Annotated in this window: 45 protein-coding genes and 1 pseudogene; 25 read left to right on the top strand and 21 right to left on the bottom strand. The window is 54.3% G+C overall.

From position 1 onward, the window contains the following. Nucleotides 1-250: 250 nt before the first annotated feature. A complete protein-coding gene (locus D9K61_RS01330) occupies nucleotides 251-1,183 on the bottom strand; it encodes an IS5 family transposase (protein WP_120631474.1) in 933 nt (310 codons plus the stop codon). Nucleotides 1,184-1,380: 197 nt separating this feature from the next. Here D9K61_RS01330 and D9K61_RS01335 point away from each other — a divergent pair, with 197 nt between their 5' ends. Both D9K61_RS01335 and D9K61_RS01340 read left to right on the top strand, forming a co-directional pair. Further along, nucleotides 1,381-1,599 carry a DUF3955 domain-containing protein gene (locus D9K61_RS01335; RefSeq protein ID WP_162946689.1) on the top strand — a complete coding sequence of 73 codons (219 nt, stop codon included), beginning with the start codon at nucleotides 1,381-1,383 and terminating at the stop codon, nucleotides 1,597-1,599. Then, nucleotides 1,596-2,828, top strand: a complete 1,233-nt coding sequence (locus tag D9K61_RS01340; RefSeq protein WP_120631476.1) for a S41 family peptidase — start codon at nucleotides 1,596-1,598, stop codon at nucleotides 2,826-2,828. Before D9K61_RS01335 ends, D9K61_RS01340 begins: the two co-directional genes overlap by 4 nt. Before the next feature lie 15 nt (nucleotides 2,829-2,843). Here the strand turns inward: D9K61_RS01340 and D9K61_RS01345 are convergent, their stop codons facing one another. The 7 genes from D9K61_RS01345 to D9K61_RS01380 all read right to left on the bottom strand — a co-directional run bounded on the left by D9K61_RS01345 (nucleotide 2,844) and on the right by D9K61_RS01380 (nucleotide 8,083). Beyond that, a complete protein-coding gene (locus tag D9K61_RS01345) occupies nucleotides 2,844-3,224 on the bottom strand; it encodes a hypothetical protein (RefSeq protein WP_120631477.1) in 381 nt (126 codons plus the stop codon). Between the two features lie 48 nt (nucleotides 3,225-3,272). Then, nucleotides 3,273-3,968 carry a hypothetical protein gene (locus D9K61_RS01350; RefSeq protein WP_120631478.1) on the bottom strand — a complete coding sequence of 232 codons (696 nt, stop codon included), beginning with the start codon at nucleotides 3,966-3,968 and terminating at the stop codon, nucleotides 3,273-3,275. Between the two features lie 52 nt (nucleotides 3,969-4,020). Beyond that, nucleotides 4,021-4,401 carry a hypothetical protein gene (locus D9K61_RS01355; protein WP_120631479.1) on the bottom strand — a complete coding sequence of 127 codons (381 nt, stop codon included), beginning with the start codon at nucleotides 4,399-4,401 and terminating at the stop codon, nucleotides 4,021-4,023. Between the two features lie 120 nt (nucleotides 4,402-4,521). Then, on the bottom strand, nucleotides 4,522-4,929 hold the full coding sequence (locus D9K61_RS01360; protein ID WP_120631480.1) for a hypothetical protein: 408 nt from the start codon (nucleotides 4,927-4,929) through the stop codon (nucleotides 4,522-4,524). 53 nt (nucleotides 4,930-4,982) lie between these two features. Next, the gene (locus D9K61_RS01365; protein WP_162946691.1) at nucleotides 4,983-5,255 is read right to left on the bottom strand and encodes a hypothetical protein; all 273 of its coding nucleotides are present in this window, start codon (nucleotides 5,253-5,255) and stop codon (nucleotides 4,983-4,985) included. 81 nt (nucleotides 5,256-5,336) lie between these two features. Further along, nucleotides 5,337-6,596 (bottom strand): S41 family peptidase, encoded by a 1,260-nt coding sequence (locus D9K61_RS01370; RefSeq protein ID WP_162946692.1) that lies wholly within the window; start codon nucleotides 6,594-6,596, stop codon nucleotides 5,337-5,339. A gap of 593 nt (nucleotides 6,597-7,189) precedes the next feature. Continuing rightward, on the bottom strand, nucleotides 7,190-8,083 hold the full coding sequence (locus tag D9K61_RS01380) for a LysR family transcriptional regulator (protein ID WP_120631484.1): 894 nt from the start codon (nucleotides 8,081-8,083) through the stop codon (nucleotides 7,190-7,192). Nucleotides 8,084-8,413: 330 nt separating this feature from the next. Between D9K61_RS01380 and D9K61_RS01385 the strand changes: the two genes are divergently transcribed. Together D9K61_RS01385 and D9K61_RS01390 are read left to right on the top strand one after the other, a co-directional pair. Further along, nucleotides 8,414-8,854, top strand: coding sequence for a PhnD/SsuA/transferrin family substrate-binding protein (locus D9K61_RS01385; protein WP_162946693.1), 441 nt, complete (start codon nucleotides 8,414-8,416; stop codon nucleotides 8,852-8,854). Between the two features lie 22 nt (nucleotides 8,855-8,876). Beyond that, entirely contained in the window at nucleotides 8,877-9,587 is a 711-nt protein-coding gene (locus D9K61_RS01390; protein ID WP_120631486.1) for an IS6 family transposase, read from the top strand. Between the two features lie 73 nt (nucleotides 9,588-9,660). Here the strand turns inward: D9K61_RS01390 and D9K61_RS01395 are convergent, their stop codons facing one another. Beyond that, complete coding sequence (locus D9K61_RS01395; RefSeq protein ID WP_120631487.1) at nucleotides 9,661-10,647, bottom strand: sterol desaturase family protein; 987 nt, start codon at nucleotides 10,645-10,647, stop codon at nucleotides 9,661-9,663. Between the two features lie 101 nt (nucleotides 10,648-10,748). Between D9K61_RS01395 and D9K61_RS01400 the strand changes: the two genes are divergently transcribed. Then, nucleotides 10,749-11,672, top strand: coding sequence for a LysR family transcriptional regulator (locus tag D9K61_RS01400; RefSeq protein ID WP_120631488.1), 924 nt, complete (start codon nucleotides 10,749-10,751; stop codon nucleotides 11,670-11,672). A gap of 284 nt (nucleotides 11,673-11,956) precedes the next feature. Here the strand turns inward: D9K61_RS01400 and D9K61_RS01405 are convergent, their stop codons facing one another. The 3 genes from D9K61_RS01405 to D9K61_RS01415 form a co-directional block, all read right to left on the bottom strand. After that, a complete protein-coding gene (locus D9K61_RS01405; protein ID WP_120631489.1) occupies nucleotides 11,957-12,211 on the bottom strand; it encodes a WGR domain-containing protein in 255 nt (84 codons plus the stop codon). Next, entirely contained in the window at nucleotides 12,198-12,767 is a 570-nt protein-coding gene (locus D9K61_RS01410) for a recombinase family protein (RefSeq protein ID WP_120631490.1), read from the bottom strand. Before D9K61_RS01410 ends, D9K61_RS01405 begins: the two co-directional genes overlap by 14 nt. A 352-nt stretch (nucleotides 12,768-13,119) precedes the next feature. Next, nucleotides 13,120-14,004 carry a LysR family transcriptional regulator gene (locus D9K61_RS01415; RefSeq protein WP_120631491.1) on the bottom strand — a complete coding sequence of 295 codons (885 nt, stop codon included), beginning with the start codon at nucleotides 14,002-14,004 and terminating at the stop codon, nucleotides 13,120-13,122. A gap of 75 nt (nucleotides 14,005-14,079) precedes the next feature. On the opposite strand from D9K61_RS01415, the gene D9K61_RS01420 reads away from it, so the two are divergent. The 7 genes from D9K61_RS01420 (at nucleotide 14,080) to D9K61_RS01450 (ending at nucleotide 21,760) form a co-directional block, all read left to right on the top strand. Continuing rightward, nucleotides 14,080-14,865, top strand: coding sequence for a class II aldolase and adducin N-terminal domain-containing protein (locus D9K61_RS01420; RefSeq protein ID WP_254055644.1), 786 nt, complete (start codon nucleotides 14,080-14,082; stop codon nucleotides 14,863-14,865). A gap of 4 nt (nucleotides 14,866-14,869) precedes the next feature. Continuing rightward, on the top strand, nucleotides 14,870-15,898 hold the full coding sequence (locus D9K61_RS01425) for a fatty acid desaturase (RefSeq protein ID WP_120631493.1): 1,029 nt from the start codon (nucleotides 14,870-14,872) through the stop codon (nucleotides 15,896-15,898). Nucleotide 15,899: 1 nt separating this feature from the next. Then, nucleotides 15,900-16,748 carry a 3-methyl-2-oxobutanoate hydroxymethyltransferase gene (locus tag D9K61_RS01430; protein WP_120631494.1) on the top strand — a complete coding sequence of 283 codons (849 nt, stop codon included), beginning with the start codon at nucleotides 15,900-15,902 and terminating at the stop codon, nucleotides 16,746-16,748. Then, on the top strand, nucleotides 16,745-18,046 hold the full coding sequence (locus tag D9K61_RS01435; RefSeq protein WP_162946694.1) for a Xaa-Pro peptidase family protein: 1,302 nt from the start codon (nucleotides 16,745-16,747) through the stop codon (nucleotides 18,044-18,046). The genes D9K61_RS01430 and D9K61_RS01435 overlap by 4 nt, the downstream gene beginning before the upstream one ends. 16 nt (nucleotides 18,047-18,062) lie before the next feature. Then, nucleotides 18,063-18,374 (top strand): non-heme iron oxygenase ferredoxin subunit, encoded by a 312-nt coding sequence (locus D9K61_RS01440; protein ID WP_120631496.1) that lies wholly within the window; start codon nucleotides 18,063-18,065, stop codon nucleotides 18,372-18,374. 100 nt (nucleotides 18,375-18,474) lie between these two features. Beyond that, nucleotides 18,475-20,142, top strand: coding sequence for a BCCT family transporter (locus D9K61_RS01445; protein ID WP_120631497.1), 1,668 nt, complete (start codon nucleotides 18,475-18,477; stop codon nucleotides 20,140-20,142). 337 nt (nucleotides 20,143-20,479) lie between these two features. Continuing rightward, nucleotides 20,480-21,760 carry an MFS transporter gene (locus D9K61_RS01450; RefSeq protein ID WP_254055645.1) on the top strand — a complete coding sequence of 427 codons (1,281 nt, stop codon included), beginning with the start codon at nucleotides 20,480-20,482 and terminating at the stop codon, nucleotides 21,758-21,760. Nucleotides 21,761-22,509: 749 nt separating this feature from the next. Here D9K61_RS01450 and D9K61_RS01460 read toward each other — a convergent pair. The 4 genes and pseudogenes from D9K61_RS01460 to D9K61_RS01475 all read right to left on the bottom strand — a co-directional run. Continuing rightward, a pseudogene (locus D9K61_RS01460) lies at nucleotides 22,510-23,091 on the bottom strand (IS6 family transposase); the annotation flags it as partial. A 191-nt stretch (nucleotides 23,092-23,282) separates the two neighbouring features. After that, the gene (locus tag D9K61_RS01465) at nucleotides 23,283-24,893 is read right to left on the bottom strand and encodes a sulfatase-like hydrolase/transferase (RefSeq protein ID WP_256386738.1); all 1,611 of its coding nucleotides are present in this window, start codon (nucleotides 24,891-24,893) and stop codon (nucleotides 23,283-23,285) included. A 62-nt stretch (nucleotides 24,894-24,955) separates the two neighbouring features. Further along, nucleotides 24,956-25,624, bottom strand: a complete 669-nt coding sequence (locus tag D9K61_RS01470) for a hypothetical protein (protein ID WP_120631499.1) — start codon at nucleotides 25,622-25,624, stop codon at nucleotides 24,956-24,958. A gap of 10 nt (nucleotides 25,625-25,634) precedes the next feature. After that, the gene (locus tag D9K61_RS01475) at nucleotides 25,635-26,240 is read right to left on the bottom strand and encodes a hypothetical protein (protein ID WP_120631500.1); all 606 of its coding nucleotides are present in this window, start codon (nucleotides 26,238-26,240) and stop codon (nucleotides 25,635-25,637) included. A gap of 80 nt (nucleotides 26,241-26,320) precedes the next feature. Here D9K61_RS01475 and D9K61_RS01480 point away from each other — a divergent pair, with 80 nt between their 5' ends. Further along, entirely contained in the window at nucleotides 26,321-27,112 is a 792-nt protein-coding gene (locus D9K61_RS01480) for an IclR family transcriptional regulator (RefSeq protein ID WP_120631501.1), read from the top strand. Nucleotides 27,113-27,114: 2 nt separating this feature from the next. Here the strand turns inward: D9K61_RS01480 and D9K61_RS01485 are convergent, their stop codons facing one another. Together D9K61_RS01485 and D9K61_RS01490 are read right to left on the bottom strand one after the other, a co-directional pair. Then, on the bottom strand, nucleotides 27,115-27,999 hold the full coding sequence (locus tag D9K61_RS01485) for a 3-keto-5-aminohexanoate cleavage protein (RefSeq protein WP_120631502.1): 885 nt from the start codon (nucleotides 27,997-27,999) through the stop codon (nucleotides 27,115-27,117). Next, nucleotides 27,996-29,336 (bottom strand): aspartate aminotransferase family protein, encoded by a 1,341-nt coding sequence (locus D9K61_RS01490; RefSeq protein WP_120631503.1) that lies wholly within the window; start codon nucleotides 29,334-29,336, stop codon nucleotides 27,996-27,998. The genes D9K61_RS01485 and D9K61_RS01490 overlap by 4 nt, the downstream gene beginning before the upstream one ends. Nucleotides 29,337-29,434: 98 nt before the next feature. Here D9K61_RS01490 and D9K61_RS01495 point away from each other — a divergent pair, with 98 nt between their 5' ends. The 7 genes from D9K61_RS01495 to D9K61_RS01525 are packed head-to-tail and all read left to right on the top strand — an operon-like array spanning nucleotide 29,435 to nucleotide 35,985. Beyond that, entirely contained in the window at nucleotides 29,435-30,598 is a 1,164-nt protein-coding gene (locus D9K61_RS01495) for a CaiB/BaiF CoA-transferase family protein (protein WP_120631504.1), read from the top strand. Beyond that, nucleotides 30,595-31,485 carry an SMP-30/gluconolactonase/LRE family protein gene (locus tag D9K61_RS01500; protein ID WP_120631505.1) on the top strand — a complete coding sequence of 297 codons (891 nt, stop codon included), beginning with the start codon at nucleotides 30,595-30,597 and terminating at the stop codon, nucleotides 31,483-31,485. The genes D9K61_RS01495 and D9K61_RS01500 overlap by 4 nt, the downstream gene beginning before the upstream one ends. An 8-nt stretch (nucleotides 31,486-31,493) precedes the next feature. Next, the gene (locus D9K61_RS01505) at nucleotides 31,494-32,393 is read left to right on the top strand and encodes a dihydrodipicolinate synthase family protein (protein WP_120631517.1); all 900 of its coding nucleotides are present in this window, start codon (nucleotides 31,494-31,496) and stop codon (nucleotides 32,391-32,393) included. Continuing rightward, a complete protein-coding gene (locus D9K61_RS01510; RefSeq protein ID WP_120631506.1) occupies nucleotides 32,390-32,692 on the top strand; it encodes a (2Fe-2S)-binding protein in 303 nt (100 codons plus the stop codon). The genes D9K61_RS01505 and D9K61_RS01510 overlap by 4 nt, the downstream gene beginning before the upstream one ends. After that, nucleotides 32,685-34,106, top strand: a complete 1,422-nt coding sequence (locus tag D9K61_RS01515; RefSeq protein ID WP_120631507.1) for an NAD(P)/FAD-dependent oxidoreductase — start codon at nucleotides 32,685-32,687, stop codon at nucleotides 34,104-34,106. The genes D9K61_RS01510 and D9K61_RS01515 overlap by 8 nt, the downstream gene beginning before the upstream one ends. Further along, entirely contained in the window at nucleotides 34,103-35,203 is a 1,101-nt protein-coding gene (locus D9K61_RS01520) for an FAD-binding oxidoreductase (RefSeq protein WP_120631508.1), read from the top strand. Before D9K61_RS01515 ends, D9K61_RS01520 begins: the two co-directional genes overlap by 4 nt. Then, the gene (locus tag D9K61_RS01525) at nucleotides 35,200-35,985 is read left to right on the top strand and encodes an SDR family NAD(P)-dependent oxidoreductase (protein WP_120631509.1); all 786 of its coding nucleotides are present in this window, start codon (nucleotides 35,200-35,202) and stop codon (nucleotides 35,983-35,985) included. Before D9K61_RS01520 ends, D9K61_RS01525 begins: the two co-directional genes overlap by 4 nt. Nucleotides 35,986-35,997: 12 nt before the next feature. Here D9K61_RS01525 and D9K61_RS27195 read toward each other — a convergent pair whose 3' ends face one another. Both D9K61_RS27195 and D9K61_RS27200 read right to left on the bottom strand, forming a co-directional pair. After that, a complete protein-coding gene (locus D9K61_RS27195) occupies nucleotides 35,998-36,603 on the bottom strand; it encodes an IS630 family transposase (protein ID WP_216825730.1) in 606 nt (201 codons plus the stop codon). Continuing rightward, nucleotides 36,590-36,952, bottom strand: a complete 363-nt coding sequence (locus D9K61_RS27200; RefSeq protein WP_216825731.1) for a hypothetical protein — start codon at nucleotides 36,950-36,952, stop codon at nucleotides 36,590-36,592. Before D9K61_RS27200 ends, D9K61_RS27195 begins: the two co-directional genes overlap by 14 nt. 515 nt (nucleotides 36,953-37,467) lie before the next feature. On the opposite strand from D9K61_RS27200, the gene D9K61_RS01535 reads away from it, so the two are divergent. From D9K61_RS01535 to D9K61_RS01555, 5 genes are all read left to right on the top strand, one after another. Next, nucleotides 37,468-38,295, top strand: a complete 828-nt coding sequence (locus D9K61_RS01535) for a universal stress protein (RefSeq protein WP_120631510.1) — start codon at nucleotides 37,468-37,470, stop codon at nucleotides 38,293-38,295. Between the two features lie 22 nt (nucleotides 38,296-38,317). Continuing rightward, nucleotides 38,318-39,271: a tripartite tricarboxylate transporter substrate binding protein gene (locus tag D9K61_RS01540; protein WP_120631511.1), complete on the top strand. Its 954-nt coding sequence runs from the start codon at nucleotides 38,318-38,320 to the stop codon at nucleotides 39,269-39,271. Nucleotides 39,272-39,332: 61 nt separating this feature from the next. Next, on the top strand, nucleotides 39,333-39,752 hold the full coding sequence (locus tag D9K61_RS01545) for a tripartite tricarboxylate transporter TctB family protein (protein WP_120631512.1): 420 nt from the start codon (nucleotides 39,333-39,335) through the stop codon (nucleotides 39,750-39,752). An 11-nt stretch (nucleotides 39,753-39,763) separates the two neighbouring features. Beyond that, complete coding sequence (locus tag D9K61_RS01550) at nucleotides 39,764-41,278, top strand: tripartite tricarboxylate transporter permease (protein ID WP_120631513.1); 1,515 nt, start codon at nucleotides 39,764-39,766, stop codon at nucleotides 41,276-41,278. 78 nt (nucleotides 41,279-41,356) lie between these two features. After that, nucleotides 41,357-42,382 (top strand): IS110 family transposase, encoded by a 1,026-nt coding sequence (locus tag D9K61_RS01555; RefSeq protein WP_120631514.1) that lies wholly within the window; start codon nucleotides 41,357-41,359, stop codon nucleotides 42,380-42,382. A gap of 678 nt (nucleotides 42,383-43,060) precedes the next feature. On the opposite strand, the gene D9K61_RS01565 is transcribed toward D9K61_RS01555, so the two are convergent. Continuing rightward, nucleotides 43,061-43,712 (bottom strand): IS5 family transposase (locus D9K61_RS01565; RefSeq protein WP_120631518.1); only part of this gene is annotated, 652 nt, incomplete at its 5' end.

Consider the following 43,712-nt stretch of genomic DNA (forward strand, 5'->3'; position numbering starts at 1 on the left):
AAGAGAAAGGCAAATAATAAGAGGAGAAGAAAAGGATGGTTTGGGAGGGTTTGAGAGGGGAGGAAAAGAAAACGAGGAAAGGGGGGATTTGGAAGGAATGGAGAAAGGAAACAGTTGAGACATTTGATGGGAAGGACGGTAAATGAGGCGGTGATACTGGATCACTGGGATGATGTGCAAAGGCTGACCGCCAGCGGGCTTTGTTGCACAAATCGGGGTGTGGTCGGACTTCCCCTTTCCCCGGACAGACTTATCCTACGGCCTCTGTGATGGGTATGCCAAGCGTGGTGTAGCGATTGAGCACGGCAACGCGGACTTGGATCTCTGCGACCTGGCGGTCGAAGTCCCGCGCCATGAGGCTTTGCCCCAGCAACTTCACGCAATGCATCTTTGTCTCGACCCGGCTCCGGCGGTGATAGCCGCTCCATCGCCGCCAGATAGCCCGACCGAGGTATCGCGAGGCATTGACGACCTCGTTCCGGGCGATGGCCCCGGCGCTCGTGGGTTTCCACGGTTTTGCATTCTTCCGTGGAGGGATGACGGCATGAGCGCCGCGGGCGGCAATCGCGTCATGGCAGTTCCGGGTGTCGTAGGCCCCATCAGCAGTCACTGATCCGACAACCTGATCAGGCGGGATTTGGTCAAGCAATTCTGGCAACATGGGCGCGTCGCCAACATTGCTGGTGGTGACCTCGACCGCCCGCACTTCCAGCGTTTCCTCGTCGATCCCTATGTGTATCTTTCGCCATATCCGGCGATTAGTGCCACCGTGTTTGCGGGCGTTCCACTCGCCTTCGCCCTCTGCCTTGATACCCGTGCTGTCAATCAAGAGGTTTAGCGGGCCGGTGTTACCGCGATAGGGCAGGTTCACGTTCAGTGTCTTCTGGCGGCGGCACAAGGTGCTGAAATCCGGAACGGTCCAATCCAGCCCAACCAGCCGTAGCAAGCTCTCGACGAACCCTGTAGTCTGCCGGAGCGGCATGCCAAACAGCACCTTCAGGGTCAGGCAGGTCTGGATCGCGGCTTCGCTGAATTGTTGCTGCCGCCCACGCTTGCCCGTTGGCGGCGGCGTCCAGACCATCTCCGGATCAAACCAAATCGACAGCGATCCGCGTTGCTTCAGCGCTGTGTTGTACGAAGGCCAGTTCCTGGTCTTGTACTTCGTAAGGGTCCAACTGCTCATGCCTCCCGGCTATCACGCTGGATTCATAGAGTGAATCCCCGGCGTGATTTGTGCAACAAAGCCGTGCACGGGCGTATTTTGATCCTAAGTTATTTCTTTCGCATCCGTCCGCCATAATTCGCCCACTATCGGTTTTGATGTCCATTGCAATCTTGTAGCTACATCAGATCGAACCTAGGTAATGAGAAGTGATTAGCGTGGCAAACGGAACCATAAATATGCGTATTTCACTCAAATCAATAGGTATTTTTCTAATCGTTTTAGCTTTGGTTTTCTGGCTGTGTGAACAGATTTTCTTTGGCGGCCTGACGGAAGATGGCTTTCTGGAAGAAAGCCTGTTTTTGCCGCTCGGGTATCTTATTGCCGCTACAGGTGCGGTCGTGTTGATTGTAAACTGGTATCGGAACCGAGGATGAAGAAGGCCAGGAAGTTTCTGTCTGGCATTGCTGTGACCGCGATGATGGCGCTGTCGGCCGTGGGGTCTGCGGACTCAAATCCTGACAGTCAAAATCAGGCAGTCCTGCGCGAAGTTTGCACCATAGTAGAACAAAACTTCTATGATACACAGATGAACGGAGTGAATTGGCAGGCGGTGTGCGACAGCTATGCGCAAACCCTTGAAGCCAAGAGCACCCCTGATGCGGTTGCGCGTCATATTGACGAAATGCTCTCGGCCTTAAACACGTCACATACGCGTTATCTTGGCCCGGATGATCCCTATCTGCCGATCATTCTGGATGTGTTTCGGGACAATGAAATCCTGTCAGAACTGATTTCCGGGCGTTTCGGTGACACTCGCCCCCAACTGCGCAGCATCGGCGTTCTGACCCGCTGGGATGGCGCAAATCATGTGGTGGATCAGGTTCTGAACAACGGTGCTGCCGCACAAAAGGGCGTTTATGTCGGTGATGTTATTGTGCAGGCGAACGGGCGAGCCTTTCACCCGACGCGCAGCCTTGCCACCCCCGCCGAAAATATCTCTCTGTTGATCCGACGCGGCAGCCGTGAACTACAATTTGCCCTGCCCATCAATCAGGCACCGGCGCTTGATGTCCTGAACGAGGCGACCCGAACCAGTTTCAGAATGATCGAAACCGAGGGTGCAAAAATTGCCTATATGCGGTTCTGGTCTCTGGCTCACGGGGCTCCTGCCCGGTTTCTGGCAGCACAACCCTATGAAAATGCCGATGCGCTCGTTCTGGATTTGCGCGGTGCGGTCGGCGGTGGAGGGCTTGGGTTGATCGATCTGATTGATCCCCCGATTGGGCGCGTCTGCACCGTGATGCTCGAGGGTACTTCCTGCAACGGCAAGAGCTTTGTCGGCAAAACTGTGTTGATCACCGATCATCATACCCGAAGCGCGGCTGAGCTGTTTGTATATGAATTCCTCAGGCGCGATCTGGGCACAACGGTTGGCACACATACGGCGGGCGCCGTCACCGGCGGTCGGTTGTTTCCTTTGTCAAACGGTGGGGCCGTTTACGTTGCTGTTGCTGGCTTGACCGTGGGCGGCACGGTATTGGAAGGCACAGGCATTGCGCCAGAGGCGGCTATTACAAATCCAGCCGCCTATGGCCCGGACATGGATGCACAATTGAAAGCTGCGGTCACGACTGCGCAAGGTCTGGTCACCGCAGCAAAGTGACGATAACACGATCTGTCAGATGCAACCATCCGGCAGGTCCGGTGAAAGGACGGTCGCAGTTCGGGCCAAAATCCGCCTTTCGTAGTCTTCAGCAAAACCATCCGTGGCCTGCGCAACATATCTGCCTTCAATCTGAACAAAGATGGGTTGGTAAGGGGTTCCAACCGTCGCCGCATGCTTCATAGAGGCAGCCTCCAAGGGCGTCAGCACATCCTGATCCCCATCCAGCCACACAACCGCATCGCTATTACAGGCCTGAAACGTCCTGACTTCCGGGCCATAGGTAAACGCACCGCGAAACGATGTATCCTCTTCGGCGGTTTGTTGACATCCCGACAAAACGGCTAGGCTCCCCGCCAGGATCGCGATTGTTTGAAATATGCGTGTGCTTTGCATTCTCTACCTCCTTTTAATATTTCGTACACCGGATCGCCGCCAACCCGGCTAATCATCGCCTGATGCCAACCGTTGTTTCAGCGTTGCGGAATGTTCTTTGTCCAAACTTAATCGTATCTCCCCCCCGGTGATCGCTTCGGCGATGTGAATGATGCGGACCAGTTGACCGATGAGGCGTATATTCATTTGCGTTCCAACAGAGCTTTTTGTGTAGGCTGCCAGTTCCTGCGCTTTTTCCTCTGACAACCTTATCTGCACAGATGGCGTGTCTGTTTCGAAGCCATATGTCAGAATATCCGCCTTTGAGATACCTATGGGGCCGAACATCAACAGGTTTTCCGGGGCTTGCCCGATTGCAAGAATGCCTTGCGTTTTGGGCCTTACGATCAACGATTTATTCGTATAGCCGCCGCTCACGTCCAACAAAAAATCCCCGGATAGTTCGTAGATCCCCCAAGCTGCGGGATCCCAATCATTCTGCGACATATATGATGCCGCGGCCTCTACCGTGGTAAAGGCCTGGCCGCCCGGGTAAAGGCCAAGAAACATCGGCCCGAACTTGACCACGACGCGTCCATCGGAAAGCGCCGAATCATAGCTTTGCAACTCTCCTAAAGAATAGACCGGAGTGCTGACATCTGTTCGAACGGTTGGTGTCGCGTTGCGCTGAAACTCAAAATACACCCCGCCAGCCACCGCCAGTAATAGCAGAGTTGCGATTGCAAGAATTCGCTTTCCTGTCATGGTGTCATGTCCTCAAACTTTCCAACTGGCTACGAAATGTCTTCACCTGACGTCACCATTCATCAGAGTTCCAGACGTGGGGGATCTCATAATATGCACGCAAATACCCGTCACGGGCCAGAAAATCAGGGATGGGATAACCTCGATCGACCGGGACCAGTATGTAAAACGCACCACCGTTTTCCCGGACGCGGACAGGGAATTGCCCCGATCCTTCTGCATAGTGTTCCTGAAGCAGGTTGGCCACTTCCTTTTCAGGAGGTGGATCACCCGCATCATTCAACAAAACGAGGTTCAGTCCAGTCCAGATAACGGCCGTATTCTCATCCAATGACATACTGCCGTCTGAATAGAATTTTCGATCAGGGGTACAGGTTTTGCAAATGCCCCTGTCGTCGCGCCAATGCTGCTCGAACACATCAAAGAAAACCATTTCGCGGCCAGCATCTGAACTTTCATAGTCAAACAAACCTGTCGCAGCTGGCTGGTGATCTTCAGGGACACAGCCAGACAGGAAAATGAGGCTGCAAAAAGTGTTATTAATCTCATAGTCTTACATTTCGTCCATACCAACAAACCAGCCATCTACCACCTGACCCTCGGCAAATTCCTCAAACAGAACGTTGCCAATTGAAACATTGTTTTCGATGATCCAAAGATCGCGCAACCGGACCCGGAAACTGGGGATTTCGCCTCCGGGATCAATGGCAATCACAGGCCTGTTCGGGTGCTGGAAGGTCAACAAATCCGCCGCAAAAATCACGCTGACCGCTTCCGGATCAAACGCCTCGCGCAGCCGGGTCTCATCAGCGCCCAGAAATTTCCGACCATCCGCAAACCGGACATGGGCGCGAAATCCATCCTTATTTACCCGCTGCGTCTCGGATTTCAGGTCATTCCAGCTTTGTTCGGGAACATTGGCAATAAGGATCAACGGGGTTTCATCAGGTGTATCGATCACAGGGTGTGCAGTTGGATTACAAGCCGTAAGGGCAATCAATGTCAGAGCAATACCTAACTGTCGCATACGCTCCTCAGATTGGGATCGAAAATAATCGGCCATCTCTGCCGAACACATAAAAACGCGTTTTCAACGGCCTGCAAGGCGTTGATCCCGAACGCCTCGGTGTAAAGCAGCATTTCGCCGGTTTTGTGTGTAAGCACTTCAACCGGGCAATAGAAATCGCCCGTCGATGCGGGGTCAGGAGCAGGCACACCAAGCCGCACATAGACAGGCGTTTCCTGCGCCCATTCATAACACTCGCCCTCAATCAGGGGTGGCGTCATGGGATAATGTGTATCGTTTTCCATACAGACAACATAAGATCGCTGCCGGAGAAATTTGAGGGAGCTATCTCATATTCCCCATCAATCAGTGGTCTTCGCGATCAACTCCAGAACCTGCGCCAGAACCCCATCATGGAAGTGGTGCAAATCCGGCCCGGACAGGGTGGCTTTGACTTGCGGTACGATCCCACCACGCTGATTTCGCTGATCATCTGCCACATCATGAACAATGCCAACAATGGAAAACTCGAATATGTGATCACTGTCCGGCAGAGCAAACACCGCCGAAACATCGCCGCTGTGATAGGCCGCCCCTCCACCGCTTTCCGATCCAACTATGGTGACATTCGGTTGGTGGGTTTGCAGCGTATAGGCCAGTTCAGTGGCCGCAGATACGGTTGAGCCATCCAAAAGGATCCAAATATGGCCCGCAAAGGTCGGCTGGGCGGGCTGCATATATTCTTCTAAAGGATCATCGGCAAAGCAGATCCCCTGAGGGCACGGCGATCCGCTGGGAAGTTGCTCAAGGAGACCTTTGATGTCTGCAGCGTTGCGCAGAGCCGGTTCCTGCGCAATCTCACGGCTTCTCAGAAACGTGCTGCGGCGCTGCGCATAAGGTGCGCCGGTTAGATGGTTGGCGAGGATCACAACCAACTCGCGATAACCACCGGGATTGGCGCGCAGATCAAGGATTACATTTTCCGCCCGATCACGGCGGGCTGAGGCCACCAGATCTTCGGCAAGAGCATCAAAAAACCCATCCGGCTGCGGGGTGTCAGGGGCAAAATCCACGATCCGGGAATAAAGCACCGGCTGATCCCCGGCCCGGAGGCTGGCATTGCAGCTGTCGCCCTGACAGATCTGATGGATCAGGTTGGCCGACACCTTGTTTTGCTGCATCACGGGCCAAGCCATCTCCAACGGCTCCGCCTGCAGAGTGTGTGATGTCGGGGTTTGGGCACCCACTGGCAGGAACGTCACTTTGTATTGATCCGTGAAATCAAGTTGGGCGCTCAGATACAGCGAAAACTCTGCTTCGATCGTTTCCGAACGGGCAAGGGTCGGGGCATCATCAACCGATGCAAACCCCAGCAAATCCAACAAAACGGCCTCAGAGGACTTGCCGTTGATTGCGGTGATTTCTGCCCCCGCAGGGATGTCGGCATTCCGCTGATCGGCATAAATGCGTCCTTCGCGGATCATGATCGCCAGCGGGAAAACAGCCAATTCCCCAAGCGTAGCTGACACGCAATTCGGCATGGGCAAGGACATATGCGCATCCTGATACCCCCCAATAACGCGCAGCATGTCGAAATAGCTCTGCACCGAGTCGGTTGACATTTTGAAGGTCCCTGGCGCAGCGTTTGCTGCGAAAGGGGTTGCCAAGCGAGGGTGGTATCTGTTCATCGTTGAGCGAACAAATTCAACATCCCGGTCGGTATAGGGCGCACAAGCGGTGGATGGTTCTGCCATCTGCGCAAATGCCGGGAGTTGAGCGCCTAACAGGCAGACACAGATTACCATGAGTATGCGAGGTAAATTCATAAATCAGTCCTTATGCTTGCACTTTAGATGGACCCTTTGCGCAAAGGACGCAATGCGGATCTGATGGAATGGATATCCCGTTCCCCGCGCAGCGTTCGGACTATACCTGTGGGGCGCTCTCGTGACGAACTTGTCCCATGATGCTTCCTTCCATTTCAAAGAACAGATCGAACCATCAAACCATGGGATCAAACACCTAACATGTGATGCGTTCACTTATTCAATTGTCGGACTGGTTCCGATGTATATGGGAACCTCAATTGGCCTGAAATTGCATGCAAGAATGTCGCGGGATGTCTTTCGCATGTCTGTTGTTGTCATGTTGGGGCTTTCAGGTGTCTTCCTTTTGCTACGACCGATCCTATCGTTTTGGTAGTTAGACCAAGCGATCAAATCATGTTCCAGAAATTTGCAGCCGTTTTGGGCAAGGGCCCGTTCGACTTGTATATCCTGATCTCAAGCGGAACGTTCCAACTTCTGTCGCCCGCCCTCGCCAGATCCGGATACTCATCGCCGTCAATCCCTTTTAACCTCAATCCCGAAATCCACGCGATGCCCAATCCCTGACTTGCAAGTGCCAGTAAATTGTCAGCAGCAGGTGACTCTGATTGTTTTTGAACGCGTGGATGCTCTCGCTTTCTGGTTAGTAAGGCTTCTACCATCCTACCCAACGCAGATGCTGGCGAATACTCAAGCAGCGGATTCGGGTCCGTCGACTTTCCCGGCAGCGTATATTTCGGTTGCCTCAAGGAGTCGACCATCGAAACCGGGATAAGCTCATCGCGACCAACGCATTTGCACTCAAATGAACGCTCGTCAAAACCAAGCAACTCAGTTCCGTCAGAATAACATAACATGAAATGGCACGACCCGTTTTCCAACTCTTTAACACAGTGTTCCAGATGATTAGCCTGTAAACTAATTCCTGTGCCACCTAGCTCAGCATGAATCGATCTGAACCAGTCTGGGAAAAACAAAATTGAAATTGTGTGTGTGCTGGAAAATTTGAGAATCTTGTCATCTTGCTTGTTAGACTGTAATTTGTTGCGACCCTGCCTAATCGATCGCATTGCGTCCTCAGCAAAAGGCTGAAACAACCGACCTTGTTCTGTCAACGAGACAGGATGCCTTTGTCGATCGAACAGCTCTGTCCCTGCCCAGCTTTCCAACGCACGAATACGCCGGCTGAGGGCTGGTTGCGCGACATTCCGACGGCGTGCGGTTCGCGAAAAACTTCCTTCCTCGCTCAACACGATGAAGTCTTCCAGCCAGTCTAGTTTCAAAGAATCATTGCCTTCTTGTTATCAAATTCGGGGGAAACCTCTTTGGGAAGTACCCTACTTCACCATAATAAATTGGAATACTTTCGCCAAGAAGTCATTTTCTAAGATGAACGCGTTCACCCGATAAGTTCTTCTTATGTCGCTATTAATAAATGTATTTTTCTGTCATCTTTCGACCAAAGTGCGCAAGCTTATGCGTACCATGCAAATCTATATTCGAAATCGGCATTGGCATCATGTAGCTGTAACACGCTTAAAATAGATGGATGCTATGGTGTGTGGCGCCGCGTCATATGTCAGTTCCGACTACGATCAGCACAGGAGATAGATGTGATTAAAAACCTGATAGCCGCGATTACGTGTACATTGTTGTCAGCAGGTGTACTAGCAGCAGATTCCCTGAAGTTCGGCGTTACCGACATCACCGGACTGGAATCGCTTCAGACTGAATATGGTGAATTCGCAGCGGCGCTGACAGAAGTTACCGGCAAAGAAGTTGAGTTCTTTCCTGTTAACAGCCGCACCGCCGCAGTCGAGGCGATGGCTGGCGGGAACGTTGACTTTATTCTGACCGGCCCTGCTGAGTACATCGTTTTCCGGGCTCGCGCCAAAGCAGTTCCTGTCGTGGCTTGGCAGCGCCTTGATTACTTCACTCAGATCGTGACCACAAATGACTCTGGCATCGGAACCATTGACGATCTCAAGGGTAAACGCATTGCGTTTGGTGATGTTGGATCAACTTCAACGGTATTGCCAAGTTGTTCAGGCTGAGTGATCCAGCTATGTCGCGCTAATGAACATTCCAACGATCATGCCACGCCTGAAGGGTTTTCGCTTTCCTCGCGAGATCATTGCCTACGCGGTTTGGGCTTACCATCGCTTTGCGTTGAGTACAACTGACGTCGAGGATCTGTTGGCTGCGAGGGGCGTGATCGTGAGCCGGGAAGCCGTTCGGCTTTGGGTCAATCGCTTCGGTCAGCACTTTGCAGATTGCATTCGCCGTGATCGTCCACGGCCAAACGACAAGTGGCACATGGACGAAGTCGTGATCATGATCCGTGGCAGGAAACACTGGCTGTGGCGCGCAATCGCCGCAAATGGCGATGTGCTCGACATTCTCGTGCAAACGCGTCGAAGCGCCAAAGCCGCAAAGCGCTTTTTCAAAGGGTTGGTTGGCAAATTTGGCGAACCCAGGGTCGTTATCACCGACAAATTGCGCAGCTACATCAAGCCGATCAACACGCTGGCACCGGACGCGGATCATCGCGCTCACAAGGGTCTCAACAACGCGATCGAAGTCTCCCATCGACCGACTCGCAAAAGAGAGAAGCTATTCGGTAAGTTCAAGTCTCACCGGCAGGCTCAGAGGTTTCTGTCTGCGCATGACCAGATCAACCTGATCTTCCGTCCCCGCCGATATCAACTCACCGCAAACTCATACCGCCACGCGCGTTCCGACGCATTCTACCTCCGGGACGATTACACTGAAGAAATGACGGCTTGATCCAGCCTCTGCCAATGCGTCACAAGCTCAGGTCAATAACTTGGCAATACCTTTGACTGTCATGCCACCCATATCACTTGGCCCCGTTTGTAAATTTCTTGCGGCGTTCGCGGATTTTCGCGTCAGATTCCACAGTGCCATCATGAAATGAACCAAACCACTTGTCCCAAGGCAATTCGAGCGAGCCATAGTTACATTCAAAATAGCGGTGGTGCATCTGGTGGTGAAACGTCCCCAGCTTGAGGCGGTTTTTGTCCTTGACCACCATGCCTTCAAAGCCCGTATGCGTGGTCGCTGCCGTCAGCGCGTAATATTGCAGATGGAACAGAATATGCACCGGATGCGCCGCCACGACAAAGTGGATCAGCACCGATCCGAGAAAGATGAGGTGTTCGACGGGGTGCATCGCCATCCCCGACCAAGGACCAACGTTGATGTTGCGGTGATGAAGCGCGTGGACGTGCTTGTAGAAGAACGGGATGTGCAGGAACCGGTGAATCCAGTAGAAATAAAAGCTTTCCCAGATAGGGATCAGCAGAAATAGCGCAATGAACGAGATCGGGTGCGCAGCCCATGTCAGCATCGGTGCATAGCCATTGGCCATCGCCCAGAACATCAGCACCTCATAGAACGTCCAAACCGTAACGCCGCTGGCGATGGTCCAGAACATGTTGTCACGGATTTGCCCGCCTAGCGTGAACTGCCGCCCGTTTTTCATCAGTGGGCGCGGGTCGTATTTCAACTCCTGGCCCTGTTTGGTGAAGGTATAGAAATAGAGGTGCAGCCCTCCGGCCACGAGCGTCATCAACGCGACGTTGCGGATGAACATTTCAGCGATCCAGCCGAATGCGAGCGTTTGCGTTTCTTCTAGCGGCGGTTGAAACCAGTAAAACGAAATGCAGGCAATCGCGACGATGATCAATCGTACGGTGATGAAGAACCACGAGTTCCAGAACCACGCGACCATCGCTATTGGGCGTGGCGGCCAGCTAAAGAATGGCGACACTTGTAGCGGCACCTTTGGCGTGTGGTTCCAGCCTTTGAGTGGTGCGTCAGACATCAATCACCTCCTAGACAGACAGCCCGATAACTTTGGCATGTTTTGTTTCGACGGAAAAATAGTATTAAAAGACCAACATCATCATAAACTCAGAGATAGAGATGCCGCTGACTCTAAAAGCCATGGAGTATTTCACCACTGCCCTGCGTCATGGCAGCATTGTCAAAGCGGCGGCAGAGCTGAACATTGCAGCCTCTGCTGTATCCAGCGCGATTGATCAGGTCGAGGCGGAATTTGATCTGACCTTGGTGATCCGCCAACGTGCACGGGGGATTCAGGCGAACGCGGCGGGGCGAGATGTGGCGCGCAAGTGCGAACGTTTGCTTGAGGACTATCGGTCACTTCTCATCGAAGGGACAGAACTGAAGCAATCGCAAACCGGGACCCTGAGGGTTGGCTACTATGCTCCCATCGCGCCCGCGTTCCTTCCGCAAGTTTTTGATGTTTTCTTGTCCAACAAGACAGATGTCACGCTTGAGTTGGAAGAATGTAACAACGATCACGCACAGGACGGGCTGCTCAACGGGACATACGATGCCATTTTGTTTGTCGCAGAAGGTGTGCGGCCCTCCATCGAATTTGACACTTTGATCACGGCTCCGCCGTACTGCTTGCTGCCACAGTCCCATCCATTGGCAGACCAGGATGCAGTCACGATGGCTCAGATTACAAAGGAACCTTTGATCGTGCTGAACCGCCCCGTTGCGGCCTCGTATTACGAGGGTCTGTTTCAATCCAGCACACGGCAAGCGCCAGTCGCGGCCTATGCGAATTCGACCGAAATGGTCCGCAGTCTTGTCGCCGCAGGGCGGGGATGCGCCATCCTGAACATGCTGCCTTTAACGTCCGAGACTTATGGCGGTGCGGCCGTCGTCGCGCGCCCGATTTCAGATACTTTGCCACCGCTGACGCTGGCCCTCGGTTACGACAGCGCGCGCCCAAGGCGGATCGTTCAAGACTTCGCGCAAGCCTGCCGCGATCACTTCATTGAATCTGGGCCAACTCGATGTGTTATCTCGAGCTAGTCCTAGATAAGCAGCCATTGGGGCGCATGCAGCGAAATGGTGCTATGTCCGCGACCTGTTAGTTGCCCCCACGATCCTTGCTGCATGTCCTTTGAACGGCGGGTTTTCACGCCGCCTTGCAGAGGCACCGACAATGCGAGCGCGGCAGAATTTGCGCTTCGTGCGCGCGCAGCGAGATTTTGACACTTCCGCTCAGGGCTCTATTTCCTCTTTCGCCGCGATCTGAACGAACGGTTGCTATCGGGAAAACGTGATATGAACGGGCAGAGGCCTCGCCCTTAGGATCACACAGTGAGCTGATAGCCCCGCTTTTGTTTTGCCCGAAAGAGGGCAATCATAGCGTCGGCTGCACTACCAGCGTCCACGAAACAGTCGATCCTATGCTGTCCTTGGGTGCCGATGCGGCCCCATTCGCGTAGCAGTGAAACCCCACCAAAGAGATCGGGCAACAACCGCAGCCGATAGAACCGGTACATATTGGCGTCAAAGTCAACACGCTCAATACGGATGTCCTCTGGGAACAGATCAAGCTGTTGCATCGGATGAGGCCTCCCGCATGACACGGCTGATCGTGGAGCGATGGACATTGAACAGGCGCGCGGCCTCCGCCTCGGTGCGCTTGCCGGATCGCACCAGGTCGCGAATTTCTCGACGCTGATCGTCTGACAGCTTCGGCTTGCGCCCTGGGTGGCGTCCCTTCTTGCGGGCGCGTTCTAACCCGGCGCGGGTGCGTTCGCGGATCATCTCGCGCTCGAACTCGGCGAAGACACCCACCATCTGCATCATCATGCGGCCTGCGGGCGTCGTCGTGTCGATGGTTTCCGTTAGCGACCGGAACCCGGCTCCGACTGCATCGATCTTCTCCATGATGGAAAGCAGGTCTTTCAGTGATCGCGACAGCCGGTCGAGCTTCCAGACAACAACAACGTCGCCATCGCGGAGCTGGTCAAGCATCCGGTGCAGCTCTGGTCGATCCCAACGTCCGCCAGACGCACGTTCCTCGAACATGCGCTCGCATTTAGCATCGCGCAGCGCATCAAGTTGCGCGGCGGTGGCCTGGTCGTCTGTCGATACACGCGCATAGCCAAAGTTCATGTGTAGAGTGTTGCGCTTTCTTGTTGCTCAATCAAGTGAATTCGCAACATATTTTCGCAACAATCGGAGGGTAGGGCAGGGGGCTTGCACATCCGATGCTGGCGTGCCTGTTTTTCTTGGGGTTCTGTGGGGCCGATGGGCTGTCCGGTCTCAGAGGGCAGGGTGCGTGTTGCGCAGCTGACCGTTTTTGACACAAGGGTTCTGGCAGGGGGTTTATGTCTACCTGTGGCCTTAATGGAACGGTCAGCACGTATCTTCGAGAGCCTGTCCAGCGAATTCGTTGGGATGTATAGGGTAAGCGATGACCTTTTGATGCTTAGAACACGCCGGTATTTAGCATAACTCGCTTTTCTTAATGTGACTCTGCCACCTCCTCTCTGATCCATTTGAGAAACGCTTCGCTCGCTGGCGTCGTTGTGTGAGGGGAAGGTGGCAGAAGGAAGTATCCTTCGTTCAACGGTGCCATGCCCGTAAAGGGCCGGACAAGTTGCCCGAGCTTCAAAAGATCGCGCACCAATGTGTCATGTGCCATCGTGATCCCGGCACCGTTCAGTGCCCCAGTAATGGCGATAACGTAAGTAGACACAAGATTGACCTCGCCCGCTCTGCCAAATTCCCGCCCGTTGGCGGCGAACCAAGCATCCCAGGTTCCGGTTGTGCCCGCGCAGTCAAAAAGAGTGGCGGTTGCCAAATCGAATTCACCGTCCTGATAGCCGGGAGCGCAGACAGGATAGAAATTGTCAGCGGGTAGGCGCTCTGCCGTATCGGAGATTTCTTCCGCCCTGCCGAACCGGATTTCCAAAGCAGCATGGGTAGCGTGGCGCTCCGGGTCCCAGATTGGCGTAACGATATTCAAAACCAGCCCCGGGTGGCGTGCGTAGAGCCGATACAAACGCGGCGCGAGCCAGAATACAGAGAAAGCCATGTTGCACTGTACATTCAATATCTGACCTGTTGCGCCGCCGGTGAACGCCTGGGTGCTTGCGGCGATCAGGCCAAAGGCTTCGCGAATGCCAGGTAGGTAGTTTGCGCCATCTTCTGTCAACTCTAGCACGCGGGTCTTTCGTATAAAAAGATCACGCCCAAGAAATGCCTCCAAACTGCGCACATGCTGACTGACCGCCGATTGGGTCATGTTCAATTCGGCCGCTGCACGTGTGAAGTTCAGATGGCGCGCGCTTTCTTCGAATGCTCTCAGCCATGTGAGGGGAGGCAGTTGAGATGGCAGATTGGTCATGTGCGATTAATCCAGTAGTTTTCTTAATAGATATACCCCAGATTCATCGTTTGTCACAAAATCCATAATTCTGGCATGTCCCATGTAGCTAAATGGGAGGCATTTATGCTGCAGCCACTGACTTCTCAGAACCTGACACATTGGGCCGAGCGCGTGGATATGGCGGCCGCATTTCGCTGGACTGTCCGGCTGAATTTGCATGAGGCCGTCGCGAACCATTTCAGCCTGGCCGTTAATGACAGCGGCACTCAGTTCCTGATGAATCCGAACCAGAGGCATTTCAGCAGGATCAAGGCATCGGATATGTTGCTGCTGGATGCCAATGACGTCAAGACGATGGATCACCCCGATGCGCCGGACCCAACGGCCTGGGGGTTGCACGGCTCTGTACACCGGACCTGCCCGCATGCGCGGTGCGTCATGCATGTGCATTCGATTCACGCCACGGTTCTGGCTTCGCTTGCGGATAGCACCCCGCCGCCCATCGACCAGAACACGGCGACCTTCTACAACCGCTATGTGATTGATGACCACTTTGGTGGGCTGGCCTTTGAAGAAGAGGGTGCACGCTGTGCCTCGCTTCTGTCCGACCCCAAGATCAAAGTGATGATCATGGGTAATCACGGCATTTTGGTGATCGGGGATACAGTCGCGGACACGTTCAACCGTCTCTATTACTTCGAGCGCGCCGCGGAAACCTATATCCGTGCGCTGCAAACCGGGCAGTCACTCCGGGTCCTCAGCGATGAAATTGCAGAAAAAACCGCACAGGAGCTGGACGATTATCCCGGTCAGGCAGAACGCCATCTGACCGAACTCAAGGCCATCCTTGATCACGAAAACTCTGACTACGCGAGCTGACTCCATGCCAGAATATATTCCAACCAATGCTGCCTCTTCCGGTGTGAAACTTGACAAGAAGACCTTGAAGTCCATTGCTGCGCGTTCTGACCGCCCCGGCTTGATCTATATGGCGCAGTGGGGCTCGTCTCTTGCACTCGGGAGCGTTTTGATCTGGGCAACTCTGGGTACATTGTGGATGTGGCCAGCGATGTTCATTCTGGGCGTTTTCCTGACCGTTCCGTCTTATAGCTTCAGTCATGAATGCGCCCACGGCACTGCATTCCGCACACGCTGGCTGAATGAGACGGTGCTTTGGGTGACCTCGCTACTTTATATGGAAGAGCCGCTGCATCGCCGCTACACCCATACCAACCACCACACTCATACCTGGCATGTGGGTAAGGACAGCCAGATGCCTTTTGATACTCCTATGGGCTTTGGCGGATGGTTGACCGAGATCACCGGTTTTGGTCTTCTGCGTTTTCATATGGCCGTATTCTGGCATCTGGCCACCCGGCAATACTCCGACACCATGAAGATGGTTACGCCTGAGGGTGAATTCCCGAAGATGACCCGTAACGCGCGGATCATGCTTGCCATCTATGCGCTGATTGTCGTTGCTCCGTTTGCAGGGGTCTGGTGGCCAGTCTGGTTCATAGTTGTGCCCCGCGTTTTGGGTGCGCCTGTGATGCTGCTCTTTACTCTGATCCAGCATGTCGAGTTGCAGGAAAACTCGCCCTCGATCCTCGAAAGTACCCGGTCCTTCCAAGGCAGCTGGCTGGCGAACTTTCTGTACATGAACATGAACAACCATGTGGAACATCACCTTTATCCCAACGTGCCGTTCCACGCCCTGCCTGATCTGGCGGATGCTGTGAAAGGCCAGGTGCCTGAGCCCGATCCCGGGTTCGTGCGGACCAACTGGGAGGTTCTTGTGATCACGCTGCGGCGAAGCTTAGGCAAATCGACCAGAGCACCAAGCATTCGGCAGGCCACCCACATGATCACCGAAGGCGGCCCGGTCGAACGTGTCGCGCAAAGGACGATGTGAGATGAAACGGATATACGACTTTAGTCGCAACCCGGCGATGCGCAACTATACGGTCTCGGACCTGAAGGCGCTGAAAGGTTCGGGCAAAAAGCTCTCCATGGCGAACCCGGCAGACCGTGATCAGATCGTGGCCTGTGTCGAGGCAGGGATTGACCTCTTTGTGGTGGGCACAGATCAGATGGAGGACGTGCGCGAACTGGCGCCCGCCCATTTTACCGGCGCGGGGTCGAGCTGGGCTCAGTTCGGATCGGATGATGAAATCGTCGCCCATGCATTCGAGGCGATGCGACGTGGTGCGGATATGTACTATACGCTGCGATCATTCGACCTGATGGAACGCATGGCTTCGGAAGGGATTCCGGTGCAAAGCCATATCGGTCTGATCCCCACTTTCAGTCATCATTATGGTGGGTTGCGTGCGTTTGGCCGCAAGGCTGACGAGGCGCTGGAGGTCTGGAACACTCTCAAGCGCATGGAAGATGTCGGGGTCTTTGCGGTCGAGGTCGAGTGCCTTGCCGAAGAGGTTCTGGAGGCGGTGAACGACAAGACCAGTGTCGTGACTTTCTCGCTGGGATCGGGACCAGGCGGAGACGCAATTTTCTCTTTCCTTGCAGATATCTGCGGTGAGGCCAGCGAAGAAGAGAAGCCGCCGAAACACGCCTACGCTTTCGGCAAAATCGGACGTCTGCACAGGCAGATTCACGACGAACGTGTTGCAGCACTAGGTGAATTCCATCGCGAGGTCACGGCAAGCAGCTTCCCCTATGCATCGACAAATATCGCAATGCACACCGGCGAAAAGGAAAAATTCCTGGAAGCCTTGGATAAATGGACACCCACGCACCAATGAACGACGCCACCGACTATAGCCAAACCTTCGCGGCCAAGCCACAGCCCCTGTCGCTTGAACAAGCGGCCTGGATAACCCCTCCGATGCAGGCAATCGACACCGAAGGCATGATTGATGTGCCCCGAATGCGGCGATATCGGCAAAACCGGCTGCGCGAACAGGTTCGCGCTCAGGACTTTGATGCGATCATTCTGGTGGAGCCTCTGTCCATTCGCTATGCAACTGGCGTTCGTAACTGCACTCTGTTTCAGATGCACATTCAGGCCGGGTATCTGTTTATCCCTGCCGCTGGGCCGGTGGTCTATTTTGACAGTGAACCGGGCCGGAATACCGGTGCCACGCTGGAAACCATTGATGAAATCCGCGACGATATCCTGCCGCTTTCCTATATGTTCGCCGGTCCTGACCATTTGAAATGGACGACAAACTGGGCCGATCAGATGGATGATCTGATCCAACAGCATTGCGGTCAGGGCAAAAAACGCATCGCCATCGAACGAGCGGGCTTTCACGCGGAACAGGCACTTATCGCAAAAGGGCATGAACTGGCCGATGTGGCCCCGGTGCTGGCGATGGCCCGCAAGATCAAGAGCCCCGAAGAAATTCTGGCGATGAACATGACCATCGCCGTGGCCGAGGATGGCATGACCCGGATGCGCGATGCCCTGCGCAATGGCATTATGGAACAGGAACTCTGGGCCATGATGTGGTCCGCGCTGATTGAGGGTGGCGGAGAATGGTTGGACTATCGTCTTTTGGCGAGTGGAGAACGGACAAACCCCTGGCAGCAAGAGGCTTCCAGTCGAATGATCCGCGCTGGCGATCTAGTTGTGTTCGACTGTGGTATGATCGGACCGTTTAGCTATGGGGCCGATATCAGCCGCGCCTATCGCTGCGGGCCAGGTAAGCCTACGGATTATCAGCGCAAGCTCTATACCATGGCTCATACTGAGGTGATGGGAAACACACCGCTGATGAAATCGGGCGCATCTTTCACTGAGATCGCCAACAACCGCCACATCGTTCCAGCGGGTTTTGGCAACCAGCCCTATCCCTGCATGGCACATGGGATCGGCATGGCCGACGAATGGCCCGTCATCCTGCATTCGCCTGACAACCCCGAATTCTATGAAGGAGAGCTGGAAACCGGCATGGTGATCTGCGTCGAAAGCTATGTGGGCGAAGTTGGTGGCGTCGAAGGTATCAAGCTGGAAGACCAGGTGCTGGTTACGGACGACGGGCCAATAACCCTGTCACGGTATCCCTTCGAAGAAGACCTACTGAGCAAAGAATACTGACCCCGGAGCCAATTACATGAACCAATGGATAGACGCCTGTGCCACAGATGAAGTCGACGAGGAAGACTTGATCGCGTGGGAGCACGAAGGCCGAAAGATCGCGATCTACAATACCGAGAAAGGTTTCTTTGCCACTGACCTTATGTGCACGCACGAGGAACAGAGCCTTGAAGACGGGCTGGTTATTGATTGCGTGATTGAATGCCCTCTGCATGGCGGGCGGTTCGATATTTGCAGTGGCAAGGCACTTTCTGCACCGGTCTATGAAGACCTAAAAACCTATCCCGTTGATGTCAGAGACGGGCGCGTTTTCGTCCAGGTGCAGTGAAGTAAAGCTCACCTCTGCCAAACGAATAGAGCCAGAAAGCGGCAAGCCAACTAAAACTTCAGCGCAACCAGAACAATAATATTTCAACGGGAGAACAAAAATGAAACCACCCCTAATGGACTTACCTATATCCGTCGCGGAAAGCGGCTTTTATAAGGGGTTTACAAAAAACGTTACTATTACCGCGAAGATTATCGTGGGTATTATCATCGTATGGGCCGTCGCATTTCCAGGAAGTGCTGCTGCATTTTTGGGCGGGATAAACTCGTTTATCCTAGCCACATTCAATTACTGGTACGTTTACGCAATGGCATTTTATGTGCTGACGTGTTTTGCGCTGGCGCTTTGGCCAGCATCAGGCCGACTCAAGCTTGGCCTTGAAGACGACGAACCGGAATTTTCAAACTTCTCGTGGTTCTCAATGATGTTCGGTGCCGGGATCGGGATTGGTATGCTGACATTCGCAACCGCCGAACCCATCTATCACTTTAAATCCAACCCATCGACCATCATGGGCCTGACTGAAGGCGAAACTTTAGGCAACGTCCGGGACGCATACATCTGGTCCTTCACCCATTGGGGCGTCGCAGCTTGGGCGTCATACGCGGTTGTAGGCTTGTCTCTGGCTTATTTTTCTTATCGTCGTGGCCTGCCACTCACGGTTCGCTCTGGTCTGACACCATTGTTCGGCAAAGCACTCTCTGGCACGTTGGGCCACGTCATTGACATTGTCGCGGTTGTTGCAACCATTCTTGGTCTGGCCCAGACGCTGGGCTTCGGCGTCGATCAGTTCGTTTCTGGTTTGCACCGGATTGGCTTTGGTGACTGGTTGTATACCGTAGACGCAGAAGGAACTCGTTCTGTGTCCACGGCGGCAATCATAGTCTCACTGTTTGTGATCATGGGCGCGTCGACTTTGTCCGCGTTGTCCGGTGTTGGAAAAGGGATTAAGTGGCTGTCAAACCTGAATATGGGCCTCAGCTTCTTCCTGCTGGCTTTCTTCCTGATCTTCGGCTCCACCTTCTTTGGTCTGCAGGCGCTATTTGTTGGCATTTTTGACTATGTCACCAACCTGCCATGGATCCTGTTCAACGTCTGGTCCAGCGATGGCGTTGAAGGTTCCGTACCGGATCAGCTTGCCACTTGGCAGGGTGGCTGGAACATCTTCTACTGGGCCTGGTGGATCGCATTTGCGCCGTTCGTAGGCTTGTTCCTGGCGCGTGTGTCCCGTGGTCGAACTGTCCGCGAATACGTGATCGGTGCGATGTTTATACCAGGCCTGATGTGTTTTGTCTGGTTCTCGATCGTTGGTGGTACAGCTATTGATCTGGAACTGAACGGCGATGCAAACCGAGCAATTTTGGACGCGGGCCAGGCAGACCAACTGTTTGCGATGTTAAACGTGATGCTCGACGATGGTCTAGCTTGGGTCATGTCTGTTATCGTCATGGTTCTGCTGCTGACTTACCTCGTAACGACAGCTGACTCTGGTGTTCTGATCATCAACACCATTAACGCTGCTGGGGACGAAGGTCCGAAGGCTCGCCCACATATCCTGTTCTGGGGGGGTGCAATCGCACTTGTCGTTGGAGGCCTGATCATCGCGGGTGGCTTATCGGCCATCCAGACTGCAATGGTGATCGGTGCCCTGCCATTCAGCCTTGTCATGGTGCTGATGGGCTTCTCAGTCCTGAAGGCTATCTACAAAGACGGCAAGCGTGAGGCAGCAGGCATACAAAGCACTGTGAATGAAGTGGCCGCAGAATAACACGTCAATTGATTTTGGGCTGCCAACACTGGCGGCCCATCTTTCGGCTCGCAAGACATCATCGAATGGTGGTCAGCGCCCGAACACAACTTTGGGTAATTTGAGATCTGATGCCAAAGAATGAAGAATAGCGTTTTTGGCTGATTTCGCAGTGTCGCTTCATGATTTAGAGGGCAGTGTTCATGTTGATACCGAGATTACAGGCAATCTAGCAGAATGTTCGGCAGTCTTAAGATGCATCACTGAAGCGGCATCAAACCGCGATATGTCTATTATGCGAATGAAGTCGTGATCTGATCATCGCGTCGCGAATTGGCAGGACAGCAATACGTTGCCAATGCACGATCCACTCATGAAAAAGGCGTTGGTTGAAAACTGGGCCCTGTTTTTGGGCATGCTCATGTTGATGGTGGCCAATGGGCTCCTCGCAACGTTGCTGACCATTCGTGGCAACGGGTTGGGGTTCAGCGATTTGACAATCTCGATAATGCAAGCCTGCTATCCATTCGGAGCGCTGGCCGGGACGTTGATAGCACCTCGCCTCGTCGAACGCGTCGGTCATATACGGGTGTTTTCGGCGCTGGCATCTCTGGTGTCGATTTCCGCAATCATCCATCTTCTCACCGGTGATCCGATCAGTTGGAGCGGGATGAGATTCCTGGCTGGTTTCTGCTATCCGGGATTGTATGTCATTACGGAAAGCTGGCTGAACGCCAAGTCCAAGAACCATATCCGGGCGCAGGTCCTGTCGATCTACTTCGTAATCCAGCTGATCGGTCCGGCTGCAGGCACGGCACTGGTTGGGCTTCCAGACCCAAGCGGGAACCTTCTATTTGGGATCGTATCGATCCTTATCTCGCTTTCGATTGTGCCACTTCTATTATCCGGCAACAGGGCGCCTGAATACTCGGCTCCAGAACGGATGCCTGCAACCAAACTCTACAAGATATCGCCGATGGCGGTCTCAGGCATCGTCCTGATGAGCATTGCAGTGGCGGCGTGGTACATATCACTACCGCTTTATGCCCTGCGGCAAGGGTTTACCCCGGCGCAAGCGTCAGGTGCGCTGGTTGTGGCGCTGACTGTAGGAGCACTGGTCCAATATCCGATTGGCTGGATTTCAGATCACACAGACCGAAGGTATGTGGTGATTGGCCTCGCATCGGTGACGGTTTTTGCCGGTCTTTGGATGGCGGCGGATGTTTCACCGTCTCGAACAATGATCGGCTTTTCCGTCATCGCCGCTGCAACTCTTCCTGTCTATTCCATTCTTGTGGCCCACGCCAATGACCAACTGACGGCCGGGCAGATCGTTCCTGCCAGCGGTACTATGGTCTTCCTGCTGAATATCGGCCTGTTTGGAGGCACGTTGATTGGTCCGAACACGATCTCGATGGCGGATGGTCGTGGGTTACAGATTCTGCTGATCGGCGTTAGTGCAGTCGTTGTAGCTCTGGCCATCATACGCCGTTTGAAAGTGGCGGCCCCTGAAGATACCGGCGCACTACAGGCCGTCGGCATAATTGGTGTTGCGCATCCAGGAGTTCTGCAGGCTGAATCGTGGGTAGCGTTTGAGGAGCGCGCCAAGCTCGATCCTGAAATCGACGAGGAGTCATAATCCGGCAACCACTCAGTGATCATTCGCCCCATCAGCTCTGGGTCGCGGTCCAGTTCCTCAGCGGACAGTGTGTCGCCGCGTTCCTGCGCCACCTCGCGCTGCTTTTCCAGCGACCGGTGACCGACGCGCTCAACCTCGCCGACACGCTCCAGCGCCCGGTTCTGCAATGTTGAGCCATGTCTCAGCGAACGTGTAGTTTGGATTTGGCATCTGATCTCGGATTTCAATGGCTGCTTCGGTGACGTTCACTGCATCGCGGCAAGGAACTTGCTGCAAGAGCGAGGAAATGCTGCGTCAGCAATCACCGCATTTGCATAGGTCAGGTTGTCCGCATTCTGTAAATTGGCGGGCTACATCTCGAAGGGCAGCATTCTGTGTAACGACACCCAAGAAGCGATTAAATAAAGAAAAAGCCTGATGTTTTCACATCAGGCTCGTCTTTCTGGTGACAATGAGGGAAGGTGTCGCCACCCGCGAACCTCAAAGCCGTTCGAGGAGATAAATACGCTGAGAAGCCCATGATGTCAAGGTTTGTGAGGTAGTCAAAGCGTTCAACTGGATGATCGCACGATGCCGCAAGCCTTTCCTAACCAACTGATCACAGACCTTGAAGATGTCCTGTCATCGCCCCGTTTTGCTACCTATTTGCGTGTCACTGGCGGTGACCGGCAGCGCGCAGCGCAACTCTACTGTTGGAATACCGAGGTCTCAGCCGCATTCTATACGCCACTTCAGTTTGCAGAGATAGGAGCGGCAAGAAATCTTTGGGCCTGTCTTGGCGATTTGAAACGGCCCATCAGCTTCTCACGTTTTCGAGTGGATCTGTGTGATCCTTCGATCCGATTGTTCAGCCCTTTGTGTGCTCTGTGATCCGCACCCGGCGCAAGATCGCGGATCGGCTTGAAATAGCTTCGCAACTTATCCGTGATCACAACACGGGGTTCGCCGAATTGTGAAATCAACCGCTTCAGAAAGCGCCGGGCTGCCTTAGCACTTCGCCGTGGTTGGACGAGGATATCAAGAGTATCTCCGTTCGCATCCACGGCCCGCCAGAGCCAGCATTTCCGACCATTGATCGGGATGACCACTTCGTCCAAATGCCATTTGTCGGCCGCGGTTGGCCGGTCTCGTCTGATGCAATTGGCGAAATGGCGACCAAAGCGATTGACCCATTGCCGGATCGTCTCCCGGCTGACCGCCACGCCGCGTTCCGCGAGAAGATCTTCAACATAAGCGGTGCTGAGCGCAAAGCGATGGTAGACCCAGACGGCATAGGCGATGATCTCCCGCGGAAAACGAAAGCCCTTCAGGCGAGGCATCTTGGACGGCATCTACATGCGTGAGGCTTAACCAGTTCAGTACGCGCAAACAAGTTGGCAATGCCGGGTCAAGTCATAAGCCACGGAACCTGTGGATATATTGCAATTAAGGGTACAAAAATGCCCCAGAACGCCGTGAATCCGCAAATTCTGATTAATTAGGGTACAGTGACAACATCATCGAAGAGAGTTCAGGATTTCTGTCAGTCTTTCTGTTCGTGTTTCCAAGCTCTTAACTCGTCTTCGTTCCAAAATCCGAGATAGACGCCGTAGGCGGCGTCGTCTTTGCAAAGCGCTGTGTCGATCTTTTTGTCTGATATTGTGACGCGCGAATGCTGTTTGCGGGCCCACGCAAATAACACCTTACTAAGTCTTTTGATCTGATCGTGATGTTCGGTTGATGCACCTAGATCTTGGTATTCATCGGGATCGGTTTCAAGATCATAGAGCATCGGACGATGCCCCTCGACCCAGATCATTTTCCAACGACCATCAAACACCATCGTTAATCCGCAGCTTTTAGTGTCCGGACTCAGATGACGTAAATGGGGTCGTGCTGAATAGTCATATTCGGAAATCACGTATTCGCGTGGAGTAATAGTGCCACCGTGAATGGCAGGCATCAGTGAATGCCCTTCCAAAATGTGATCTGGAACCTTGCCGCCCAAGAAATCGATAAAAGTGGGCGCCAGATCGATTGCTTCGGTTAAATCGTAACTGACACTGCCGCGAGTGCTGTTTGCGGCGTTTGACGGATCGACGATAATCAGTGGGATGCGGGATGATTGATCGTGAAATAGTTCTTTCTCCCCCAGCCAATGATCGCCAAGATAGTCGCCGTGGTCCGACGTAAAGACAATCAGTGTTTCGTCAGTTTGTCCGCTGTCCTCGAGATACTGAACAATTCTGCCGATTTGATCGTCAATTTGCGAGATCAGGCCCATGTACGCAGGGATCACAGTTTCCCGCACATCGTCGCGACTGAACGCCTTGCTATAGCGATGGTTGTAATACCCAGCCATCAATGGATGCGGGTTAACCCTTTCCGCCTCGCTTCGCTTTACGGGCAAGATGTCGTCTGGGCCATACATGTCGTGGTAAGGAGCCGGCACAATGTAAGGCCAATGCGGCTTGATATAGCTCAGGTGTAAACACCAGCTTTCGTCTTTGGCCTGTTCCATGAATTCTATTGCGCGGGTTGTGGTGTAGGGAGTCTCTGACTCCTTTTCGTCAATAGCCGCAGGTTTTGATGCATGACTAAGGAGCCAGCCGGATAAAATTTCGCCATCGTCCCCCCGTGCAGAGTTCGCCCATTGGTGCCAGGGGTTTGGCCCATTAAATCCCAATGCGTTCAGATGCTTGTTATAGTGGCTAGGTTGCTTTTTTGCCCCGTCCGGAACGACACCATCAAGCCGATCCCAGATTTCAAAACCACATTCTGCGACAAGCGCTCCGATGCCGGAGGACGCATCGATTCCAAGCCGTTCCATACCTTCTTTGTCAGCGGTCATATGCGTCTTGCCACATAGAACAGTCCGCGTACCGAGAGGGCGTAAGTGATCGCCGATTGTCATCTCGCCCACACGAAGGGGGTGCTCGTTCCAAAGAGCGCCATGGCTGCGCGCATACCGTCCGGTATAGAAACTCATCCGAGACGGTCCGCAAATCGGAGACTGTACATAGGTTCTGTCAAAGCGCACACCCCGTGACGCAAGGGCATCAATGTTCGGCGTGCGAATAGATGGATGCCCCGTGCAGCCAAGATAATCAAACCGAAGCTGGTCACACATTATGAACAGGACTTTCTTAGGCAAGATGTATCGCTTTCTCGGTTATTTGAGTATGGCAGCGCTTGCCAAAGGCGTAGAGCGCTCAATCATTCAAAAAAAGTTGCATTTTTTCCACCAACGGTGATGTCAAAGTTGAACCCCTGATCAATGTCCCGGGTGGACACGTCATAGGGTTTGCCAATGTTGCGTTCAAACGCATCGCCCATCAGAATGGCCATCGGGTCGGACACATTGTTAGGCTCATCCGGGAAATACATCTGTGTGATAAGCCGCGATGACCCTCCTGTCACGGACAGGTGAATGTGTTTTGGCCGCCAGCGTCCAATGTCTGGTCGCGCGAGATAGGCACCGGGGCTGATTGTCCAGAACCGATATCTGCCTTCGTTGTCGGTCAGCACACGGCCCATGCCAAAAAAGTTCTCGTCAAGCTCTAGCCCTGACTGATCTTCCGCATGACGATAGCGGCCAAAGTGATTTGCGCTCCAGACTTCGATCAACCCTTTGCGAACAGGTGTTCCGTTTTCATTTTGAACGACACCGGTGACTTCGATAGGGACACCCGTTGCGCGCGGACGATCCGCTGAGATCCGTGTCATATCCCATTCATTTGCTCTGGTAGTGAAGCGCGCAGGTGCAACAGGCACAAAGCTGCTGCGTGCTTGTTCCGGTATCAAATGCAGCCGTTTGCGCGGTGTTCGCTGATCCGAGGTGTTGTCCGTTGGTCCAATGTCAAGTTGTCTGCCAAATTCAGTCATGTCTCGCACCTCAGCTTTCAAAATCGTCGAAAAATGGCGTTTCACCCTCACCAGCCATGACGATGTCGAAACGGAAAACTTCGGCACCATCGGCGGTGCGGCCATCATGTTTTGCAATCAATCGTTTCTGATCGTCGGCATCTAATACGGACAATAGCGGATCGGTTTTATTCGTCGCTTCGTCGGGGAAGAACATTTGCGTCACGATGCGGCTAATCCCATCAGAAAAGATCGTGATTGTAATATTGGGTGCCCGACCATCCGACCCGCCGGGCAATATGGTGCGGAGTGAATATTCACCGGTGTCAGAACGCAGGCGGCCGTAGCCATGGAACCAGGGATCTATATCTGGATCACAAGCTGTAGATGGCGTTCGATAGATACCTTTGGCATTGGCTTGCCAGAACTCCAAAATAGCCCCGTTTGCCAAATTACCATGTCGATCGATGACATTGCCGCGCAAGATGATGGGTTTTCCAGCCACGTCGGCCACAATACCGGGACCTACCCGCGTCAAATCCTCAAGGCTTTCATCCTGAAAATAGATCGGGAAATAGGGGCCACAGGTGTCTTCGTTGGTGGGCAATAGCACATTGCGTCCGGTGTCTTTTGTCATCGGAAAACCTCCATTGTAAAGCGCATGTTTTGCAGATAAAACACGCGAGGTTGCAGATATGATAGGACATCAAGCGGCAGATGACGGAATCTTCCAATCACAAAGTGTACTTCGTTCCGGGGCTTCATCGTGGTCTTCGTGTGCTCGAAATCCTTGGGGCCGCGGATCAACCGATGTCGATTAGCGATATTGGGCGCGCCATGGATCTCAGCCGCTCCTCGACGTTTCGTCTGATCTATACGCTCAACCAAATGGGTTTTCTGAAGGACGGAGATCAGAAAAATACTTACACTCTTGGCGCGCGGGTGCTGAACCTTGGTTTTGCTTATCTCAATCAACAACCGATCACGAGTATTTCGCGTTCGTACCTGTCCGCACTTCGGGACAAAACGGGCGTCAGCGCGCATCTGAGTGTTCTTGAGGGCTTCGACGTTCTTTACCTTGGCAGCCATCAAGGACGTACGGGGTTTGTTTCCAGCATGGTCACCGGCACACGGACTCAGGCTTATGCATCTGCAATTGGCTGGTGCCTTTTGGGTTCCATGTCCGACACCGAATTGAAAGTTCTTTGTGACAATGTGGAAATGACGCCATTTACTGACAAAACGCCAACCAACTACGCTGAACTGCACCAGCGGGTGCAAGAGACCCGCGATCAGGGTTATGTGTTCTCGCGGGGTTTTCGTGATCCCGGCGGGTCGAGTGTTGCCGTTCCAGTTCTTGATAGCACAGGACAGGTTGTCGCTTGTGTGAACATCTCTGGTCCTGACAGTGGATTTGATTTTGACCGGATCGATAGTTTCTATGTGCCCGAAACCAAAGCGGTCGCTTTGCAGATCTCTCGCGAATTGGGATATGCGGGGCCAGCCTGACATCAACTGCTCGCTGAAATTCCAAGGATGCTGCGCGCTTCATCTGGGGTCGCAATTGTGCCCCCAAGGCTGTCGATAATCGACACAGCTTTTTCGACCAGCTGCGCGTTTGATCTACAATGTTCCCCCTTGCGAATATAGGCGGTATCTTCCATCCCGATCCGGACATGACCACCAAGAAGGAAGGCCTGCGCCAGCATCGGAAACGCCATCCGGCCAATGCCAAATGCTGCCCATTCGGTGCCTTGAGGCAGCTGGCTCACCAGATAGGCTATCGTCGCAGGGTTTGCGACGGCACCAAACCTGACACCCAGAACCATCTGTACCATCAGGGGTGTTTTGATGATACCACGCGCAATGAAATCCTTGACCATGTGCAAATCACCACTGTCGAATATCTCGATTTCTGGCTTGACGCCTGCGGTGTAAATCCGCTCTGCCATGACCTCAAGGTTCCACGGTGCGTTGATGACGCTTGCCTGACCTGACCACATTGTATTGAAATCCAGCGTGCAGATTTCGGGCCGCAATTCTTCAACATGCGCCACACGCTTTTCTGGTACGCACAGCGTTGATCCAGATGCTGCAATTTTGGGGTCATTTGCTGACGGTACAAACCGTCCGCCTTCGCCCGTGGTCAGATTCAAGATAACGTCTTGGTTCTGTTCACGGATTCGGTCGACCAGCTCGCGGTACAGATCAATGTCCATTGATCCTTTGGCGGTTTCAGGGTCGCGCACATGCAAATGCACGATAGATGCACCGGCCTTGGCTGCATCAAGCGCGTGTTCGGCAATTTGGGCTGGCGTGACAGGCAAGTGTGGGCTGATCTCAGGCGTCATGAGATTGCCAGTCACAGCGCAGGTCAGGATTGTCTTCTTTGTCATGTGGCAAACCACTCCAGGCCGGAATCGATTGCGCGTGCAACGATATCAACAATTTGGTCAATCTCGTCGGCTGTCGATGTGTATGAGGGAGCTAACAGCACATGATCTCCATCCGTGCCGTTGGCGCATCCCTGTGACGGATAACACATCAGGCCAAGACCAAGGGCCGCCTTTTGGACCTTGGGCGCACGTTTGCCGGAGGCGGAAAAAGGGGCTTTTGTCGCTTTGTCGCGGACCAGTTCAACAGACCAGAACAGGCCGCGCCCACGGATGTTTCCCACATTCGGATGCTGGCCAAGGCGCACCTTGAGAGTGTCTTCCAATTGAACGCCTCGGTCACGGACATTCGCAATCAGGTTTTCACTTTCGATGACTTTTTGCACAGCTAAAGCCCCTGCCGCGGCGATGGCGTGAGACATATAAGTGTGCCCGTTCCACAATTGACCACTGCCAGATTCAATAGCTGATACGACAGCTTCGCTTGCCAACACTGCTGCAATTGGTTGGTATCCAGCCCCAAGCCCTTTGGCCATCGTTGTGATGTCAGCGTGAATGCCTTCTTGCTCTAGTGCAAAAAGCGAACCGGTCCGGCCCATCCCGCACATCACTTCGTCTGCGATGTAAAGAACGCCGTGCGCATCACATATTTCGCGGATGCGCTTGAAATATCCTTTGGGTGCCGGCTGTGTACCAAGGGAGGCGCCCACGACGGGTTCTGCAACAAATGCCATAACCGTTTCGGGGCCAAGCGCCTGAATGCGCTGTTCAAGCTGATTTGCCATTCTGAGGGCGAAATCCTCTTCACTCTCACCATCTCCGCGCATCCTATAGTCATATGCCGCATCGATATGATCGACGTCTATCAGGATCGGCTGAAACGGTGCGCGGCGGCCTGCGTGACCTCCTGTCGCCAATGCCCCAAGGGTATTTCCATGGTAACTCGGCGCACGCGCGATAATTTTGGTGCGCGCAGTTTCCCCGCGTTCAAGATGAAATTGACGGGCGAGTTTCAGCGCGGCTTCCATTGCCTCGGAACCGCTGCCAAGGAACATAACGCGGCCATCCCCAGTACCTTTGGGCGCGCGTTTGACCAGAAATTCAGCCAGTTCTTCAGCAGGTTTGTTGGTGAAAAAGCCGGTATGAGCAAAGGCAACTTTATCTACCTGCTCTTTCACGGCTTCGCGGACAGCGACATTACTATGGCCCAAGCAGGACACCGCCGCCCCACCGCATGCGTCGAGATATCTGTGGCCTTCTGCATCTATCAGATAGTTACCGTCTCCACCGATGACCGAGGGAAGATCGGAATTGAGGACGCGATGAAGAACGTAGGTCATGTAATTTCCGTATTGCATATAGAACGGTGTTTTATATATTAGACAGATACCTTGGTTGCAATGACAATTCGTGCAACATCGCCTCAAAGGGGAAATCATTGAGCGCGCTTAAAAATATCAAAGTCCTTGATGTGACTCATGTTTTGGCAGGCCCGTTCTGCACCTATCAGCTCGCTCTGCTTGGTGCAGATGTCCTCAAGATTGAGTCGCCAACCGAACCAGATAGTGCGCGCGGACGTGGCCCCGACGATGCAGCCAACGCGGCGGGCCTTGGGCTGAACTACCAAGTCCAAGGCGGCAATAAACGCGCATTGGCGGTTGATCTGTCTGCCCCGGAAGGGCGGGATGTTATTCTGAAACTGGTGCGCAATGCTGATGTGTTGGTTGAGAATTATTCGACAGGAGCCTTGGGAAGGTTGGGGCTCGACTATGACACTTTGTCCGAGATCAATCCGGCGCTCGTGCAGTGTTCCTTGTCTGGATACGGAGACACCGGGCCCGATGCCGAAACAGGCGCATATGACAACGTCATTCAGGCAGTCAGCGGCACCATAGCCCAGTGTGGGGGTAAAAAGCCGGGTGTCTCCTTTATTGACTACAGCGCCGGTTATTCCGCAGCGTTTGCAGTCATATCCGCGCTGTTACAGCGCGTGCAAACGGGCCGAGGGTGCCATATCAGTGTGTCCATGCTGGAGGTGGCGATGCAAATGATGGCACCTGAGGTTGCCACTGTGCAATACCCAAATGCCACGCAGCGATCTCAAGAAGTGGGCATCGCGTCCTACCAGACCTCAGATGGTGTTTTGACCTTGGGTACTTTTCGCCCGCAACAATACCGCAAGCTCTCTGTTGTTTTGACCGAGCTGGGTCATGCTGTGCTTGCCTTGGAAAATATTTACGACTGGCCGGATGTCTGGGCGATCACACAAGAGACCAAGATGCAGTTGCAACAAGTGTTTCAAATGCAAACCAGCGCCTTTTGGGTTCAGCATTTGCGCGCAGCAGATTTACCCGCAGAACCGGTTAAGACCTTGGCCGAAGCTGTTCAATCGGCTCAACTGAAAGCCCGCGCGTATTTTCAGCCAAATCCGAGTGATGCAAAAGCAACGCTGCCTCTGACGGCTTTTCGGATGAGCGAAGGGGGGCCGATACTGTCGTCGTCACCACCCAAACATGGGCAACATAGTGTGGATATCCTGCGCGAAGTCGGGTTGAACGAAGGTCAAATCGAAACCCTGCTGCAAAAGGGTGTCATAAAATGAGGACATCGCCACCACTGCTCGCCGCGCAGCCCTTTACCCGGTTGCCGAATGCATTATGCCATACGGACGAGCCGTCAGCCTGGGCCAAGATGACAAGACCAGGCCAGGATATGCATTCCTTTCTGGAAGGGGCTTTTTTTGATGATGCCCGCAACCTTTGGTTATCTGACGTGCCGTATGGGCGTGTCTTCTGTATATCGCCTGCAGGCGATTGGAAGGTCGTGCATAAATTCAATGGCGAACCCCACTCGATGCGGATTGCACCGGATGGGCGGCACATCGCGGTGGATTATGGGCGCGGGTTGTTGGAGCTGACAGGCTTTGATACTTTTACCACGCTCAGCACCGGCCTTGCCGATCAGCCGTTTTTGGGGCTGTCGGACATGGCCTATGGGCCGCACGGAACGCTTTGGTTCACAGATAGCGGACGCAGCTCGCTTAGTGATCAGACAGGCCGTGTTTATTGCCTGTCTAAGATGGGTGAATTGCGACTGGTGCTGGATTGCGTACCCTATTCCAACGGAATCTGTCTGTCACCGGACGGTGCATGGGTCTATGTCGCAGCGACGCGGTCTAATCAGGTTTGGCGTTTCTCATCAAAGCTGCCGGAAAGCGGGCCGCCTATGGTTGGCACGTTCATACAACTGAGCGGCGGATTGGGGCCGGACGGATTGGCAACCAACAGCCTCGGCTGGATTGCCGTGGCGCAAGCACAGGCCGGTCGGGCATATGTGTATGACGGGCTTGGCGATCCTTTGGCCGAGGTTCGTCTGCCCGAAGGGCTTTGGACAACCTCCGTTGCGTTTCATCCGGATAATCCCGCCCAACTTTACATCACCGATGCCCAAATGGGTGCGGTGTTCATTTGCAATATTCCCACCCCATGAGGACCATCATGAACAAAGATGACTTGCACGGCTACGTGCCTGCAATTGCCACGCCTTTCAACGAGAACGGCGAGATCATGGAGGACGCGTTTGTCGCGCTGTTTGAGTTCCTGCTGAGCAAGGGGGCCACTTGTGTTTGTATCGCAGGTGACAACGGCGAAAGCTGGGCCTTGTCCGCAGCAGAACGCGGGCGTCTTGTGCGTCTTGCAAAGGACACATCAAGGGGTCGCGTGCCGATCATGATGGGCATTTCCGCGCCTACAATTGATGCCTCGCTCGCTTATGTTCAGGCCGCTGAAGAAAACGGTGCAGATGTTTTATTGTCGATGCCGCAGACCTATGTGCTGAAAGCGTCTGAGGCAGAACTGATGCAGCGCTTTGACAAAGTGTCCGCCGCAACAAGCACGCCCCTGGTTCTTTACAATTCGCCCCGCCGCATGGGGTTTTCGCTGACGATCGACCAGACCGAAACATTGCTCAACAACCACAATGTTATTGGCATCAAAGAAAGCCAGCGCGACTTTTTCTATCATACGCATCTGCTTGACCGCCTCGGCGACAAGATGTCAGTCATGACCGGCCCATGCCACTATATCATGCCCGCCTTCGCTTTAGGTGCGAAGGGCTTCATTGCGACAGGGCCAGAGTTCACCGACATGTTGCCGTCCGACATGGCCGTGGCCGGCGCTGGAGCGCCTGACGCGGCTTATCGCAAAGCTCATAAACAACTGACTCTTCTGTATGAACTGCTCATGGGCACAGCTACGTGGCCTGCGTCTTTTAAGGCGGCGCTGAATTTGATTGGGCAGCCCGCGGGTGTGCCGCGTGATCCGGTTCTGCCAGCGACACAGGCGGATATTGATAAGATCAAACGCTGCTTTGACGATTTGGGGATCAGCTACGTATGATCCGATTGGTGCCTGATCACGCAACCCTCATCAATCGTACTGCTTGTGTTGAGTTTGAATTCGATGGGCGGGTGGTAACAGGTCATGCAGGTGAGACTGTTCTGGCGGCGCTGATGCGGGCGGGGATCAGGCATTTGCGGGATGCGCCGACAGATGGGGCACCGCGCGGTGCTTTTTGCTGCATCGGGCTGTGTCAGGAATGTCTGGTACAGATCGATGGGGCGCGCATTGAAAGCTGTCGGCAAATAGTATCAGGCGGTTTGACTGTGCAATCGCTTGGGCGTCCGGCCGATGGCTGAGATTTACGACATCGCAATTATTGGTGCTGGACCAGCAGGCGCCAATGCGGCCCTCACTGCGTCTGAGCAAGGTTGCCGTGTGGTTGTGATTGATGAACAATCAAAGGCTGGGGGGCAGGTTTGGCGCGTAAAAAGCGCTGCCATCGCCAAAGCGCCGGACACGCCCGAGACAGTGGCAGGCAATGCTTTGCGCGACGCTTTGTCCATCAGTCATGCCGTGCATATGAGTGATACACAGGTCTGGCAGATCGAACGCGAAGCCGATGACTGGGCAATTTACGTCTTGGCCGCCGGGCGCTCCCGGAAAATCATGTCGAGGGCATTGGTTTTGGCGAGCGGTGCGCGCGAATTTGTGCAGCCTGTTCCTGGCTGGACCACCCCGGGTGTTGTCGGGCTGGCTGGTGCGACCGCGCTGATCAAACAAGACATGACCCTTCCCGGTCAAAGGACTGTTGTGTCTGGAACCGGCCCGCTGGTGTTTTTTGTGGCCAGCGAGGTTCGCCGCCACGGCGGCACTGTCGCGGCAATTGTCACGCCCAACCACCGAACAGAGTGGCTGCGCGCTATGCCGTTCATGGCCGCAAGACCGGACCTGTTGTGGCGGGGTTCGATTTGGATTGCCGATCTAATGCTCGCGCGTGTGCCGATCTTTTGGGGCTATGCGGTAAGCGAAGTATCTGGGGGCGATACAGTCACTTCGGTTGAAGTGTGCAAGTTGGGACCTTACGGCGCACCCATAGGTCGGGTCAGCACGATCCATGCAGACAGCGTTTGTCTGGGAAATGGGCTGATCCCGGCAATTGAGGCCGCGCAGCTTGCCGGTGTCCCGCTTGAGCACAGGCCAGACCTTGGGGGATGGGTGCCACGTGCAGATAGCGACGGCAAAACGTCAATTGCAGGTCTTTTTGTGTGTGGTGATAGCGCTGGCATACGTGGGGCGGCGGCGGCTGAAATTCATGGAAAGCTGGCCGGGCTGAGTGCGTGTGCATTCGTGGGCAAGGGCCCATCTGTTGCGCCCGTCGGAATGCAACGGCGGTACGCGCGCGCGGCGCGATTTGGAATGGCGATGACGGCGCTCAGCATTCCAAAGCCGGGAAGTGACGGTCTGACGACTCCACAAACAATAATGTGTCGCTGCGAAAGCCTGACCCGTGATGATATCACCACAGAGATCGCAGCAGGCGCGCAAAGCTCAAATGCAGTCAAGTCCGGCTTGCGCGCGGGCATGGGGCCATGTGGCGGCAAGTTCTGCCAATCCGCCATAGCGCGACTAATCGCCAAAACGGAAGGTCGCCCAGAAACGGATGTCCCACCACCTACACCACGACCACCATTGCGCCCTGTACCAACAGCGGCGCTTGCGGGTGATTTCGACTATGCGGACCTGCCCATTCCAAAGCCTGCACCATTATGAGCGATGTCTATGATATTGCCGTCATTGGCGGAGGAATAATGGGGGGCAGCACCGCCTTGCAGGTGGCCCGGTCGGGGATGCGGCCAATTCTGCTGGATCAGGGAGATCTCGGACAAGGTGCGTCCGGGGTGAACGCAGGCACTCTATCGCTGCAGATCAAACGTGTGAAGTTGATGCCCTACGCGCTGCGGGGTCATCATGAGTGGGAGGCCATGGGAGATACCGTTGGGTTCCGCAAAACAGGTGGCTATACCGTTGCTTTCACCGAACGCGAGGTGGAATTGCTGCACGAGCGGCAGGCGCAGAAGGCCGAAGCGGGCGCGCCGATCACCTTTGTGTCCGACAACGCCTTGCGTGCGGCAGAACCGAACCTGAGCCACAAGGTTCTGGCGGCCAGCTTTTGCCCCGAAGATGGCTACGCCAATTCATCGCTGACGGGTCAGTATTATCGGGCGCGTCTGCGGGACAACGCGATCCCCTATCTTGAACACTCCCCTGTCGTCGACATCTCTCAGGACCAATCAGGTTTTGCCCTTGTGACCCCGCAGGGCAGTGTCCGTGCGAAACGGGTTCTTTTGGCTGCCGGGGCTTGGTTGAAACCTGTCGCGGCGATGTTGGGAGTGGACCTGCCGGTACAGGCGCGCATCAATACCGTCTCGGTGACAGAACGGATGCCGCCGCTGACATCACATGTCATCGGGCACGCGACGGGGCTGTTGACGATGAAGCAAAAAGCCAACGGCACCGTGTTGGTTGGAGGGGGCTGGCAAGGGCGCGGCACACCGCAAGACGGACGCGGTGAGGTGATGGCCAATTCCGTAGTTCCCAATCTAGCGCTTGCCCAATTTGCCCTGCCGCAGCTGTCGCAGGCCCGCGTGCTGCGCAGCTGGACGGGTTTTGAGGCCAACGTGCCGGATTTTTACCCGCTTGCTGGTGCCTTACCGGGTGTTGAGAACGCATATGTTCTGGGCTGCGTGCGCGGCGGGTACACTATTGGTCCCTACATCGGGAAACTGATGGGCGACTACATTCTTGAGCGAGAGCCTGAACTGCCCCTGTTCGACCCTGGGCGCGATTTTAATGAGGATACGATATGAGCCTGATTTCAACAGACACTTGCCGGTTGGACGGTAAGCTTGCCATCATTACAGGGGGCGGCAGCGGGATTGGCGAAGCAACGGCGCAGGTCTTTGCAGATGCGGGGGCCACAGTTGTTGTCACGGGGCGTCGGCTGGAACCGTTGGAGAAGGTTGCAAATGAAGTTGGCGGCCATGCAATCGCCTGTGATGTTTCAGACCACGATGACGTTAGAGCGATGTTCGCGCAGGCGCATAAGATAACGGGAAAAGTAGATGTTCTGCTCAATAATGCAGGCGGCCCCGGACCAATCGCGCCTGTAGCCGAAGTCGACATGGATGCCTGGGTCGGGTGCATGAACGTCAACCTCGTAGGTGCAATGTATTGTCTCCAAGAGGCAGCCAAGATCATGGGCGCGCAGAAATCCGGTTCCATCATCAACATGTCATCGCTGATGGGTATTCAAGGTTATCCGATGCGCTCGGCCTATACCGCATCTAAATTTGCGTTGATCGGGATCACTGAAACGATGGCCCGCGAATTGGGGCCCTTGAACGTGCGCGTGAACGCGTTGATGCCCGGTGCGGTATCTGGCGAGAATATGGACCGGATCATGAAACGCCGGTCAGAGGCTGAGGGTCGCCCCGTCCACGAGATCGAACGTGAAAACTATACAGATGTGGCCGCGCTGAAACGTTGGGTCGCGCCTGAAGAGGTCGGTCGAGCCGCGCTCTATTATGCCTCAGACCTCTCATCCGCAATTACCGGGGACAAAATGAAGGTGGATTGCGGGCGCTTCTAGAGCGTGTTCACTTCAATTGGTTTCATACCCTGCGGCTTTGAAGAAGTTGTAGCATTCCTCAGGAGTGAAGAGGCCGCAGACATTCCCGACTGCGCGCCAGAGATCTTCGTAGGTTCGGGCGGCGACCTTGCGGATCAGAGCTTTCAGCTTCGAGAATACCATTTCGATGGGGTTTAGATCTGGGCTGTATTTTGGCAGGAACAGGAACCACGCTCCGATCTCGCGGAGAATGTCGGCGGCCGCTGTGCTGCGATGCCCGGGCAGGTTATCGAGGATGACAACATCACCGGGGCGCAAAGTCGGGGCGAGGATGCCTTCGACGTAGAGATCGAACATGTCCTTGTCCATTGCCCCATTGATGATCCCGGTCGCGTCGATCCTGTCGAGGCGCAACCCTGCGATGAAGGTCTGTGTGTTCCAGCGCCCAGCCGGGGCGTGTTCAACCAAGCGGTCCCCAACGGGTGCCCAGCCTGTCGCCTTTGTCATGTTGGTTTTGAGCGAGGTTTCATCAATAAATACAAGGCGGTCGAGATGGTCGCGCATGAAGGGTTGGCGGCGATTGATCCAGATTGCACGATCCCGTGCGATATCGGGCCGCTTCTGTTCACTGGCGTGCAAATCTTTTTTTGTGAGAAAGGCCAAGCCGTTGCAGCAGGCCCCAAACGGCTGAGCGTTGCACGTCAATCCCGCGTTCCCGCCGCAGGGCTGCCAACAACTCATCAAGCGTTGTCCCGGGGTGTTCTTCAAGCCGCGTGCGAACCCAATCGTGGACACCCGCAAGCTTGCCATGACCGCGACGCCCCTGCGGCTTGGGTGCCAGCGCCCCCGTTTCCCGCTTCAGCCGAACCATGTCGTTGACGAACTTGATGGATACGCAAAGACGCTTGGCCGTTTCGGTGTGCGTGTTGCCTTGTTCAACAAGCGCAACAGCGCGTTCGCGTAGCTCAACAGGATGCGGTTTGCCCATTCCTGATCCCCAATATCTGCCTCAACGGCAGGGAATCACACCTCTCACCGATTGGGAATCCCGAATCCGATCAGAATGAATACGCTCTAATGCAGAAACACGCTGAGAATATGGGGTGTCAAAAAGATATAGGGACATCTGAGGATGTGGATTGAACAGACAAATGATGACTTGCAATCGCATCCGATCCTCGCGCACTGAAACTGTCAACGGGTATTGCATTGCAGCGAAACGGGTGGGCCCAAATCCCCTGATCATGGGCTTGCATAGGTCGCTTCTGTGCCAGAGAATCTCTGCACTCAAACTGAGAAATTGCTGAAATCGCCGTGAAGTAGGCCGTCAAAAGATCGGTTGTTGCAATCACATTATAATCACAAAACCCTGAAACACTCAGGTTTGTCAAATGCTTAAGTGTTATTGGTGGTGGTTTGGCACTCGGTTGATGTTTTGTATATTAGCAATTGTTTTGTATAACAAACAATCTATACTTAAGAAAACTGGGAGACGGGGTTCAGATGGCCATCAAAAACTTGCTCGTTGCTTACAACGGCGGCAGTGCTTCGGATTCCGCGCTGCACTTGGCTCTCCAGATGGCGCATAAATACGATGCCCATTTGACCGGAATTGTTGCGCACGGTGCTTCGAGTGTGACTAAGAACATCCCAAATTGGCTCAGCGCGTCTATGCGCTCATCAATTGGTGAGATCACGGAAAGGCGTACAGTTGAACTTGCGGAGAAGTTTCACGCCTTTTCCGAAGGAAAGATTGAGGAGGAGAAGCTGCATTGGATCGACGTGAAAGCTGATCCCGACAAAGCAGTGGCCTTTTATTCTCGCCTCTTTGATCTGACCATACTGGGGCAATATGAAAATCTGATCGCTGCTGATGAATTATTACTGCATCCGGATAGGATCGCATATGAAAGCGGTCGGCCAATACTGATCGCTCCCAAAAAATATGGGTCTGCTGAAATCAACGAAAATGCTGTGGTGGCATGGGATGGGCGGCGCACTGCGTCACGCGCATTCTTTGACGCCATGCAGGTTTTGGAAACCAAAAGCCGTGTGTCTATTGTGTCGGTGGGTGAGCCGGGCAGCATCCCGATGTCGAGCGAGATTGACTTGCCGACCATCTTTGCGCGTCACGGTCTAGAAGCTGAGCACACATTCCTCCCGGCGTTTGGCACAATTGCTGACACACTCTTGGCCCATTGCGCAGAAGTCGGGGCCGGGCTTCTTGTCATGGGCGCTTACCAACACTCAAAGCTGTCAGAGGATTTGTTTGGTGGCGTCACTTCCTCGGTCATTCAAACAACGTCCGTCCCATTATTTCTTTCCCACTAATACCCACAACAGGAGAACACACATGAACATCTCAAAGACCTTCAAAGCGACCCTTGCGGCAGCGTTGCTCACGCTTCCCGGAGCTGCGTTTGCAGAGTGGGAACCCGATGGACCAATTACGTTGCAAATCGGCTTCGGCTCGGGCGGCAGCACGGACACATTGGGACGTGCAATTGCTGCGTCCATGGAAGAAAGCACCGGTTGGGACGTTATTGTTGAGAACAAGCCTGGCGGCGGCGGTGTTGCCATGTTTTCATCCCTTGTGCGGGAAGATGCAGATGGCACCACCTTGGGTATAGGCGTTACCATCCCAACGCTGATGAACCTTGCCACACGTGGTGAGAAACTTCCGTTCAAAGCGGATAGCTTTGACTATCTGGCGACGATTGTTCTGGCGCCACTGGCCCTCGTCGCACCTGCAGATGCCCCCTACAACACAGTTGCCGAATTCGTTGAACATTCCAAAGCGAATGGCGGCTCCCTTATTGGTTTCGATGCAGGACCACAGCGTATGATTATGCGTGCTGTGAACAAATCGGCAGATGCCGGGTTTGAAATGGTCAGCCACAAAAGTGGTGCCGAAATCATCCAGGGTCTTTTGGGTGGTCAGCTTCAGGCAGGTTTTGGCGCAGGTGCACACATCCAATACCTCGATTCCGGCGATCTGAAGATGCTTGCTGTCGCAACACAATCACGGCAGGGCTATTCCCCTGATACGCCGTCGTTCATCGAGCAAGGCTTTCCGTATTCAGTTGAGCCGTACTTTTACATCGCAGCACCAGATGGTCTTGACGATGAGGCGAAAGCAGCGCTTGCCAAGGCACTGGACGACGCGATCAACTCTGCGTCCATGACCGAGCTGATTGGCAATATCATGCAGACGACGCCAAACAACCTGGGCCCGGACGGGACAGAAGCCAAGTTGGTCAATGGCCTCAGCGACATCAGTGCTTTGTTGGCGGCATCAGAAGACTAAAACTACAATCGCCGGGCCACATTTGGTCCGGCGATAGTGACTTCGAGGGAGGGGCAAATACATGTCAATTGATCGTATTGCGACGGGACTGATCGTTCTATTTGGCTTTGTTTTCATATTTTGGATTATACCTTCTCAGATCGAAGAGGTGGAGTTCGGACGCATCGTCCCATCCACAGTGCCGATGATCGCAATGTGGGCACTTGTTGTGGTTGCCGCTATCCAGTTTTTTACTGACAAAAGCACAACCAGCATTGACCTGTTGGTCTTCATCCGAGCCGCTGCATTTGTCGCGCTATTGGTTGGCGCAGTTTATTTAATGGACCGCTTCGGATTCGAATATGTGGCGCCATTTCTTGCGCTCTCGATCATGTTGGCCATCGGCGAACGGCGTTGGTATTGGCTCTTTTTTGGTGGGGTCATCCTGCCGCTGAGCGTTTGGTTGCTCGTCGAGCATGTGCTTGATCGCACGTTGGCTTAAGGAGCAAACGGATGGTAGATTTTTCCACTATTCTTGCCGGTCTTGGCGACGCTTTTACCCTGACAAATCTTCTGTTTGTTCTGGCAGGCGTCATTGTCGGACAGTTTGTTGGTGCGATGCCAGGCGTCGGCCCTGTCATGACAATGGCAATCGCAATCCCCTTCACATTTGTCCTAAACCCATTGCCTGCCATTGGTTTTCTTGTTGGCGTCAACAAGGGAGGGTTAATTGGCGGCGCGATACCCGCGATCCTAATCAACACCCCCGGTACACCAGATGCGGCAGCAACTGCGATTGATGGGTATCCGTTGACGCAAAAAGGCAAACCACTCAAAGCTATGAAGATGGCGCTTTATTCGTCCGTCACCGGCGACACGTTTAGTGATCTGGTCCTCATTACCATTGCCGCACCCCTCGCAATAATCGCGCTAAAGATGGGCCCCGTTGAAATTTTCGCATTGATGGTTTTTGCCTTCTCCCTGATTTCTGGCCTGATTGGCAGCTCAGTGACACGCGGGATTATTGCGACAGTTCTCGGTCTTTTGTTGGCGACCGTCGGACTTGACCCAGAACATTCTACGCCGCGCCTGATCTTTGGTTTCTTTGACCTTTATGACGGGTTCCCGATTGCTTCAGTCGCCATTGGATCATTGGCTGTTTCCGAAATTTTCCTGAGGCTCGCCAAGATGCGCGGAGAAGTCCGGCCCGCTGTGAACATCCCCCGAGATCAAACATCTGACCAGAAAAACGTCACCTTTACTGAATACTGGGCTTGCAAGTACGTGCTCTTGCGGGGCGCGTTGATCGGGACTGGCATCGGTGCCGTTCCGGGCATGGGCTCAACAGCGGCGGCGTTCATGAGCTATGCGTCCACAAAACAATCGGCAAAAGATCCGGAGAGCTTTGGCAAAGGCGATCTGCGCGGTATTGCGGCCACTGAATCTGCCAACAGCTCTGTTGCTGGTGCGGATTTCATACCTCTGCTTACTTTGGGTTTGCCGGGCAGCGCTTCGGCCGCACTCCTGATCAGTGCTTTCCTGATCCAAGGTATCCAACCAGGCCCGTTGCTCTTTGAGCAACAGGGCCAGCTTATCTACGGGCTGTTTGGCGCGATGATGATGGCGAATCTGTGCAACTTCACTTGCGGATTCTTTGGCCTGCGACTGTGGGCCAAGCTGATATCGGCGCCTGAATCAGTTGTATTTTCCGCTGCTCTGATACTTTGTGTTGTGGGGGTCTACCTTTCGACAGGTGGCACATTCGGGGTCTATGTCATGTTGGCATTTGCCGTCTTCGGCATGTTCCTAAATGCGCTCAACTACCCGGTTGTCATTTTTATCATTGCCTTTTTCCTGGGCCCACGGTTCGAGTTGTCACTCGGTCAAACAGCAACAATCCTGCGGGGCGACCTGATGAATTTGACTAACCACCCAGTCGCGATATTGTTGTTCCTGATGTCCGCGTTTTGTGTGTACTGGTTGGGTTTTAGAGATGGAAAATCGAAAAGATCGATCGAAGCCCTTTAAGGGCTCTGATGATGTAGACGCCCCCGCTGGCCTCGGTGTGCCATTGTGGGTTTGCAAACAACCTGAATGGAGGCGTCTATGGAAGAGATTAGCATGATTGGCTTGGATCTGGCGAAGAATGTGTTTCAGATTCATAGTTCGGATGAGATGGGCCACGTGATTTTGCGTAGGAGGCTACGTCGAAATCAGGTTCTCGAGTTCTTTGACCAGTTGCCTCGTTGTGTGGTTGCGATGGAGGCTTGCTCCAGCGCGCATTACTGGGGCCGCGAGATTGGTCGCCTGGGTCACGAAATCAGACTTATTCCACCAGCGTATGTGAAACCGTTTGTGAAGCGGCAGAAAAACGATGCCGCTGATGCGGAGGCCATCTGTGAGGCTGCGAGCCGTCCCACCATGCATTTTGTCCCCGTGAAAAGCGAGGAGACCCAGAGCGCAGCAATGGTGTTTCGGGCTCGGGAACTTCTGGTTCGGCAACGCACACAGCTGATCAATGCCCTGCGAGGCCACCTTGGAGAGCTGGGTCACGTGGCTCCGCAGGGGGCCCGCAACATCCGCAAGCTGGTCGATATGGTGGAAGATTGTGAGACCGCGATACCGGAAGCGGCGCAGGCTTGCCTGAGTGGGTTGATTGAAATGCTGACCCGGTTGAACAGCCAGATACGAGGACTGGATGCGGAGATTGCCCGCCGTGCGCGGGACAATGAAGTGGCACGCCGGCTGATGACGGTGCCGGGCATCGGGCCTCTCATTGCCACTGCGCTGGTTGCCCTTGCGCCTCCGCCTGAAACGTTCCGTCGAGGGCGCGACTTCGCCGCTTGGCTCGGCCTTGTCCCCCGGCAGCATTCGATCGGTGGCAAGCAACGTCTCGGGGCGACGACAAAGATGGGAGAACGCTCGCTTAGGCGGTTGCTGATCATCGGCGCCAACAGCGTGGTTCTATGGAGAGCACGCAAGACAACGGGAGCAGATCCCTGGCTTGCCCGTATGATCGAGCGCAAACCACCTCTACTGGTTCGCGTCGCACTGGCAAACAAGATGGCGCGAATTGTTTGGGCCATAATGACCACAGGAGAAGTCTACCGGGCTCCAGCCGCCAGCGCATAGCGCGTGCGGCAGTGAGGCGGCGGAAACGGAAGAGGACAGAGGCGGTATGGCATCCGGATCGAAAGATCGGATCAGGAAAACCAGCTTGCGACAGAGTGCTTCGAGCACGTGGTTCTGAATTGGACCTGATCTGCTAACACCATACGGGCCAGCGGCATGTCAAAGAGCCGCGTTACAGGCCGAACACATGTCAGTACCCGAGCCGGGGCTAAATGCCGACCAAAATTACCTCTTGCGTTCTGGGCGTCTACACATGTTGCAAACTCGCACTCAGCCTGTCTGACGTCAGCACCTGTGGGACAGAATTGAGGATTTGAACAACGGAGGATTTCTGGGTCATCGTAACTGTTAAGGAGTGAAGATGAACGAGAAATCCGGAACCAGCAAAGCTGCGGCTACCAAGCTGGTCAAATCCATCCGCCGCAAGACCCGGCAAACCCATTAATCCGAGGAGAAGATCCGCATTGTTTTCGCGGGTTTGCGTGGCGAGGAAACCATATCGACGCCTCGGGTGCTTTGGCAGGCCTGGCGATTGGAAACATTTGCGACCTTTGATGGGCAGGCCGGTAAATGAGGCGGTGATACTGGATCACTGGGATGATGTGCAAAGGCTGACCGCCAGCGGGCTTTGTTGCACAAATCGGGGTGTGGTCGGACTTCCCCTTTCCCCGGACAGACTTATCCTACGGCCTCTGTGATGGGTATGCCAAGCGTGGTGTAGCGATTGAGCACGGCAACGCGGACTTGGATCTCTGCGACCTGGCGGTCGAAGTCCCGCGCCATGAGGCTTTGCCCCAGCAACTTCACGCAATGCATCTTTGTCTCGACCCGGCTCCGGCGGTGATAGCCGCTCCATCGCCGCCAGATAGCCCGACCGAGGTATCGCGAGGCATTGACGACCTCGTTCCGGGCGATGGCCCCGGCGCTCGTGGGTTTCCACGGTTTTGCATTCTTCCGTGGAGGGATGACGGCATGAGCGCCGCGGGCGGCAATCGCGTCATGGCAGTTCCGGGTGTCGTAGGCCCCATCAGCAGTCACTGATCCGACAACCTGATCAGGCGGGATTTGGTCAAGCAATTCTGGCAACATGGGCGCGTCGCCAACATTGCTGGTGGTGACCTCGACCGCCCGCACTTCCAGCGTTTCCTCGTCGATCCCTATGTGTATCTTTCGCCATATCCGGCGATTAGTGCCACCGTGTTTGCGGGCGTTCCACTCGCCTTCGCCCTCTGCCTTGATACCCGTGCTGTCAATCAAGAGGTTTAGCGGGCCGGTGTTACCGCGATAGGGCAGGTTCACGTTCAGTGTCTTCTGGCGGCGGCACAAGGTG

Origin of the sequence: Ruegeria sp. EL01 (assembly GCF_900313035.1) — a bacterium.
Lineage (GTDB): Bacteria > Pseudomonadota > Alphaproteobacteria > Rhodobacterales > Rhodobacteraceae > Ruegeria.

Bases quoted from the DNA above. Each gene is read 5' to 3' on its own strand.
- D9K61_RS01330 (WP_120631474.1), bottom strand. From the start codon at position 1,183: ATGAGCAGTTGGACCCTTACGAAGTACAAGACCAGGAACTGGCCTTCG.
- D9K61_RS01340 (WP_120631476.1), top strand. From the start codon at position 1,596: ATGAAGAAGGCCAGGAAGTTTCTGTCTGGCATTGCTGTGACCGCGATG.
- D9K61_RS01345 (WP_120631477.1), bottom strand. From the start codon at position 3,224: ATGCAAAGCACACGCATATTTCAAACAATCGCGATCCTGGCGGGGAGC.
- D9K61_RS01350 (WP_120631478.1), bottom strand. From the start codon at position 3,968: ATGACAGGAAAGCGAATTCTTGCAATCGCAACTCTGCTATTACTGGCG.
- D9K61_RS01355 (WP_120631479.1), bottom strand. From the start codon at position 4,401: ATGGTTTTCTTTGATGTGTTCGAGCAGCATTGGCGCGACGACAGGGGC.
- D9K61_RS01365 (WP_162946691.1), bottom strand. From the start codon at position 5,255: ATGACGCCACCCCTGATTGAGGGCGAGTGTTATGAATGGGCGCAGGAA.
- D9K61_RS01370 (WP_162946692.1), bottom strand. From the start codon at position 6,596: ATGTCAACCGACTCGGTGCAGAGCTATTTCGACATGCTGCGCGTTATT.
- D9K61_RS01390 (WP_120631486.1), top strand. From the start codon at position 8,877: ATGAACATTCCAACGATCATGCCACGCCTGAAGGGTTTTCGCTTTCCT.
- D9K61_RS01395 (WP_120631487.1), bottom strand. From the start codon at position 10,647: ATGTCTGACGCACCACTCAAAGGCTGGAACCACACGCCAAAGGTGCCG.
- D9K61_RS01400 (WP_120631488.1), top strand. From the start codon at position 10,749: ATGCCGCTGACTCTAAAAGCCATGGAGTATTTCACCACTGCCCTGCGT.
- D9K61_RS01405 (WP_120631489.1), bottom strand. From the start codon at position 12,211: ATGCAACAGCTTGATCTGTTCCCAGAGGACATCCGTATTGAGCGTGTT.
- D9K61_RS01410 (WP_120631490.1), bottom strand. From the start codon at position 12,767: ATGAACTTTGGCTATGCGCGTGTATCGACAGACGACCAGGCCACCGCC.
- D9K61_RS01415 (WP_120631491.1), bottom strand. From the start codon at position 14,004: ATGACCAATCTGCCATCTCAACTGCCTCCCCTCACATGGCTGAGAGCA.
- D9K61_RS01420 (WP_254055644.1), top strand. From the start codon at position 14,080: ATGTCCCATGTAGCTAAATGGGAGGCATTTATGCTGCAGCCACTGACT.
- D9K61_RS01425 (WP_120631493.1), top strand. From the start codon at position 14,870: ATGCCAGAATATATTCCAACCAATGCTGCCTCTTCCGGTGTGAAACTT.
- D9K61_RS01430 (WP_120631494.1), top strand. From the start codon at position 15,900: ATGAAACGGATATACGACTTTAGTCGCAACCCGGCGATGCGCAACTAT.
- D9K61_RS01435 (WP_162946694.1), top strand. From the start codon at position 16,745: ATGAACGACGCCACCGACTATAGCCAAACCTTCGCGGCCAAGCCACAG.
- D9K61_RS01440 (WP_120631496.1), top strand. From the start codon at position 18,063: ATGAACCAATGGATAGACGCCTGTGCCACAGATGAAGTCGACGAGGAA.
- D9K61_RS01445 (WP_120631497.1), top strand. From the start codon at position 18,475: ATGAAACCACCCCTAATGGACTTACCTATATCCGTCGCGGAAAGCGGC.
- D9K61_RS01450 (WP_254055645.1), top strand. From the start codon at position 20,480: ATGCACGATCCACTCATGAAAAAGGCGTTGGTTGAAAACTGGGCCCTG.
- D9K61_RS01470 (WP_120631499.1), bottom strand. From the start codon at position 25,624: ATGACTGAATTTGGCAGACAACTTGACATTGGACCAACGGACAACACC.
- D9K61_RS01475 (WP_120631500.1), bottom strand. From the start codon at position 26,240: ATGACAAAAGACACCGGACGCAATGTGCTATTGCCCACCAACGAAGAC.
- D9K61_RS01480 (WP_120631501.1), top strand. From the start codon at position 26,321: ATGACGGAATCTTCCAATCACAAAGTGTACTTCGTTCCGGGGCTTCAT.
- D9K61_RS01485 (WP_120631502.1), bottom strand. From the start codon at position 27,999: ATGACAAAGAAGACAATCCTGACCTGCGCTGTGACTGGCAATCTCATG.
- D9K61_RS01490 (WP_120631503.1), bottom strand. From the start codon at position 29,336: ATGACCTACGTTCTTCATCGCGTCCTCAATTCCGATCTTCCCTCGGTC.
- D9K61_RS01500 (WP_120631505.1), top strand. From the start codon at position 30,595: ATGAGGACATCGCCACCACTGCTCGCCGCGCAGCCCTTTACCCGGTTG.
- D9K61_RS01505 (WP_120631517.1), top strand. From the start codon at position 31,494: ATGAACAAAGATGACTTGCACGGCTACGTGCCTGCAATTGCCACGCCT.
- D9K61_RS01510 (WP_120631506.1), top strand. From the start codon at position 32,390: ATGATCCGATTGGTGCCTGATCACGCAACCCTCATCAATCGTACTGCT.
- D9K61_RS01515 (WP_120631507.1), top strand. From the start codon at position 32,685: ATGGCTGAGATTTACGACATCGCAATTATTGGTGCTGGACCAGCAGGC.
- D9K61_RS01520 (WP_120631508.1), top strand. From the start codon at position 34,103: ATGAGCGATGTCTATGATATTGCCGTCATTGGCGGAGGAATAATGGGG.
- D9K61_RS01525 (WP_120631509.1), top strand. From the start codon at position 35,200: ATGAGCCTGATTTCAACAGACACTTGCCGGTTGGACGGTAAGCTTGCC.
- D9K61_RS27200 (WP_216825731.1), bottom strand. From the start codon at position 36,952: ATGGGCAAACCGCATCCTGTTGAGCTACGCGAACGCGCTGTTGCGCTT.
- D9K61_RS01535 (WP_120631510.1), top strand. From the start codon at position 37,468: ATGGCCATCAAAAACTTGCTCGTTGCTTACAACGGCGGCAGTGCTTCG.
- D9K61_RS01540 (WP_120631511.1), top strand. From the start codon at position 38,318: ATGAACATCTCAAAGACCTTCAAAGCGACCCTTGCGGCAGCGTTGCTC.
- D9K61_RS01545 (WP_120631512.1), top strand. From the start codon at position 39,333: ATGTCAATTGATCGTATTGCGACGGGACTGATCGTTCTATTTGGCTTT.
- D9K61_RS01550 (WP_120631513.1), top strand. From the start codon at position 39,764: ATGGTAGATTTTTCCACTATTCTTGCCGGTCTTGGCGACGCTTTTACC.
- D9K61_RS01555 (WP_120631514.1), top strand. From the start codon at position 41,357: ATGGAAGAGATTAGCATGATTGGCTTGGATCTGGCGAAGAATGTGTTT.